This window comes from Proteiniphilum sp. (assembly GCF_034331125.1).
Classification (GTDB): Bacteria; Bacteroidota; Bacteroidia; order Bacteroidales; family Dysgonomonadaceae; genus Proteiniphilum; species Proteiniphilum saccharofermentans.
Map to the genome: position 1 here is coordinate 73,673 of NZ_JAXQGC010000058.1, position 57,671 is coordinate 131,343.

Consider the following 57,671-nt stretch of genomic DNA (forward strand, 5'->3'; position numbering starts at 1 on the left):
CCGTGAATGAATCGATTACACAAAATCCGGGCTATTAATAGCTGATAAAATAGAATGATCATGAGAAATAGAAGAAACATCGGAGCAATAGCAGGCTGCCTGGTCTTAATCTTGTCGGCAGCATGCAATGATAAATTAGTGTATCCAGAAAGGAATGAAAGTCTCCCTGAAATATCAGATGTCTATCCCCTGAAAGGGAAAGTAGGTACCGAAGTAACTCTTTCCGGAGAGCACCTGCAATGGGTCGATTCGGTTTGGATAGGCGGTGGGTTAGCTCACCTGACTTATTTGGTTAATTCCAAAGAGGTGATTGTGACGATTACGAATACCTGCCGTTCGGGGGAGATAGTTGTGAAGAATACATACGGGGAAACGAAGACGTCATTTACTTTCGAGATGGAATATCCCGTTCCGTCATTGACAGATTATCCGCTCACTGCACAACCGAAGGATGAGATTGTGTTGTCGGGAACCAATATGGATGTTTGCTCGAATGTTTATTTTGGTACGGCTGCAGGGGTGATTAAGGGAGTAAGAGAAAAAGAATTGGTGGTAGAAGTGCCTTACTTTGAGAACAGTCCGGTAGAGATTTCTCTAACGTATTTCGATGGAACATCTTACCGGAATATCGGAACCGGAAGTAGTGATTTTAATCTGAATACACCGCTTCCTTCCGTGAATACATTCCCGCTGGCCGGAGAGGCAGGCAGCTCCTTTACCATCACCGGGGAAAACCTGAATCTGATTGAAGAAGTTTGGTTCGGAGAAGAGAAGGGAAGTATTTCACAGCAAACAAGCGCTTCGATGAATCTGACCATTCCGTCCGGATTCGCTGCCGCCACAACGGTTTCTCTTATATTAAAGTATTATGGAACTAAAGAATTAGTAGTGACCGATGCATTCGAGGTTACCCTACCTGATGTCTCTACCATTTATTATTGGGAGAATAAAACGACACAATGCCAAGGCATTGTTGACGGCAACAGTTTTTTTAGCGCGCAGACGGGAGAAGTACTGACCCCCTGCGATTATGAAAGTGTCAAGCATAACATTACTTTCTATGCCTCGATCAGCGGCGGGGAATTTCAGATAAACAATCCGAATAACAGTGAAAACCAAACAAGGAACTTTAGGTGTAGGGCGACTACCGGTTCTGCTGTCAACCTGCCGACAGAAGTGATGCCGACCATGATACGGCTCAGGACTCTGAATGCAAACCTTGCGGAAGATAAGAAGTACATCGATTTGGTAAAGGCAAAAACCTTGGAAAAAATCTCCCTGGATATTATTAAAGAGGACGGATTGAACTATACGAGCGGTTTTTCCAATACCTTGAAATACCAAACGGCGTTTAATCCGGGAGATGTTATTTTGTTTGTAAAATATACCGTAGCTGCCAATACGCCCCCAGCTATTAAAGGAACTGCCGACTATTCGGATGCTAATATCGATAAGATCGGATTCATAGAAGTTGTGAATGTAAACATTGAAAGCACGATCAACAATTCGGACTGGACGTTCAACTGTTATTATCAAAAATAACCAATGAAACGAGCATGGGAATTGTTCTCACTCAAGAACATGATTAAAAGCGAGTTCCATATGACACCATTGAAAATAAATAATTTTAGTCATATGAAAAGAATAGCGTTAATTGTATGGTTTCTTCCTTGTCTGTTGCAATCGGCAACCTATAAGGTGTCGAATATCACAGAATATACTGCCCGGGTAAAATTTCTCCAGGCCGGGGACAGCATTGTGCTGTCTCCGGGCGTATGGAAAAATGTCCAATTGGAATTTTATGGAGAGGGAACGGAACAGAAACCCATTACACTGACAGTGGAGAAACCCGGGCAAACGACATTCGAAGGCCTTTCTTGTCTGAATCTGTACGGAAATTATTTGGTGGTGGACGGCTTGGTCTTTGTCAACGGTTATACGCCTACAAAGTCGGTCATTGAGTTCCGCAAAGGAACGAGTAAAGCGGCTTATCACTCTGTGCTTAAGAATTGCGTGATTGATCATTTCAACAAGCCGAACCGTCTTGACCAGGATTCGTGGGTGAGCCTTTGGGGGCAACATAACGTGGTAGAGAATTGTTATTTCGGCGGAAAGAAAAACCAGGGATGTACTTTTGTGATCTGGCCGAACGGAGAAGGGCATCATCAAAATTACCATCGTATTTACCGTAATCACTTCGGCCCCCGTCCCCGATTAGGATCCAATGGAGGGGAAACGATTCGTGTCGGTACCAGTCAGGTATCCTTAGACGTATCGGGGACGATTATCGAAGGTAATCTGTTTGAACGTTGCAACGGGGAAGTCGAGGTGATTTCCATCAAATCCTGCGAAAACCAAATTATTGACAACCTCTTTCTGGAATGCGAAGGAAGCGTGGTGTTAAGGCACGGGAATCGTAACCTTGTGTCGGGTAATTACTTTATTGGCAACGGAAAAGAGTTTACCGGAGGAGTACGTGTCATCAATGCCGGCCACAAAGTGTACAACAACTATTTCTATGGTTTGAAAGGAAAGGATTTCCGGGCACCTTTGGTGATCATGAACGGAGTTCCTAATTCCGTCCCTAATCGCTATCACCAGGTAAAGGATGTGGAAATTATGTTCAATACCTGGGTGGATTGCGTGTTGCCCTGGCAGTTTTGCGTAGGGAGTGATGCGGAAAGAACGGATGTTCCCCGGGATGTGACGATTGCCAACAATATCGTGTACGCTCCTCAGGAAGCAGCCTTGATCAAAACATTCGATAAAACAGATGGCATCCGTTTTGTCGATAATATTCTTACGGGAAGCAAAGGGAATGAGTCCGGTCAAGGTTTTTTGCCGGAAACACTGAAACTACGGAAGGGTCAGGGTGGATTGCCTTTGCCTCTCACTTCCAAAACAACATCCATGAAGATTGAGTATGTAAAAACCGATATTGAAGGTCGCCAACGAGATGTGCCGCAAACAATCGGTGCTTTTGAAATGACCGGTCAAGAGCAATTGCAACGCCCATCGAAGTCCAACTGCGGACCCGCTTCCTGGAAATATATTCCCTTGTCTGATGCTCCGGTCGTAACAGGCGCCTCCCAAACGCATCAGGTGGCTGCCGGGGGAGATCAGTTGTTTGCTGCGGTCAGGAAAGCGAAACCGGGCGATGTGATTGTGCTGACGACAGAAGGAGACTACACTTGTTCCAAAAAACTGGTGATTGATTTTCCTTTGACTATCCAAGCGGCACAGGGACTCGCAAAGCGTCCGGTCATTCAGGCGGCTTACGAAGGGAATGCTGTTGCCGTATTTGAATTGCGTGGCGGTTCACACTTACAATTGCATGGTGTTGAGATTAACGGAAATGCAACGGGTAATTTACCGGCCAAGTATGCTTTTATAACGGGAAAATCCGATATGACGGAACCATATCGCCTGAAAATAGACAACTGCTTGATCCACGGTTTTAAGAATACGGACGGCGGTTCGGTTTTCAAAGCGTATCCCGCTTCGTTCGCGGACAGTATTGTTGTCATTAATTCTACTGTCAGCGATTCTTATCGTGGATTTGCCCTGAATGCGGAAAAAGAAGACAAAGGTGTCTACAATGCCGAATACATCCTCTTGAAAAATACAACTTTCAAGGACATTGAACAATGGGCATTGGAATTTTACCGTGGGGGAAATGACGAATCTACATTGGGTGGTTTTCTTCTTATCGAAGGATGCACCTTCGATAATGTCAACAACCGCAAAGGACAGTACTCTATCCGGCAAACAGGACTTCTGAATATCAGCGAGACCGGCTCTGTCGTTATAAATTCTCCGGAAGTAAAAGGAGTGATCAGGAAGAAATGAGTATAAAAAAGTCACGATGTACAAGTTTATGTTGAGTATTGTTTTATCAATTCTTTGTCTGTGCGGTTGTAATAAAGGGACGACGCTTAGCGAAGATAATCAGGGCGCCGGAGGAGAAGTGGTCATTGTGCAGGAAACGGCTCCTTCCAGGCAATTAGCGTATGCAAAAGCGAATATACAAAGTATACGGAATGGAGAAGCAGCCTTGCAGTTGCTCGTCAAAGACGCTGACAAAGCGCTGACAACCGCTATTGCTCCGGTAACCGAAAAAAAGATCGTTGCCGTCAGCGGAGACAAACACGATTATGTCAGCATGGGGCCTTACTGGTGGCCTGATCCAACCAAACCGGATGGCTTACCTTATATTCGCCGGGATGGGGAGCGCAATCCGGAGATCTATGAATTGGATCGTTACAAGATGGATGCGATGATCAAATCGGTGGTTACTTTGGGATATGCCTATTATTTTACGGAAGAAGAGCGATATGCGGAAAAAGCGGTTGAGAATCTTCGCTTATGGTTCCTGAATGAGGAGACCCGGATGAATCCGAATCTGGATTATGCCCAAATGATACCCGGACACAACAATGGGAAAGGACGAGGCTACGGTATCATTGATGTATATGGCATGATCGAAATGGTCGATTGCATCCAGCTCCTGAGCAAATCCAGGGCGATGAAAGAAACGGATCTGAAAGCATTGAAACAATGGTTCGGTGATTTTGTCGAATGGTTGCTTAACAGCGAGAATGGAAAGGAAGAGTATCGTGCAGCAAACAATCATGGAACGGCTTATGACGCACAAGTGGCTGCTTATGCTATGTTTGCAAACAAAAAAGAAGTTTCCCTGAATTTGATCAAAGGGTTTGCCACGAAACGAATTTTCAATCAGGTAGAGCCTGATGGAAGTCAGCCTTTGGAGTTGGAACGCACCCTTGCTTTTCACTATACCTTATTCAATATCAGCCATATGATGGATATGGCCGCCTTGGCTCAATGTTTCGGTATTGACTTGTATAATGCAACTTCCGACGACGGCAGAAGTATTACGCAGGCCATTGAATTTATCAAACCTTACTTGGGTAAGCCCCAAAGTGAATTTCCCTACCAACAGATCAGAGAGTGGGGCGAAAACCAGGAAAGACTTTGCTGGATATTGCGTAGGGCTACTTTCTTTAAAGAGAACAAAGAATACGATTTATTATTTAATACTTATTGTACAACCAGTGTAAAAAACAGAAACTGGTTGTTATACACTAAACAAGAATAAATATACAGCGATGAGAACAATTTTATTTTCTATTGTGCTGTTAACGGGGTGCATATTCAGTCAGACCGTAACGGCAGGGAGTACCTATTTGGTTATTGACGATATCAGCTTGGCGAAATATCGCAGTCCAGAGCCTGCATCTAATTCTAAACCTAAACCCGAAACGGCAGATCGTATTCAGGTTAACTTGAACGATACCGGTTGGGGAGAAGCCATTGAACGCCCGGCATCCGGAAGTTACCCTTCCTCCGAGATCAATGGCTTTAAGCTGACGGCGGCGGCTTTAATTACCGGAAGACGTATTGCCATGGACAGGCAATCCAATGGAGGCAGTATTGAATTCCCGACTTTGAAAAGTATAGAAGAGATAGATATTTATGCCAATGTGGGTACTGACGGAAATACGTTTGCTTTACAGGAATACCGCAGAGGTAGTTGGAATACGATAGAAACCATCCCCGGAGTAAAAGCCGGAGTTACGATGCATACCGTTAAGAATCTGGGGAAAACATCTCCCGTCAAGTTGCGTATCGCCAATACTTCCGGAGGAACCATCTATATCTATCGTATTGTTACCCGAACTCCGGAGGATGTCAACAACCTGACCTTGCTTACTTCATCCATCGAAGAGGGCGGCATTTGCTATTACAACCTGACGAAAAATATATCATTGAAGTACAATAAAACGCTTGTGGCAGGATCGGGGAGCATTGATCTGAATGGAACGGCTATCCCTGTCTCTGCCTGTACTTTTAAGGGCGATACAGTGCTGATTCCGGTAGACTTGGTCGCTTCTCCTTCCGGAAATACGGCCTATACGCTGACTGTTCCCGCCGGAACCTTTGTAGAATCGGGTAATACCGGCAATCAGAATGCGGTTTTTACGTTGAACTTCTACACCTACAAAACGGTATCGGTTCCTTCCGGCTACACTTCGCTGATAGACGTTGCCTACCTTGACGACGATCCGGCGCAAAACCGGATGGATATTTACTTTCCGGAAAAGCCGGAAAAGCCTGTGCCGGTTATAATTAATATACACGGTGGAGGATGGAACCATGGAGAAAAGGAATCACAAACAGGGTATTCCGTTTATTTTTCGATGGGATTTGCAATAGCCAACGTAGAATACAGGATGACACCACAGGCGACTGCTCCGGCGGCTGTCGAAGACATACGGTGTGCTATGATGTATTTAGTCAATAACGCGGAGGGCTTGAACATCGATCCGAAAAAGATTGTCTTGCAAGGAGGATCAGCCGGGGCACATCTGGCGATGGCTGCTGCTTATCTGGATCACGATCATAAATTCAATCCCAAATGTTTACCGGATAAGGAGTACGACATCATAGCAGTCATAAATAAATTCGGACCGGCTAAGTTGGATGACTTTATGTTTTATCCTTCGTTGGCTACCTGGCTGGGACACTATGCCGGAGATGTGGCGTTTGTCAAATCCATCTCGCCTTACTATTTAGTCAATTCACAATCGGCCCCTACCTATATAATACACGGAGACGCTGACCCGGTGGTTCCTTATTCCCAGTCGGAATTAATGGCGGGTGTTTTGGAGCAGAACCGGGTGAAGCATAAGTTTACCACCGTACCGGGAGGAGGTCATGGAAGATTTCCCGATCAATACAACACACAGATGAATGAAGAAATCAAACTCTTTCTTCAGGAGATTCTATCCGAAAATACTTCACTAAGCCCTGTTAAAGAAAAGAACTTCCCATAATCACTGATAGAAACCGAATTTCGCTTTCCTGTCCCGGGAATGTGAAGTGACTTTTTAAAGAATGGACACAGTTTGTGAAAGAAGAAAAAGAAAAAATAGATCAACCCCTAATCATTCGGACTAACTAAAATGCAAAAAGTGGTAACTTTCGGCGAGATCATGTTGCGTCTCGCCACCCCTGATTATAAAAGATTTATCCAGTCGGATCACCTTACCGCCACCTTTGGCGGGGGTGAAGCCAACGTAGCCGTTTCACTGGCCAATTACGGCATTCCCGTGGAATTTGTCACCCGCCTGCCCGAAAACGATATCGCCGGGTGGTGTGTCGCCGAGCTCAGGAAAATGAATGTCGGTACGGGGCATATCCTGCGTGGCGGTGAACGTGTGGGGATCTATTTCCTCGAGACCGGTGCCGTGGCCCGCCCCTCGAAAGTGGTATACGACCGTGCCCATTCCTCCATCGCGGAAGTAGGAAAGGGGACGTTCAACTGGAAAGAGATACTCAAAGATGCCTCATGGTTCCACTGGACGGGGATCACCCCCGCCCTCTCACAGGGAGCTGCCGATGCCTGCCTTGAAGCCATCCGGACGGCGAATGAACTGGGAGTGACTGTCTCATGTGACCTCAACTACCGGAAGAATCTCTGGAAATACGGCAAAAAGGCCTCGGAGGTCATGCCCGGACTGGTGAAAGGCTGTGACATCATTCTCGGTAATGAAGAGGATGCGGAGAAAGTATTCGGCATCAAACCGGAAGGCTTTCAGGTGGAACATACCGCGGGAGAAGTAGATGCGGGAGAATTCGAATCGGTCTGTAAACAACTTATGCGGGAATTCCCGCGTGCAAAAAAGGTTATCATCACCCTGCGCGGATCCATCAACGCGAACCACAATACATGGGGCGGATGCCTCTATTCCGACAAACTCTATCAATCCGGAAGATATGATATCACACATATCGTGGACAGAGTGGGTGGGGGCGACTCCTTTATGGGGGGATTGATCTGCGGCTTGCTGACATATACCGGAGACGACCAGAAGGCGCTCGATTTCGCCGTAGCCGCCTCCTGCCTGAAACACACCATATACGGTGATTTCAACCTGGTCAGTGTACCGGAAGTGGAAACACTGATGAAGGGCGACGGATCGGGAAGAGTGGTCAGATGATTTGTTAATGTGATGATTTACTGATATGATGATTAATAATTCAATCAGCACTACTTGTCCCGATCTATAGGGATTGGCACATCAATAAATTAGCACATTAATTTTGATTCTTGGTTTAAATAAATTAAACAAATGGCTAAATTTACAAGACTGCAAGTCTATCAAACAATGGCAGGTACAGGTATAGTACCGGTATTCTACCATTCCGATGCCGAAGTGGCGAAAAAGGTGTTGAAAGCGTGTTACCAAGGAGGTATCAGGGTATTCGAATTCACCAACAGGGGAGATTTTGCCCATGAGGTATTCACCAATCTGGTCAAATGGGCAGATAAGGAATGTCCTGAAATGATATTGGGTATCGGTTCCATAGTGGATGCCCCTACCGCCGCGCTCTATATCCAGTCGGGAGCCAACTTCATTGTAGGCCCCCTGCTGAATCCCGACATATTCAAAATATGCAACCGCAGGCTGATAGCATATTCACCCGGCTGTGCCACGCCTTCCGAGGTCGGATTGGCACAGGAGTTGGGTGCAGAAATCGTAAAAATATTCCCCGGCGGGAATGTGGGCGGTCCTTCATTTGTGAAAAACATCAAGGGCCCGATGCCATGGTCGAGGATCATGGTTACGGGCGGCGTGGAACCGACGCAAGAAAATCTGTCGGCATGGTTCCGTGCCGGGGTGACCTGCGTCGGGATGGGTTCAAATCTTTTCCCGGCAGAAGTACTGAAAAACGGGGAGTGGCATAAAATCACCGAACTGTGCAGGGAAAGCCTGTTGATCGTCAGGGGCGAGATACTATCATTAAAGAAATAATTCTGTACTTCTCGCCGTACCTCTAAAAATAAAAAAACTCCGAAATTGTTATTAATAAACAATTTGGGAGTTTTATTTCGAGGTACCTGGCGGATTCGAACCGCCGTCGACGGTTTTGCAGACCGGCGCCTAACCACTCGGCCAAGGTACCAATTGTTCATAAAACAGGCTGCAAAGGTAGGATATTTTTTTGATTTATAAAAAGATTTCCGGCTTTTTCTACTACGAAAACAGCAGCCTGAAAGCATCACTCACCCGCTTCACCTGCTGAATATCAATTTTCATTTTCTTATTAAATCCTTTTAGGTTGTTGAATGGTACAAGAATACGGGAAAAGCCCAATTTCTCAGCCTCTTGAATACGCTGCTCTATACGATGCACAGGCCGGATCTCACCCGACAACCCTACTTCACCACAGAGGCAGGTGTCATTCTCAATCGTCATATCAAGACTCGACGAAAGCACAGCACTGATAATCGCAAGATCCATACCGGGATCACTCACACGCAAACCTCCGGCAATATTCAGGAAAACATCTTTTTGCGCGAGTTTAAATCCAGCCCGTTTTTCCAACACCGCCAGCAGCATATTCATTCGCCGGATATCAAATCCGGTAGCGGAGCGTTGCGGCGTACCATACGCCGCGGTACTCACCAATGCCTGCGTCTCTATCAGGAAAGGACGTACACCCTCCACTGCCGCGGCAATGGCAACACCGCTCAGCCCATCATGGTTCTGGGTAAGAAGCAACTCCGACGGATTGCTCACCTCGCGTAATCCCGACCGGTTCATCTCGTAAATAGCGAGTTCCGCAGTGCTTCCAAAACGGTTCTTGACACCGCGAAGGATACGGTACATATAATGCTGGTCGCCTTCAAACTGTAACACCGCATCCACCATATGTTCCAGTATCTTGGGGCCGGCGATACTTCCCTCCTTGGTGATATGGCCGATCAACAGTACCGGCGTTCCCGATTGTTTGGCAAACTTAAGTAACAATGCAGCACACTCACGTACCTGTGAAATACTACCGGGAGATGATTCCAGCGCCTCACTGTATATGGTCTGTACCGAATCGATGATCAATAGCCGGGGCGATATTTTCCTGACATGCTTAAATATCTCATCGAGATTTGTTTCACACAAAATCAAGCAGTTATCATTTTTTATACCGAGTCGGTCAGCACGCAGTTTCAACTGCCCTGCACTCTCTTCCCCCGATACGTAAAGCGATTTGATACCTGTCAATTTCAGAATAGTTTGCAGTACCAGTGTAGATTTCCCGATACCCGGTTCTCCACCGATCAGCACAACGGAGGCAGGCACCAATCCTCCTCCCAGCACACGGTTCAACTCCCCGTCGTTCATATCGATCCTCGGCAGTTCTTCGGCTTTGATCTCGCTCAAAGTCACCGGTTCACTCCTGACCTCCCCGAAAGAACGGGTATCTTCCTGTTTCGAAGCAGTATCCTTACGTACCAGTTCTTCAACAAAGGTCGACCATTCGCCGCAGGCAGGGCATTTCCCCATCCACTTGGGAGATTCATATCCGCAACTGGAGCAAAAATATACAGATTTCAGTTTCGCCATGCAGTTATTGTTTAGAAAGGTAAAGATAGAGAAATTTCTTGTATTTTTGTAGCGCATATAAATCGATTACAGATGTCAGTTATTCATACACTCATTTCCAAATCACTGAATATTCCTATCAGAAATGTAGAGAACAGTATCAAACTGCTGGAAGAAGGGGCTACCATCCCTTTTATCAGCCGCTATCGGAAGGAGGTCACAGGAGGTTTGGATGAGGTGAAGATCGCCAATATCAAAGAGCTGAATGAAAAGTATACAGAACTCGAGAAACGAAAGGAATATGTACTTAAGTCGATTTCGGAGCAGGAAAAACTGACGCCCGAACTCGAAAAAAAGATCACTGATTGCTGGGACAGCACGGAACTCGAAGATATCTACCTGCCCTATAAACCGAAACGTCAGACCCGCGCTGAGATTGCCCGCAAAAACGGACTGGAACCCCTTGCGAAATGGTTGATGGCACAACACCACGGTTCACCCGAAGCGAAAGCGGCACAATATCTCAATGAGAAGGTAGCCGATACGGAAGCTGCTTTGAAAGGTGCGCGTGATATCATTGCCGAATGGGTGAACGAAGATGCGCATGCACGCCAAATGGTACGGAATATGTTTGCCCGTGATGCGATAATCACCTCGAAAGTGGTGAAAGGAAAAGAAGAGGGAGGAGAGAAATACAGGGATTATTTCGATTTTTCCGCACCATTATCACGTTGTCCGTCACACCGAATCTTAGCGCTTCGCCGTGGCGAAGCAGAAGGGTTTCTGCGTGTATCCATTTCTCCCGATGATGAAAAATGCCTCGACAGGCTTGTACCGCGCTATGCAAAAAATGACACTGAAGCAGCCGATCAGGTGGAGGATGCGGTGACCGACAGTTACAAACGCCTGTTGAAACCTTCCATAGAGACGGAGTTTGGCAACCTCTCCAAAGAACAGGCCGACGAAGCGGCCATCGCTGTTTTCGCGGAAAACCTGCGCCAGTTACTTCTGTCTCCTCCCTTAGGGCAGAAACGTATCCTGGGCGTTGACCCCGGGTATCGTACCGGCTGTAAGTTAGTCTGTTTGGATGAACAAGGAAATCTGCTGCATAACGAGACCATCTATCCTCATCCTCCGCAGAACGAGTTTACCAAATCGGCAAGTAAAGTAGTAAAACTGGTTTCCACCTACCGGATCGATGCCATTGCCATAGGGAACGGTACCGCCAGCCGCGAAACGGAACGTTTTATCACTAACCTGCGGTACGAAAAAGAGGTGAAAGTATTCGTAGTAAGTGAAAGTGGTGCATCGGTCTATTCCGCCTCGAAGATAGCACGTGAAGAGTTCCCCGAATATGATGTGACTGTAAGGGGTGCCGTCTCTATCGGGCGGCGGCTGAGTGACCCGCTGGCAGAATTAGTAAAGATCGATCCCAAATCGATTGGCGTGGGCCAATACCAGCACGATGTAGATCAAACAAAGCTGAAAAGATCTCTCGACCAGACCGTGGAAAATTGTGTAAACCTCGTGGGAGTGAACCTCAATACGGCCAGTAAACACCTTCTCACCTATATATCGGGGTTGGGTGAGGTACTGGCACAGAATATCGTGAATTGGCGCACGGAAAACGGTCCTTTCCGTTCGCGCAAGGAGCTGAAAAAAGTAGCGCGCCTGGGAGAAAAAGCGTTTGAACAATGTGCGGGATTCCTTCGTATTCCGGATGCGGAAAATCCGTTAGATAACTCTGCCGTGCATCCCGAAAGCTACGCGATCGTGGAACAGATGGCCGAAGACCTGCAATGTACGGTGAAAGAATTAATCCGCAACAAACCGCTGATCGGAACCATCGATATCAACCGATACAAAACAGAAAAAGTAGGTGAAGAGACACTTACAGACATATTACAGGAATTGGAGAAACCGGGGCGGGATCCGCGTACCAAGGTTCAGGTATTAGAGTTTGACCCCAATATCCGGGCCATTAACGACCTGAAAGAAGGAATGATATTACCCGGCATCGTCACCAATATTACTAATTTCGGTTGCTTCGTGGATGTGGGTATTAAGGAGAATGGGCTGGTACATATCTCTGAACTGGCTGACCGTTTCGTCTCCAGCCCTACTGATGTAGTTTCCCTCCACCAGCATGTAAAAGTAAAGGTGTTGTCTGTCGATTTGGAACGCAAGCGGATCCAGTTAAGCATGAAAAAAGTTGAGGCTGATTGCTGAGCGGCCTGGAAAAGAGGCAAAAAAGAAGGAAAATAAACCCCCAAAAGTTCATTGTTCAACTTTTGGGGGTCAGATACGACATAACGCAAAGGTTCTGCCTTAAGATCCGCAGATTCTATCTGAGATTTTTATATAGCGATTTTGGGAAATATATTTGAAACCCTACGTTCAAAGATAATCCGTTGGAACTACCATCTCCAAACGTCCCGTTATAAAGCAACAACGCTTCTACAGCTACATTCTCAGTCAGGAAATAGGCATAACCGGGACCAAAGTTCACATTAAAACCGAGATCAACACCTCTGGCACCACCAACTCCTGCTCCGGCTTCTAAAAACCAACGACCCTGCTTCAGCAGTGTGTCAAATTCGTCCGGCCCGAAATAATAACGGCCAAAAGCATTCACATTATACCCATAGGCATCTTCTCCGGGTTGTGCCGTATAAGTAAGGCCTACCTTACCTCCAATAGCAACATTATCCTGGATAAAATATCCTACACGCGGGGTCAAAGTTATATTGAAAACATTTTCATCACCTAATCCCATACTCAAATCTCCGATGCCACCACCTACCAATGTACTACCTTTTTGAAGTTGAGCAGTAGCCACACCTACAGAACAGGCAAAAACCAATAAAGTACTAAACAAAAATTTTTTCATTTCTTGAAGTTTTAGTGATTCTACATAAATGTTATTTAATTTCTGAGACAATTCAACTCGGTCTCAATTTCTATTACAACAACCACTTTTAATTTTTGTTTAAACTACTTTTTATAATTTATTTTCAAAGGCATTACATGTAGCGTTCCACAAACGGGATTTTTAGAATCAGGAACCAAGACTTTTACAATTTGATTACATAGATTTTAACTACGTAGATTGTTAATTCAAAATTTCAAATTTCAGGATTTGGCTTCGCTGATTTACTTAAAAATCCAATGTCAACTGCTGCTCAGTAAGGCGGAAACTCTTCCGGTGATGGGGTGTAATTCCATATCGATTTATCGCTTCACGATGCGCCTTGGTGGGGTATCCTTTATTACGACACCAGTCATACGCAGGATATTTTTCATGGAGCTGTTGCATATATTCATCACGGTATGTTTTTGCAAGGATTGAAGCTGCTGCAATAGAGCGGTATTTAGCATCCCCTTTGATCACACAGGTATGGGGTATATTACCGAAGGGACGAAAACGGTTGCCGTCCACCAAAATATATTCAGGGGGTGTCTGCAGACGAGCCAATGCCCGATGCATCGCCTTTACGGAAGCCCACAGGATATTCATTTCATCAATTTCTTCCGGGGAACAACTTTCCACGGCATGACACAAAGCATTTTCTTCGATGATCTTCCGTAATTCATCTCGTTCTTTTTCCGAAAGCTGTTTGGAATCATTCAATCCGTCACAATGAAAATCATCAGGCAAGATCACCGCAGCGGCAAAAACGGGTCCGGCCAGGCAACCACGCCCGGCTTCATCACACCCGGCCTCCAAACGACCCGGTTGCATACAAATCATTAATGGATCAAACTGTTTCATCCCATTTTCAATCACTGTCCACCACCACTTAGGCACCAAACCACCCGGCACTTTTTCACTTTATTGAAGAGGTATCACCACCCGGTTATCTTCCGGCGGAAAATCGAATATGAACAATTCGGGATCGGCTTCGCTTCCCATCTGGTCAGCAAAAAGACGGATCACTTCCTTTATCTCCGGATCCAACTTTTCATCACCCTTCACATGCATCAGACTCAACTTCACAATCACATCTGTAATCGCCTCGATAGTCTCCTGATACATAGGAATACCCAACTCTTCCAACCTGTTTTTAGCCACCCGCCGGGTTATAGCCTCCAGTTTATCGCGATATATCGCTGCCAGGTCAGGATTACCGGGAAGAGAGGTCACAAAACGGGTATCGATGGAAAGAACAGTATCAGTCAACTCCATCAGTCTGTAGGCAAAAGGATATTGTGCCAACGAAGCAGTTTCCACATCATAGATAACATTTCCGGCAGAAGAGGTATGCATAGTGATATCATTGGCGTGAAAATGTCCTGTAAAAACTACTTTCAGTCCGGCATCGGCAAGAAGACCGGCATTCTTTTCCCATTCATCGATCAGGTACTGGGAAAAGAAAGCTGCCTGATAGGGCATATGTTCCACCAGGCCATGATGCATCATTCCCAACACTATAATTCCTTTATCTTTTGCCTCGTCGAGGATATCAATCGCCCAATCTATTGTTTCAGGAAGGAGACGACCACCGGTAATAGATTTTGTCGTATGCTCTTCATAGCGGTTGGTGTCAAAACAGAGAAACCAAAGAGAATCGTTTATCCCGGCGAGATAACTTAGTGAGGCCTCATCCCTTTTCAATGCATCCGAATAACCGAAGGGTGCATATAGCTCTATGAATTCCTCTTTTGAAATAGTTTCGGTGGGGGTAGCCTTGTTACCCCGATAGGCTTTTGTGTCGGGGATATTGATATCATGATTACCGGGAATTACAAGAATACGGGTTCCCTGGTTTTGTAACAACCGGAGTTTTTCTATAAAACCAAGATGGCTTTGCCTCTCACCGTGATTGGTAATGTCACCCGTCACCAATAACAGATCGGGTGACTCTTTTAGTAAATCGACCAATACTGTATCCAGCACAGCATGTAAATCGGCAATATTTCTACCGGTCGACCTCTCATATGCAGAGAGTGCTTCCCCCTCTGCAACAAGGTCTTTATCAAGAAAATGAATATCAGTTATTACAGCAACCTTTACCGTTCCGGCAATTCCGGACGATGCATAATATCCGAGAAAGAGGATAAAAAGAATAAGAATAACTCCTCTTTTATGAATTAAGCAAGTTTTCGATTTCATCGATATCGGATCGGAATCCTTTGTCTACTTCATAGAAATCCTTTACTGTATTGCAGGCATGAAGTACGGTTGCATGATTGCGGTTACCAACCTGGGCTCCGATCTGTGAAAGTGACAATTCTGTATGTTTCTTGATAAAATACATAGTCACCTGGCGTGCCTGCACTATTTCACGCTTACGGGATGCGGACTGGATAAGTTCTTTTTTTACATGATAGAAGTCAGACACTATATCCTGGATCTTCTGCACAGTAATGCGCTTCTTTTCGAATTTAATACTTTGTTCTACCACCCGCCGTGCCAACACCAAGTCGATCTCACGATTGTTGATGATGGAATGTGCCATCAGGGAGACCACAATCCCTTCCAGGTCACGCACATTTTCAGTAACGTTCTCGGCAATAAATTCGATCACGTTTTCCGGGATAGTGAGTCCATCGGCAAGCACCTTGTTCTGAAGGATCTTCTTTCGGAGTTCCTTATCGGGACGTTCCAGCTTGGTAGTAAGCCCCCAACGGAAACGGGTAAGCAGCCGCTCTTCCACCCCCTGCATATCCATAGGCGGACAATCGGAAGTCATAATCAACTGCTTGTTATTCTGATGCAGGTGGTTAAAAATGTGGAAAAAAGTATTCTGCGTTTTCTCCAATCCCGCAAGTTCCTGAATATCATCGATCAAAAGCACATCAATACTCTGGTAAAAGTTGATGAAGTCATTGATCGTATTGAACCGGCGCGCATCGGTATATTGCACCTTAAACAGATGGGCGGAAAGATAAAGCACCTTCTTATCGGGATAAAGTTCCTTTACCTTTGATCCGATGGCATGACAGAGGTGAGTCTTTCCCACACCGGAATAACCATGCACAAACAGCGGATTGAACGCCGTCTTTGCCGGGTTCAAGGCAACTGCTTCGGCAGCTGTACGAGCAAGGCGATTACTTTCGCCTTCAAAAAAATTGAGAAAGGTATATTTGGAATTGATCTGGGAATCGAACTCCGAAGTCTCTACCCTGTCAAAAGGGCTGGGCACTTTCGCAGACACCTTGCCATCAGCATTCCTGTCCGCCGCCCCCGCATAAGACTTGGTCTCCCCCCGGAGTTCAACGGCTGTATTATTTTCTGTCTCTACCAGTATACGATAATTGAGGATAGTCCCCTCTCCTATTTCCCGGTAGAGTGTATGCTGAATAAGATCAAGGTATTTATCTTCCAGATACTCATAAAAAAACTGACTTGGAACCTGGACCGTAAACACATGATCTTGATACTTTAGCGGAACAATGGGTAAAAACCACGTATTGAACGCCGGTTCGGGGATATTATCCCGGATGACATTCAAACAATTATTCCATAAAAGTCGGCAATCTTTATTCATTGGTAAAAATGATCTTTTTTTTTCGCAAACGGATTACAAATTTTCAAAAAAAAACCGAGATAAAAAAATAAACTTCAGGTCAGGATTTTTCTCACCCAAAAAAAACGCTATTTATCAGCAAAATAGAATCAATATATTATATATCAATAAATTAGATAGCAGGCCGATATTAAACAGGACTGATTGACAATAGGATATAAAAACCCTGCAATTACTTCACAATTATCCAAAAAGTTACGATATTGTTACTTAACTTCGATCAACCAAAGAGTTCACCCCCATTCCCGGACAAGGCATTATTTAGAATGATTCTATTTAAATTTTCAAAGGAGTATCAATTCAAAACTTCCGTCCCCTAGAAAAGACGTAATCGTATGGTCAAATAACGATCCGGATTCTGCCGAATATCTTCTAACAATTTGGTTGCCGTATCAATTGTCACATTGAGGCTATCATGTAGTTTCGTATCGTTCAGCAGCAGCCCAAGAGAATTATCGTCACTATTGATTTTGGCTGTCAGTAGTTTCAGATTATTCACTGTCTCGTCGATAGATGCGAACGTGCTCGCCATATCCATCTCACTCAGTTCCTTGCTGACCTCTTTCAAATCGGAAGAAACGGACGTAAGATTCCTGCTGATCTCGGGGAGATCCCGTTCCAGGGAGCCAATCATCCTGTTCAGGCTCGCGCTTGAGTTATTGAGTTGCTCCACCGTACTGCCAATCCCTTTAATCGACTGTTCCCAACCGGGATTGGCCACGATTTTTTGCAGAGAATAGATCAATGAATCTACCCGTAGCAGAATTGAATCAGCCTTGGGCATTACAGTCGCTACACCATCCATCAATCCGGCCTCTTTTCCACCCGTAAGGGTATCTCCCTTTTCCAGATAGACATCGGATTTTGCCATTATGAGATTCACAGTGGAGGCCCCGAACAGATCGAGACCATACTCGAGGTGGCTCCCTTTCGGGATCCGTATATCTTCCGACAGGTTAAGCCCTACGGAGAAACGCATCGGATCATCGCTCACCATCTCTATCTTATTGATCAGCCCTATCTGATAACCTTTCACATAGATAGGTGATGAAATCAATAACTTCGATACGTCATCAAACAGGGCATAATACTGATTCTGTTTTTTGAGAACATTCATCCCTTTCAGAAAATTAATCCCGAAATAAATCATGACAAGGCTGGCAATAAAAGCCAGTCCGATAAGAGCATTCCTACTTAATTTGGTCCTCATATATTGAAAATATGTTTATTTCACGCGTTCTCCGTTTTCGAACTCGATAATAAAAGCATCTTTGAAATGCCTCCGCACCTTACTCAATAATTTCCGGCTTTCTTCAGGATTGGTTGTGCGTCCATATGTATATTTATAAGTCTTACCATCGGTATAATAGTCGACAGGGGTTAACCCTTTGAACACCGAAGCACCGTTCTCATACTTCCGGGATGAAGTAAGAAACTGAACCCTGTATTCTTTTCCACTCACCGCTTCAGGTGACAGCCGGCTCCCCTGGGACTGCGGATGTTGTGCTCCGCCGTTAGTAAACACATAACTCTTCTTATCATACTCCCGCTTATACTCTTTGAAGCCATTATAAATACTTGCAGCGAGCGAACTCTGACCGCTCCCGCTCTTCAGGTATTTCTCTTCCTCCCTGTTACTGATATATCCCAACTCCACGAGTACACTTGGCATAGCCACCTCTCTCAAAACGAGAAATCCGGCCTGACGGACATTTCTGTTGATCCTCTTCGAATTGGTAACCAACTGGTTCTGTACCATAGTAGCAAAATAAACACTCCGGTCGAGAAACTCGTTGGCCATAAATTCAAAAATAATATAAGACTCCGGCTCATTAGGATTAAACCCCTCGTACTTGACTGAATAGTCCTCCTCGTACATAATCACCGAGTTCTCCGCCTTTGCAACATCCAGATTGTCTTTGCTCCTATGCAACCCCAACACGAAAGTCTCCACTCCCTGTGGAGATGTTCTCCTGCGGTCGAGAGCATTACAGTGAAGCGATATAAACAGGTCGGCATGTGCCTTATTGGCAATCGCGGCTCTCCGATTCAACTCCACAAACCGGTCGTCTTTTCGTGTGTATATGACATTTACATCGGGATGATTATTCTCGATGAGCTTCCCCAGCTTCAGACCTACCGACAGTACAATATCCTTCTCTTTGGAACTCGACCCTACAGCGCCGGGATCCTTACCCCCATGACCGGGATCAATCACAACAGTAAATTTCCTGTTTTGAGCAGGTAGCGGCTGTACTGTAACAAACAAAGCCGGCATCAGGATCCAAAAAAGAAAAAATAACTGCTTTCTGTGTAATGCCATACCAATTGCTTTTTGCAAAAGTAGATATAAATTTTGTATTGAAAACAGTTTAAGGGCATGCGCCAGATGAATTTATCCAACTTTGAAAGAATTTAACATGAAATAAACCTTCATAGCGTTTAAATTAAAGCCCAAAAGCTCTCTCAGATTTAACCTTAAGGCAATCACTTTATATAAAAGTGTCCACCGATTCAATTTTTACTTCTTTTTATTTCGGGATCAGCCGATTCATTCACCGGGACTATTATGGTATCTCCCGGCTGAACTTCAAACTCTTTGGGCTGTCTTTTTGTGGTTACAGGTTGGGACTGATTGTTGGTATCTTTTTTCTTTTTTGAAAACAACCTGAAAATCCAACTGTCTGCTATGGTCTCGGCTGCCCTGGTAACCTCAAAAACACCCTGATCCACTCTTGTCAAGGCCGTATCCACACTCAATCCTAATTCTTTGTCGTGAAGTAAGCGGGGTAAAACACCTTCTCCATAATTTATAGCATGCACTGTCTGCTGTAACTCTTCAACAACTACATTGGCTTTTACGGAAGTGACATGTAGGCTCTCCATGATTCCCGACAACTGGTCTGTAATGGCATCGTCGCTAATTAACTTACCTAAATCTCCCTGTCCATTGCTTACCTTCCTCGTTATTTCATTTACATCAGACATCGAGTTATTCAATTTACGGGTAGCAATGCCCAACTGCGTAGTTAAATCATTCCCATTCAGTAAACGGGCTATATCTCCGTCCCCTTCATTAATTTTATCAGTGACCGAATTAAGATTCGATACTGTTTGGGTAGCCTCTCTAAGCATCGTCTGGGCCTGGGCAATCATCCCCTGTATATCCAATCCTTCAGCCACGACCAGGTAGTCATTATCTTCAATTACGCCCGTTTCGGGGGTTCCGGAAGAGATCAGCACGATCTTTCCTCCCATCAAACCTTCCTGTCCGATCTGTACTTTGGAGTTCTTATAAATATACTTTGAATAATCTTCACGTATTGACATTGTTACCACAACAGAGGTATCGGATATAATGCGAATATTTTTCACCGTACCCACATTGATGCCTGCAAACCTGACATTGTTTCCCACCACGAGGCCCCGTATATCTTTAAATGATGAAAATACATCCTTGGTAGGACTGAACAAGTTTCCCTTACTCCCTATTAAATATACTGCTACAACAAATAAAATTAATGCCGCAGCGACAAAAATACCTAAGCGTAAAGCTTTTTTTGTATTCTTCATAACTGTCTGTTATCTGTTTTATTACTATATAAAATAATCACGTATTTCTTTATCCGCACTCCTGCTTAGCTCATCGTACGTACCTTCCACAACAAAAACACCCTCTTTCATGATTCTGATTGTATCGGTAGCTATTTTGGCGCATTTCATATCGTGGGTAATAATAATAGAGGCAGTATTATATTCTTCCTTTATTTTGAGGATAAGTTCACTGATCTCTCCTGATGTCACAGCATCTAAACCGGTGGTCGGCTCATCATACAGAATAATCTCAGGCCTTAATATCAGGGTCCTTGCCAAAGCTATCCTTTTCTTCATTCCACCCGATAATTCTGCCGGCATCTTGTCTATGGCATCCAACAAGCCTACACTCCTCAAAGATCTTTCCACCAATTCTTCACTATCTTGTTTTTTATCTATAAACCGGGTTCTTCTTATCGGGAAGAGCAGATTTTCCCTTACACTCATTGAATCATACAGCGCACCTCCCTGAAAAAGATAACCCACTTTTTTCCTTATCTCGTTCAGTTCAATATTATTACAAGCCAGGACATCAGTTCCAAGTACATTGATTTCACCCGCATCAGGCTCTATTAATCTCACTATACATTTTGTAAGTACCGATTTTCCCGTGCCCGATTTGCCTACAATACCCAAATTCTCACCTTTATGCAGCACAAGATCAATCCCCCGAAGAATATGCTTGTCCCCGAAAGATTTATATAGCTCCTTTACTACAATTACTTCTTCCCTTCCCATACAAAATCAGAGAATATTGGTGATTAAAACAAAAATCAAATCTATCACGAAAATAGTAAGAGAAGCCACTACTACCGCTGAATTGGCGGCACTTCCTACCGACTCCGTTCCTATTCCTGCGTTATAACCTCTATAGCAACCTATCAGTCCGATAAAGAAACCAAAAAAGACTGTTTTTATAGTAGCCGGGATCAGATCCCGGAAACCCAGCATGGCAAAAGCTCTGTCAATAAACAAGGTAGAGGAAGTATCTTCGAAAACATTTACAGCAAGGAATGCTCCTAAAAAACTGAATGCGTCGGCAAAAATAACGAGAAGGGGAACGGTGATGGTTGTTGCCAGCACACGGGTAGCCACCACATAGCCCAAAGGATTCGTTCCCGAAACTTCCATGGCATCTATTTGTTCGGTTACTCTCATGGCTGCAATCTCAGCACCAATACCGGAACTCATCTTCCCTGCACAGATAAGTCCTGTTATTACCGGGCCCAATTCACGCACCATTGCTACAGAAATAGCACTCGGCAATAAAGTCTGAGCGCCAAAATCCGCTAAAACCGGATTCATCTGCATAGTTAATACTAATCCCATTATAAAACCGGTCACACTCACCAGGGCGAAAGATTTATTCCCCAGTAGAAACCCTTGTTTTATCAATTCCTTATGCTCAAAAGGCGGACGAAAAAATTGTTTTATTACGTTTATAGAAAAAATGACCAACTCTCCCAAATCAATAAAAATCCCATTATAAAAATGTCGGGTTTCCTCTTTTATACGGATTTTTTGTGGGGCTAATTGACGTACTTTGAGTTGTTTCATATGATTATTATACTTTTACATTTCTGTGTATAGAACTATTTAAGCAACTATTTCGATAAGCGAATAGTGCAATAAAACCTGAAATAGTAAAACAAAATTCAAATATCTAACTTTAGTGAAACCATTGATATTTATAGCATATTAGAATTTCCATTAGAACAATAAAAAGAATACATTTGTTTCACGATAACTGCACATACATCAGACCTTGGGTTAAACTTAAATTATAAATATAAAAAAAGCCTGCCTCAAACTTATTATTGAGACAGACTCTCTTCTCTGCCGGCTTCCAGTGAAGCGGCATATAGGGTTTATACCCGCTCTATCAAGGCATCAACTCAGCCAATTTAGCATCCAGGGCTTCCCCCCTCAGATTCTTTTCAATAATCTTGCCTTCTTTATCAAGAAGTACAGTATGGGGTATTCCCTGTATAGCGTACAGATCCACTATCGGGCTGTCCCAGTACTGCAGGTCGGACATTTGCGGCCAGGTCATATTCAAATCTTTGATTCCCTGCACCCAACGTTCATGTTCCTGATCAAGTGATACGCCGACCACTTCAAATCCTTTTGCTTTATATTTGTCATATGCCGCAACAACATTAGGCATCTCCTGACGACAAGGTCCGCACCAGGCAGCCCAAAAATCGACCAAGACATAATTCCCTTTACCGGCATAATCGGAGAGAGAGATGTCATTTCCTTCAGTATCCTTCAAAGTAAAATCAACAAACTTCTTACCTACAGCCACATTCTCAAGATTTTCAAGTCTCTTTATTACACGTTGAATCCTCTCTGTGGATTTGAATTCTTCGCTGGCAAGATCAAGGATCTCTTTTTGCTGTTCTGCCTCAAACATGGAAGAAGAATTTTGAAAAACAAATTCTCCCAGTTTATTATCAATATTATCCTTGATAAAATTGAAATTGAGATCGGTCAATTGCTTACTGATTTCTTCGTAAGATTGTTGCAATTCGGCATCCCGCTCTTCAGTCATTGTACCTGCTGCATTTTCGCTGTTGAATTGTCCTATAATACCTCTGATATTTTGTACCAGTTCTCTTTGTTGCAACCTGAAATTGGTATAAGCATCATTTATTTTTGTACCTTTTACAGTAACTACGGTATCGAAAGTCACTTCCAGTTTGCCCGGTTCTACCAATACCGGTATTCTGCTTTCCTGTTGCGGATTTACAGTCTCATCCAGTGCGATAAAACGAAGCCCCGTGGTATCGGCCATTCCCGAGAAAGAGAAAGCCCCATTTTGAATAATAGCCGTATCAGTTGCCACCATTGCATTCTCCGTCATTTGCTGCAAATAAACGTTGGTTCCTTCATAAGCGTCACCGGCTACAGTACCCTTGATTGTATATTTATTGTTATTCTGACACGACAAAAGTGCGCCAACAGCAATAAAAAGATAAACTAGTTTTCTCATTTTCATTCTTTTTTATAATTAAATCACAGCAAAGATATGTAAAATGGTTTGATGAAAAGTGTTTTTTGCGTTTTTTTTCAACCTGTTGCAATAAAGGGTCTTTGCAAGCGTTCTAATCTTACCAAATAAATTAGAAGGCAGAGTTATGCGTAGCAAAAAAAAGAATCCGAACAAACCAGCAGATATGACCGTTGAAATAAAGCCATCGGCATTATCCCTGGCTTGTATCAGCCAATTTGTCCAATGCTCTCATGTTGAAAAAGGACTGCATATACCGGATAATATATTGTTTGTAAATTAATTACTAATTAATAATTACTAATTACCAATGAATTGCAAAATTCTGAATTAATAATCAACGTAGTGAAATCTTAAATTTTGAATCTTAAATTTGAAATTATTCTCCTGCAACACGCACCGCCTCTTTAAGGAATTCCGGGATTGAACTGCCATGATTTTTACCTTCGAACAGAATAAAACGGCAGTCCGGAACTTCTTCTGCAATGATCACAGCCAGCTCCCGGGAAGAGATACCACCCTTTCGCTGCTCTTTTTTTCTCAATATCTCCGGTGCTAAATTCTTTCTGGACGGATCCAAACCGGGATTCTCCTCATACTCTCCCAGTGTAATAGTCACTGAATGAGGAATATGAGAAAAGAGTGGTCTGTGTTCCGGCACTATTGCCCCCTCTCCCCACCAGATAGACGGACTGGCAGCCAGATAATGTTGAAAACTCCGGGTGTGATTAAACATCACATAAAGTGTAAAAAGCCCTCCATGAGAATGTCCGCACAATGTCTGGCGTGTGGTATCCATAGCATAATTCGCTTCAATAAAAGGCTTTACTTTATCAACAATAAACCGGTAAAAGTCTTCGGCGCCGCCGCCTTCGTCGTTCCCTTCAACAGGCACGGTATAATCCCGGGTGCGCTCTTTAGGGTATGCCTGTAACGAAGGATAGCCAATACCCACAATAAGCGGGGTATTTTCCGAAATTTCGTCTACGGCATTTATCAGCATGGGAAACTGGCCGTTCCCATCCAGCATATAAAGTACCGGATGGGAAGTCTGTCCGCTACCAGACGGTTGTGCTATATAGAGACGATATTCTCTCTCGTTGTAAATCAAGTCATGTTGTTCCAAATCAAATAACTGTTTTGCAGATTCTTCAATAGGGGTTATCACCTGGCTCGGTTGTCCCTGAACAGGATAAATAGTAAAAAGAAGTAATAAGAGAAGAATGGTCTTCATATCATACAGATTCTCTGAATATAACTATTCCCCCCGCCATTCGTTCAAATCACAAAAGCGGGAGGAATAATAAAAATATGTATGCCGGTATCAGTTACCTGACACTTTCAGTTTACCGATAGCAGCAATTTCAGTGGCTTGTACCGTAAGTCCTTTGGTTGCTGTCGCTGTTTGCGGATTGATGCTGTACACTGCTGGAGAAACGCCGTCGGTAGTAGTAACTGCAATATAGGTCGTTCCATTTTCCACGTAGGGAGTATTGGCAAATCCCTTGATCTTATCGGGATCGGGCAAGCCGGTTACATAAGTGAGCTTTCCGGTTTCACCTTTAAAGATAGCCAAACGTGATGCAGGCGTATTAGTAGCATCAAAGTTATCGTGGAACGGCTCATCATACATCAGCAACAGGAAATAATCGTCGCCGATATGCCAGGTACGCAGAAAAGAGTTACCATTGGTTTGCGCTTCTAGATTATAATAGTAGTCACTGTCAAACTCTTCGGCTCCCGCTTTAATACGGACCACACCTGCAGGCAAAGTAGTCTTCTGTACATTGTCCTTCATCGTCTTGGCAAAACTGGGTGAGAAGACATACACATCTCCGTTATCGGCCGCCCATACCATCTGATAATACTGAGACCGATGGCGCCCGGTAGCATAACTGATCTTATCGGTCTTGATCAATTTCGGATTTTCCATTTTCTCGTTGTCATAAATGGCGATCCATGCTTCATTGGGATATTGCGTCCATTGCAGTTCTCCTTTTTTGTATGCACTACTGGCAGATCCGCCATCTTCCGTTTTCACCAGTTCGGGATATTTCACGTATTTTCCACCTTCGGCTTTCACTCCGTATTGGCTCAATCCCATAGGGATCGGTGCCGAATAGATTTTATTACCGGATTCAAGAAGGCCTGCCAGGGTAATAAATTCACCGTTACCCAAGTAGTTCTCAGCCAGCATTACTTGTTGATTAGAGTTATAGGTTTCTTTCTCCACATCGAGATAAGAGAACTGGAACCCTTTTGGCAGATAACCGTTTTCATCGGCAAGATCTGTACCTAAATCGTTTGTCGAAGAAGTGATGATATAGTCTTTATAAGTTCCGTAAGAGGTAAACCGCTTTATTTCATACGTGTTGTTACGCTCTTTCACCTTTCCCTGACCGTCCAGAATATAGGAAGAACTGATACCCGCATTTCCTTGGTTATATACTAAACGGAATAAATATTTATCCTGGTAATATACCCAGTAAGTCCCGGGATCTGTCTCATGTGCATTATTATTATCCTTGGCTGTAATTGTGCCGTTATCCAGCCCACCGGAAGTTAATAGGTAATTGGCAACAGTAGTAGTTCCATCCAACGCGGCAATAACATAACTCTCTGAAACTTCATCCCCGTTTCCATCATCTGGTTCCGGAATATCGTTATCGCAGGAAGAGAATAACAATCCAGCCATCAATAATGCTGGAATCAAATACAATTTAGAACGTTTCATACGATTTATTATATTCTTTTTATTACGGTGTATGGAACTCGCAATAATCATGTTCTTTTGTGCAAATAGTTCAGATGCTCGTTTCATATTATTTTAGTTTTAATTGATAATATTTAATTATTTAAGTAATTTGAAGTTTGTATACATAGGAACCGATCCAATCGATCCATTACAATTTTATTTTACAGAGAAACCCTCAGTTTACCGTAGAATGCCCTGCCCGCCTTTTGCAAGCTAAAGTTATCATACAACTTTTCATCAGTAAGATTCTGACACTCGAATGAGATATTGTAACGCCCCTCTTTCAGAGAGTAGGAGACACTCACATTATGGGAGAACTGAGTAGGTACAACTGATTTACTCTCGCTACTGCCCAGTGCCTCCGAATAGAGGGGAAAACTCTTTACATAGAAATTATCGTAAGAAACCGTCAGCACATTCCCTTTCGCACCCAGGTCGTGACGGTAAAAAGTAATATCCGCATTAGCAAAAAGATAAGGGACATTGGGCATACGGGCTTTATAAGTATTACTGGGTGAGCCGGTAATGGTTGTCGCTACATTATCGCGTGTATTGATTTCGGTGAAGTTTCCTCCCACGCTCAACAGATTTGAAAAATTGTAGCGCGCAGTAAGGGTATACCCTTTCGTAAGCACTTTACCGTGGTTGACATAGGCAGCACCATAGAGTCCACCGCCCAGTCCCGTGATATTACGCTGGATATAATCCTTTATATCACGGTAAATCAATCCCCCCTCCAGGTAAATGGCATGTTTATCAAATGACTCATCAAGACTCACATTGAAGTTGATATTATGGCTGTTCTCGGGCTTGATCGCTATATCTCCGGTTTCCAGGTCTTCATCGCCAAACATTTCATTATTGGTAGGCAGGCGGTACACCTTCTCATAAGATATCTTGGCCTGTAAATTATCCATGATAAAATAGGTCCCGGCCGCACCATAACCGGTAGTGCTGATGGTTTTAGTGGCCCGTACAATTTCATCAAGTGAAGAGGAGGTAGCTATCGGGCCTGCCACATACTGATAGTAATATTTACCGAAGAGCGATGCATTCCATCTATCGTTGGGCATAAGCTGGTAAGAGAGACCGCTGACATTCTTCTGCGTTTCTTTGGGTATCGGGTCAGGGCCGGATCCGGGTGTCAGAAGCGACCTGTTGGAACGCCTGAAGGAGTTGATAATATGGTTGAATGTAAACGAATGGATATCCTTTAACCGGTAACGGGCAGAAACCGTTCCATTCCAGTTATTATTGTCTGATCGTAGATGCATGTATGACTGCTCCCCGGGCGTACCGGTCCGCAGACGTTTTTCTCCCCGCCAGTTAAATTCATAAGAGGAGGTATCTACATTATGCGTATTGTTTTTATTGTAGTTGGCCGTTAGCGTCACATCCAACCCATCCACAAACATATTCCGTTTGCGGTATTCGAGCGACGGCATCACAGAATGGCCCTTGCGGTATTTGCCACCAAAAACGATCTCCTGGCGTACGCCTGTCTGCAACTCTTTATATACCTGTGAATAAGTGACCCCAAATATCAACCGGTCTGCCCACGGTTTATCTACCAGACCGACTTTTCCTGATATCGCTTCATTATGAAAAGTATCATGGAACCGTTTTACATGCTCAATCTTTGATCTGTCGGTACTACTACCTCCATCCGGCAAGAACTCTTTTACCGGCGTATCCACATAGTAATTATTATCGGAATAGTTTTGAAATGCATTTACCTCATAAGTCAGTCCGTTATCAAATGTTTGTCCGAAATTGAAGTAAGACTTATGGGTATTGAACGAACCATACGAATAGGAGGCATCGAGATGCCATTTCCTATTAAAACCTTTCCTGGTCACAATATTGATTACGCCGCCAATGGCATCGGTTCCAAACTCTACGGGTACTACCCCCTTGTATACCTCTATACGCTCGGCATAGTTTACAGGGATATTATTCAATCCGAACGATGCTCCCACACCTTCCTGAGGAACGCCGTCGATAAAGACTTTCACATGTTTCCCACTGAAGCCGTCCATCATAACCTGCATTTCAGATCCTACCCCACCGGTTTCGCGGATCCTGACACCAGACACCTTATTGAGCATGCCCGACAGATTAGTCGTTAAATTATGTTGTACCGTGGCATCCAGCGCTACGGCATTGTATGCCGACTCATTAATGCGTTGTACGGAAGATTTGGCTTCTATCACCACCTCCTGGAGTGCATATCTCTTCTCAGCCAACTCTACCGAAATCGTCATTCTCCCGCCCGGTTGCACGGTGATGGGTTGTTCATGTGTTTCGTACCCCATCATTTGCACACAAAACGTGTAACTCCCCGGCGCAACCTGCAAAAGGAAATCTCCCTTAATGTCCGATTGTGTACCCTGCTGGGTTTCTTTTATGTAGACGGTAGCAAACTCTACCGGATCACCTTTACTATCCTTTACGCTTCCCCGAATAACGGCCTGGCGGTCTTGTTGTGCAAATAAAGAATGAAAAAAGAAAATGAAAACGATTATCCCGGTCAGCCTTACATAAAGACTCTTTAATTGATTCATTTTTTATATTAATGGAATTACCTAAAATTTTAGGACAAAGATATAGGCAATAACATAAGGCATCAATTGCAAGAAATGAGTATTTTTCCGGTAGAAAATAACCATATATACCCACAAATGATAGAATTTGCAGGTAGAACATAGGCAAATACCCCTATTATAGTAACAACAGAGATTGATTTGAGCAAGCGTTTTTGTTAAGCTAAATGAATAAAGACGTTCTATTCAGGCACATAAATTATTTCACCGTTCTCGAGTTCATAAGCCACCCCTACCCTACGACCTTTAGAGCCTGATGACTGATCGTCTGAGGGGGTATATTTATTGATTTTATTTCCTTCTTTAGTGATGATCTCCATGTTATCTTTGCCGGGATTCTTTACGATTGTATAATCTTCCTGCGTAAAGATTTCAGTCATATTCATATGCATCACCATGGCAACCATCAACGCCACAGCAAATACCATCGCTACGTCGAACAGGTTCACGATAACGCTTAGCGGATCGGTATCCTCTTCGCCTGAAAATTTGCTGATCCTTCTTTTTCTGCTCATGATATCAATTATTTTTTTCGGTTAAAATGCGGGAAACGTAATCGAGGTTATTCACATCTTTTGCATACCAACGTTGTTTGGTTTGTAATGTAACCAGTCCGATTGCGGATACCACAAGTCCGACGACCGTAGTAGCAAAAACCACTTGCATATTATACGCCATACCCGAAATATCTCCGGTGGAAAGTCCCACCAATGCCGGGCTCATGGCGATAAGCGTTCCGATCAGTCCGAGTACGGGTCCCATTTTGGCAAGCATCTTCGAGAGAGCCAGGTCTTTATCAGCCTCGTTCTCGAAATTCGAAATCAAGAAATCGGAGTATGCCTCGCTCGGAGGAGTGGTCAGCAAGTCACGCAGATACTTAATGAAAAGCGAATTGTCGTTTTTGGGAATAACAGCTTTCAATTCGTCCATACTGAAATTCGACAACTCCTTGATTCTATTCCCTATCGCCTTGTCATTTTTCCGTTTGGTCATGAACTGGTCGTAAAAACTGCCGATGAGCAGCAATGAGCGCCCAAAAAGGAACAACAAAATAATAATATCGGGTATCAATAGACTATTGGCTACCCAGAATAACGTTTTTGAAATAACTTCCATTATTTGAATTTTTTAAACTTCCACTTATATTTGTTCCAGATATATCCTATTGCGAATAATACCACAAACAGGCCAATAGAATAGAGTATCGCCCGGATATTTAGCGGCTCTTTTGCCGCTGTGTAGGTGACATTCCCATTTACGGTTGTCAATAATCCCAATATGGCTACAAACAGGCTTACGAGAAAATGTACCTCCAGCCGCAACTCCTTTTCCGGCAGAAAAAGTTGGATACCATAAGAAGCAACAGGAATAACAACAAGGGTAATCCCTGCAATGGTATATGCAATCGTACCGAAATTGGCGCCTGAGAGGCTGAATATAGCTTGTGTCAGCATATAAAACAGTACAGGGAACAACAAAAGGCTGGGATACCAGTATAATAACCGTACCCAATGCTTTTTCTTCTTGCCGAACATGGTCATCAACGCGGCAAAGCAAAAAGCAAAACAAATAGCCGATTCTACCGTGATGAGCACGGCCATATCCTGCAATGCCTGACGGTTCGAGAGATAATCGTGCAACTGCGTTTTGGACTGGACAATAGCATATTGTTGTGCCCAAATCACAAAAATCGCACAAATAATCCCAAAAATTACCGTCTGCCACCATTTCCAGAAACTAAGCTTCAGGATAGTGTTGATAATGATGAACAGGATCAATATCTGGATGATGATTTCCATCTTCTTTTGAGATACAAGAGCCAAGAACCAAGACTGTATTAATCTACCGGATGTGTCTTGATTCTTGGATCTTGGTTCTTTATTCTAACAATTAGCTCCTCCTTTTCCGCCGTAAAATTAGTAAAAGAATGACAAATACCACAAGTACTACCGTGGCAACAATGATTCCGTTGAGTGAATTCTTTTCACCGTTCTCAATTTGCCCAACCTCCTGTTTTTTGAGGACTGTTCCCGCCGGGGTTACGCTCGCATCGGCTCCGGGGGTTTTCATCGCACGGATCTGCCTGTTATAAACCTGGGCATCGGAAGGATTTACAGTCTGAGCAATGTAATCCTGCAGTTTGGTATTTCCTCCGGCAAAACCCGAGCCGGTCGAACCGAACTCTTTTACCAGATCGGTATGCAGTTTGGCAATATCAGCAAGCTGTTCGGGCGTGGCTTTCCACATACCTTTCCGTGCGGTTTCCATCATAATGGCAGTTACTTCCTGCAATACAGCCGGGCTTTTTTCCCTGAAAAACGCTTCCGTACCCAGATCGAATTTATCTTTTACATATACATCGTAGAGTTCATCCCATAATTCATTATCGATGACATTAGGTTTAGTAACGTTCCATCCGAAGGTATTGGTCACCACTTCGGTAATCTGTGTAGCGCTCGACGCGCCACCTTTCATTACCTCCTTGATATATTCGGGATTGAGTATGGTGGCACGCGATTCAACACCGATGGCCTCTTTCAGATCCTGCATTTTGGCATTATTACGGTTACGGTAATCGGCAAAATAGGCGTCAGGGTCTTTACCGGTCACATTGCGGATAGCAAGATTCATCCCGCCCATAAATTCGTATACATGGTCGAGGCTTAATGCACCCCAGGTATTGTTCTGACGCGGTTGGACAATCACATCCGTATTACTGAGAACAGTACGGAGAAGTCCTGCCTGGAATTCGCCCCAATTCTTATCGCTTCCATAATCCGCCCCCATATTATTGATATAGGCATCGGCAATTTCTTTTTCCGATTCCCATTTATCGCTGCTGGTAATCATTTCCTGAATACCTGTACCATACATACCGTTGATCCCTCCGAATACGCGGCGGGTAGACATGACGCGGGCATCTTTGGGCGATATACCCTGTTCAACCAACTGGCGTTCTATCTCAACGGTACTTTTCGACACGAGGTTTTCATACTTTTCATCTTTTGCCGCCGCAGCCATTTCTACAGCTCTCGAAATAAGCATCAGACGCGATGCGGCCAGATCGCGGAATTGTCCTGATGTCTGTATGACCACATCGATACGCGGACGTCCCAACTCTTCGGCGGGTATAAGCCGAAGTTCGGAGACCCGACCGTAGGTATCACGCACCGGCTCAATACCCAGCATATACAACACCTGGGCAATGGTGGTGCCTTCACTTTCGATAAACTCACTGCTCCAGAAGGTATAACTCACCTTACGCGGATATTCGCCATGCTCCTTATGATATTGCTCAAGCGTGGTTTTTACCAGCGCAACACCTCTGTCCCATGCTACTTCCGACGGGGTAGCCTCGGCATTGACAGAGTAAAGATTCCTACCGGTAGGAACAGCATTGGGATTCGCTACCGCATCACCACCCGAAGAAGGTGATACATATCCTCCTGACAACGCATTGAGCATCGCTTTAAACTCCAATTCGGGGCTCTCTTCCAACGCCGATTTGTAGTGGAGAATATTGCGGATAGTACGTTCAATCTCGGCTATCATACGGGCTTTTTCCTTCTGTTCCTTAGTATATTCATGCGTCTGGGATTGTCCCGGCATATCCGCTCCAGCCGCCATCGCAGCCATACCTCTTTTGGGTGGATTCAGAATAGTTTTACTCTCTCCCAGCTCTGCAGCGGTAATCCCTGCTACCGCACATACGAGTTCATCATCGACGGTTTTTCCGGCCAGGACCTGATTGACCAGATTTTTTGCCGGATCAAGGTACGCTTGTGTGAAGAATGTTTTGCTCTTCAACTGGTTTTCGGTTACTTTTCCTCTTTGTTTATCGAGAGAGGAGAGGCTGTAAGCAATCGGATCGGCGCTCATAGCCAGCACGGTAGATTTTATTTTCTCCGGGGAATAGGGTTCACCCGAAATATAAAGTTGACCGTTTATCTTTTCATTGGCTATTTCTTCTGCGTAATTCTCTATCCTTTCTATTTCTTCGATGGTATATGGCTGGGAAATTACGCTGTCCAGACGCAAATCGCGGTGGACACCCATCGCCACAGCAATCTTCTTAACCTCTAACGATGCTGTGGGTTGCTGTGCTTCACCGGTTCTATAATATTCCCGTATCTTATCCTGTAACGATTTGAACTGCGAACGGGTATTGCTCTCCGTGAAAGCAGGAGTAAGATAAGAGATGGTGGTAGCATACGAACGCCGTTTTGCCATCATGCTTTCACCGATATTACCGATAGTGTAATAGTAAAAGTGGGGAATGGTACCGACTAAACGGTCGCCCCAGTCGTTACTGCTCAGCGCCACCTGTTTTTGTGGTGTGAACTCAAGGCTGCCGTGTGTTCCGAAATGGATCAAGGCATCAGCTTTAAACCCGAACTGAGTCCATAAATAAGAGCCGATATAGGTGTGTGGTGGGGGCATTTTCGCCCCGTGAACGATGGCAAAATCATCATCGCCCAACGCCGCCATGGGTTGAGGCAGCAAAACTATATTCCCCAGTTGTATGCGGGCTACGGCAAGGTATTCTTCACCGTTTTCCACAACACTCATATAAGCCCCGGGCGCTTGACCGTACACATCGGTCACTTCTTTATATAATTCTTTCGATAAGGTTTGGTTTACCCATCTTTCATAATCCGGCTTTTTAACCAGTTGCGGATGACCGTTCTTCAGGAAATCGTCGAAAGCCCCTTCGGCATAAGTGCTCAACACCGAACCTTGTGTCATCAACAGATTCTCGAACTCTTTTTCGGTTGCCGGGAGGTTATCCACCTTGTACCCTTCGGCTTTTAAACGCTTCAACAGGTTATAGAGGGCAGGCACGGTTTCCAGACCCTGTGCTGCCAATGTTTCCTGACCAGCTCCTTTAAAATAATAGATAGCGACTTTTTTTTCCGCATTCTTCTTATGTTTGAGGGCGATCATGTTATTGACAATCGCCGTAAAACTTTTAAGCCTGTCAGGGATTGTTCTGAAAACATAAAGATCCTCATTGTTTTTTTCCTGGGCTACCAGGGAATAAGGATAAATGGCGCCATCAAGTTCCGGCATGACGATGGTCTGTCCCATAAACCCGCCGAACATTCCCATAGGATCTTTCATCCAGTCTTCTTTCAGTTGCAGAATAGTAATCGGCGTAAAAACAGGAATATTCCGGCTCTTTAACCATTCCACGGCTGCATCCGGCTGTCCCATCAAAAGACGTCCGTGTGGAAAATAAACCACCGCATCGGGATTCACCTGTTCCAGGAAATCCATGCGTTTTGTCATTGAAGAGATGGGGTAGACATTCAATCCCGAATTCTGCAGCGACACGATCAGGCTGTCCAGATGTTCTTTATTACCACTGAACGGATCATGAATACCGGCAATAATGGCTACCTTATCGGCTCCGTCCTTGTAAAAGGCCTGCTTTTTGAGATATGCCTCATATTCATTCACCTCTTCGAAAGACACATTCTCATCGATATGAAAAAAAGCATCAGACACACTTTCCACTGCAGGCTCTGCCTCGGTGGCAAACAGGATTTTCCTGTCTATATTCCGGCGTATATAACGCGCCATATTCTGGTAATTGGCCTTATTACCGCTGCTAAGATAACCGGATATCTGCTCTAAATCCGTACTGTCCAGGTTGCAGATATTATTTTGCGGATTGGTTACGGCAAACATATAAACCGGCGTTCCTTTGTCTGCTGCCGATTGGATCTGTGCACGCTGCTCTTCCGATACTTTCAGCCCCATACCGAAACCCAGCACGAAATCATAATTTTTCAATTTACCGACCTCTTCCACCGAAACCTCTTCGAATTTTATAAATTTATCGGCGTTCGATAACGAGATATTCGATACCTGAAAAGACTGGAAATTAAACAAGGCGATTCTGGTGGGGGCAGCCATTTTCTGCCAGGCTATCCATCCTGCAGCAATAATGACCAGGGCGCATAAAGCGATGAGCGTATATTTCTTTTTCATATAGATATAAACTATTTACTGTTTTTTGAGGATGCTTCCTTATAACTTCCATTTTAACCCGATATAATATGTTCTTCCGGGCGATATACTCGAATAAAAACTTGAAAATTTAGGCTTATAATCGAAAAGATTATTTATCCCGGCATTCAACGTCAGGTTGAAAGGAAGCGCCTGTGCAAACGACAAGCGGCAAATAGCATATCCGTCGTAATGCACCTTGTATTCTTCGGAAACTTCCTTCTCGATCCCCGTTTCATTGTCCGTATCCGTAATATCGCCGGTTCCGTAAATATCCATCCCTCCGAAATATTTTCCACTGAGACTGATAGTAGGATTATATTTCCCGAAAACAGGAATGATATAGTCTATCCGCCCGGTGGTCGAAAAGGGACGTATAATCGACCTTTTCCCAAGATTATCGGTCACTACAGAGGAAGCTACTTTCAAAGAAAGGTTGTTGGTTATCTGGCTGGTAACCGATAACTCCGTACTCCATACATTGGCATCCCCAATATTGGCATACAGCACTGTATCCTGGTTTGCCCACAGTGTACTTACCATATCTTCGATAAGGGAATATTGTGTCATGGCAGTGATTACCGTCTTTCCCAGGGACAGTTCAGCAGAGAGGTTGAAGTTATTACTTCTCTCTGCTTTCATATCTTTGTTACCGATAATCTGAAATCCCCCACCATCGGGATGGAACCAATCGGTATATAATTCTTTGAGAGTGGGCGAACGGAAACCGCCTGAATATCCACCCCGGACGGTGAACCGGGGAGTAAACTTAAACATCGCCGATAGACGGGGAGTAAGATGTCCCTTAAATTGTGAGTGATAATCGTAACGCAAACCGGTTACGAGTATAATTTTTTCAGCCAACAGCCATTCCTGCTGGGTATAAACGGCATAAGTCTGCGCGTCACGCTTCGCATTGCTCCCGTCGCTCTCAAACATAAATGTCATCAGATTATCGGAAAAATATTCCGCACCCGCCACCAACGAGTGTCCCGCAGCAAAAGAATGGGTATACATCCCATTGAATCGCTGTTGGGAATTTTCATAGGTTTTTTCTTTTTCGCTCAACAATTTGTAGTATTTGAACTTGTCATATCGATCGAAGTTTCCGGAAATTTGCAAATGCTGGTTATCCGATATTTTGTAATCCGCCTTTACTCCGCCCGAATAGTTGTAATAGCGGTCGGTAACTTTTGTTCCGTCCAAACCTCCGGGATTTCTCTCCTTGAAATAATATCCTCCCTTTGTCTCTAAATGTAACTTCTCAGAGACATCTATCCCTACCCGGGGATTAACACTGTAATCCTTGTATCCGGCGATATAAGTTTCACTTAACGGATATTCCACTTTATCTCCGTTGGCAAACCATTGAGTAAGAGGTTCCCGGTCTTTCAGCAAGTAGGGATCCATCGATTTGAATGATGCCGTCAGGTTTGCATATCCCCATTTTCTGCGTGTGCCTACGGTATAGCGGTAGTTCTGTTCGTTATTACTCCCGAATCTTACATTAGCTCCTGTTTCAAATGTTTTCCGCGGCTTTTGGGTGATAATATTAATCACTCCTCCCACAGCATTGGAGCCGTAGAGGGAAGATGTTGCTCCTTTCACAATCTCGATTTGCTGCACATTGTCCATATCCACCCGGTTATAATCTATATTATCGAACGTTTCGCCCGCCATACGTTCGCCGTCCACCAGAAACAACACATATTTGCCTCCGAAGCCAAGCATATTGATATTAGCATAACCGCCATTGTTGGTAAACTCTACCCCGGGCAGTTCGTATTCCAGTAAATCCCTGAAATTGGTTATCTGCATGCGTTCAATGGCTTTGGACGAAATCATCTGAGTCTGTATAGGAACATTTTTCAGCAACCGTTCGGTACGGGTTGCCGTCACAACAACCTGATCCAGATCAATCGCCTGTTCGCACAGCGATATGGTGATTATCGGACTTTCATTTTTTGAGGGAACGGAAACCGGTATGCGCTTATCCTCATAACCGATCGATGAAACGGCAAAGGTATAATCACCTTCCTGTACTTCTTCAATAACGAATTTTCCCGATTTGTCGGAGATAGCCCCTTTGTTTGTACCAAGTATTCCTACACTGACAAGATGTATACCTTCCTGCGACCTGCAATCAATAATCCGGCCTTCTATCCGCTGGTGCTGTGCGTTAAGCCCAATACCAGTGATAAAGAATATTGCCAACAGTATAATCCTCATACCTATTATCTAAAAACAAGATTGCCTGAACAGTGAAAACTATCAGACAATCTTGCCAATTTTCTCTTATCAAGATCTTTTAGTTGAACCTGGTGCTTCCGCCTGCATTATACTGATATCTGAAGCTAACGTAGCCCGCAGTATTCTTCTCATCTTTGTTGTCATACAACCAGAGTTTTACATAGTTACCGTCTGCGGCTTTCACAACATAGATCCAATTATGAACGGTGTATTTGGGAGGCGGGTTACTTGTATCAACCGTCAGCCACGTTGTAACCGTCTGAGAAAAAGGTTGATCCTCTTCCGTTATACCATCCCCTATAAATGCAGTTGTTATCTTTCCGACCTGGTCTTTTATATAACCACTCGCAGGTGCTTCCGTCACTGCATTCCAATTTGTTTGCTGGGTATTGAGCGCTTCCCCTTTTCCTTTACCTGACGCACCTCCATTCAGGCGGACATCACCCCGATGGAAAGCAATATCCCACGTCAGATCGTTCTGATAATCAGTAACGGTAACAAACTCTCCTTTCGAGAAAGAGAAATATTTCCAATCGGTATATGATCTGACATCTTCAAATTTCACATCTTTTACTTCACCCGGAAGAGCCGGCTCTTTGTCATCCTTATCACAAGCAGCCAAGAATAAGACGCTGAGCAACATTAAAAAACCAAACTTTTTCATTTTCTTATATCAAAGTTGTTATTAATAATAAAAACGCAAAGTTATTGGTAATTAACCGCCACCACAATCCCTAAAAATTATGAAATTCGCGAGGTTTTATCCCCACTTATAGGTATATAAAATAAAAAATAGATTTCACTTATATCCCTGCTCATTTCTTTCCTTTTATTAGTTAAAATTTTAGGTCTTGTTTGCAGATTTGATATTTTGATTACATTTGTGCAATAAATCATAGCAATGCGCTTACAATTAGGATTTTCAAGTCAATACGCTGTCTGCATTTTCAGCGGGATATCTGTTCTTTTAAAAACAGGTGTAATCTTGCTTGTCTTGTTCTTAACTTTTTCATGCGCACAAGACGATAAAAAACCACAATTTTCAGAAGAATACAAGAAAAAATGGGAAGATAAGATCTCGCCGGGTTTCCCTACCGACTCTATACGTATATTACTGGAACAGAGTATTACTTCTCAGGACGAGGTGGCCATTTCCATACTCTGCAGGGAATTAGGGAAACGGATGCGGGAGATGTCCGATTTCTCGAACGCCATCACTTATCATCAACAGGGATTGGTTGCTGCCTACAATATAAAAGACACCATCGGTATTACGGAGGCCCTGAATAATTTAGGTACCGATTTCCGGCGGATAGGTGCCTTCCCGGAAGCCTCCGGGTATCATTACCAGGCACTGCAAATGGCCGAATCCTATTCCGGAAGAAATGAATATAAAGGCAGGAAAAACCGCGTGATGGCGTTGAACGGCATTGGCATCATTTATCTTTCATTCGACAATTATGATGAAGCCGAAAAGCTGCTCCGTGAAGCGCTTGCAGAAGAAAAAGCGTTGAACAGCCCGGTAGGACAAGCTATGAATTACGCCAATATCGGTGTAATTTTCCAGGAAAAACAGATGTATGATTCAGCCTTTATCTATTATCAGTATTCCATGGAGCAAAACCAGGTTGCCCAATCACAGTTGGGAATCGGGTTGTGCCACATCCATTTCGGACATATCCACGAATTGCAGGAGCAATACGATGAAGCGGAACGTGAGTACCAACAGGCTTACGAAATCATGGGAAATATTTCTGACACATGGCACTGGCTGGAAGCCTGTCTGGCGATAGCACGCATCCGGTTGGTGAAAAATGACTTTGCAGCAGCGAAAAAACAGATTGACCTGGCAAAAGAAGCAGCGAATCACATCGAATCGCCGCAACATCTTTCGGAAACATACGACCTGTTGCATCAATATAACCTAAAGCGGGGCAATTTCGCCGACGCACTAAAGAATTACAAACTCAGCGAGGCTTATCAAGACAGTGTCCGTAATGCACAGAAACTAAATCATATCATCGATACACGCGTAAACTACGAGCGTGATAAAAACAGGCAATACATTACCCAACTGAACATCCGGAACGAAATGGAAACCCGGCAGAAAAAAATCATCCTTACGGCTTCTTTTATCATTGTCTTCCTCCTCATACTCTTATCGGCAACGCTTTTTTATGCTTACAGGCATCGCACCAGAAGCAACAAGATACTCCGGAGACTCAGCCGGTTAAGAACCAATTTTTTCACAAATATAACCCACGAATTCCGCACGCCACTCACCGTAATCCTGGGATTAAGCAGACATTTACAGGAAGAGAAAAATTCCACTCACGCCGAGTCCAGCTATTACCTTAAAGCCATAGACCGACAGGGCACACACTTGCTTACATTAGTAAATCAATTGCTGAACATGGCAAAAATAAATGCGGGTATGGACAATCCCGAATGGCAAAGAGGGAATATCTCCGTTTATGTGCAGATGATGGTTGACTCGTTCCGCCTGTACGCGCAAAATAACAATATCAGGTTATATTTTTCCAGTAGCGAACCGGTTATTGAAATGGATTTTGTGCCACACTACATCGATGATATCCTGCAAAATCTATTGTCGAATGCTTTGAAGTTCAGCCTCCCGGGTGATGAGGTCTCTGTATCGGTCTCAACGGTTAAAAACAAGGAGGTCGTACTGCAAGTTACCGATACCGGCAAAGGCATTCCGAAAGAAGAGATAGAGCGGATCTTTGATCTTTTTTATCAGAGCGGTCAATCCGATAAAAAAAGAGGAAGTGGTATCGGTTTAAATTATACCCGTCAATTGGTTGAAATCATGCATGGAAAAATAACGGTAGACAGCGAGGAAAAAAAAGGTTCCGTATTTACGGTAACATTACCGTTACGGCAATCGGAAGAATGGATTTTGCCGGTATGGAACCCAGAAAACAGGCAGCAACCCTCCCCGGCAGAAGCAACCAGGATAACACAACGAAACAGCCGGCTTGTCAGGCCATACGAAAAGGGAAAATCACCTAAAACTAATGTGAACGCGACAATCCTGCTGATTGAAGATAGTGAAGATGTGATACTTTACATAAAAGCGCTGCTTTCACCCAAATACAATACCGTAACGGCCCGGGATGGGGAGGAAGGTTTGAAATTGTCCAACGAACTGGTTCCGGATATAATTATTTCGGATATCATGATGCCGAACAAGGACGGGTTGACATTCTGCAACGACATTCGCAACTCGGAACTGCTAAACCATATCCCAATAATTCTGCTAACGGCAAAAAGTGGGATGGACGACCAATTGAAAGGGTTGAAGCATGGTGCAGATGCATATATACGAAAACCGTTCCATCCCGATGAATTACTGGTACAAATTGAAACGTTGCTCAAAAACCGACGCCTGCTCAAGAAAAAATACATGCGCACAATCTTCAAAGAAGATACTCCCCCGGTAAAGGATGTCAATATGGAATTTCTTCAGAAGACAACAGATATTATTTACCGTGAAATGCATAATCCCGATTTTTCTTCTATAGCGCTTGCAGAAAAGCTGTGTATAAGCCCGTCACAACTTAACCGGAAGCTAAATGCCGTATCCGGCTACACATCATCTCTATATATTACTAATTTACGTGTCGACTACGCCAAGAAGAAATTAATGTCAGAGGATAAATCTATTGCGGACATAGCGGCAGAATGTGGGTTCTACGATGCCGCTTATTTCTCACGCATATTTAAAAAACACACCAATGTAACTCCTTCTCAATACCGGCGTTTACCCGGAGGACGCTCAACACCCGTATGACCGCAGACAACGCCCGGAGAAATTGCACTTTTTATACTCTTAATATCAATAATTTAAATCTATCCCCTGCACAAATAATACAAATACATTTTTTGTTAATGCGTGATTTGTACAAATTTTCGAATGAAAAATCCTAGCATTTCAACCCCCATCCCTATTATGTTTGCGAATGCCCTTTCTTTGGTGAATAACATTTTATTAAAAATCAAGCGAAGTGAAAAAAGTAATTCTATTTTTGAGTGCGGCAGGTTTGGGTGCATTACTTACTACCGGAATGATTTTAGGAGAAAGAAAAAGTTTGCAAAACGAACAGGATATGCAAGGAATCCAAAATGTCAAAGGTGACGACGGAAATACTATTTACAGCGGTATGTTCGCTCCACCTGCCAGCCTCGGTAATATCGGAGATTTCTATCTCCACACGTCTGAATCCAACCTCTATGGCCCTAAAACAACAGACGGATGGGGAATACCTGTCAGCCTTAATGGTACCGAAGTAACAGAAGTCGCCGGAACTCCAGTTTTAGGCAGTGCGGCAGAAGCGATAGCCAATATGAATATAGATGTTATAGGCGATTACTCCTTCTTTACGACCCGGTGAAAGTAAGATCTTTGAAATTGATTTTGATTTTTTCCTTTCAATAGAAGAAGAAAAGACGATTTTGCCCTGTAATCATTTTTTACTAACTTTGAATCTATAAACTTTGAAACGTATGGGCACAATGGTAGCGCCGTCGCTGTTGGCGGCTAATTTTCTGAACCTTGAAAGAGACATCGAAATGCTGAATCGCAGCGAGGCCGATTGGATCCACCTGGATATCATGGATGGAGTTTTCGTGCCCAACATATCCTTCGGATTTCCGGTGATCGACCTCTTGAAAAAAGTAACCAAAAAACCGCTGGATGTACATCTGATGATCGTACAACCTGAAAAGTTTATCAATGAAATCGCTGCTACGGGCGCGACCTACATGAATGTGCATTACGAGGCTTGTATACACCTGCACCGGGTGGTACAGGAGATAAGGAAAAAAGGGATGAAGCCGGGTGTCACCCTGAATCCGCATACCCCCGTCTCGGTACTCGAAGATATCCTTCCCGACCTGGACATGGTACTTTTGATGTCAGTGAACCCTGGGTTTGGCGGGCAACAATTTATTGAGCATTCCGTCAGGAAAACAGCCATGCTCAAAGAGATGATCCTGCGACAGCAAACTTCTACCCTGATTGAAGTAGATGGTGGAGTAAATCTGGAAACAGGTAAAAGGTTGGTAGATGCAGGTGCCGATGTGTTGGTTGCCGGTAGTTTTGTATTCTCTTCTGAGCATCCTGAGGAAACCATCCACCAATTAAAAATGCTGTAAAATCGCCTTTTACCAGGAAAAAGAAGGTATCCGGCTTTTCTTTACAGAGCATTTACCATGGCAGAATGCAGGCAGACATGTTTCTGTCCTATTGCTTAACGAAACAGTCTAATCTTTATGAATGCATTGATCGGAAAAACACCTTTTTTCCGCCTCTTGCTTCCCTTGATTTTCGGTATCATTGCAGGAGCGATTTTTCCCGGAATTCTATCCGTATCGTTACCGACAGCCCTGGCCGGGTTGTCACTTATGCTGTTATCATTTTTTATCCGTCCCGACGATCAATTCAGGTTCAGATGGCTGTTCGGAGCAGGTGTCTGCCTCTTCCTTTTTTCCCTGTCTCTATACCAGTTCCGGCAACATATTGAGTCCGCAGAACTCTCTCCTCCGGATTACGGCCAATATAACCTCGGTGTTGTGCTCGACATCCCGGAGGTGAAACCACGGAGTATTGCGGTTAATGTAAAAACAGCCTCTCCCGGAAAAAAGAAGGTGATTCTCTATTTAGAGCAGACCGACGAAGCCAGGGGATTAAATCCCGGCGATGAAATTGTCTTTCTGTCCAAAGTAGAACCATTCAGGAATTTTGGTAATCCGGATGATTTTGATTATGCCGGATATATGAAGAACAAAGGATTCGCAGGGTCAGGCTATATTCCTGCGGTTGACTGGCAGAAAACCGGTAGAGAGACGAAGAGCATCCCGATTATGACTCAACGGTTCAGGGCCAAGGCACTTGACTTCTATCGTTCATTCGACCTGGAAAACGACGCATATGCATTTATCTGCGCACTTACCCTCGGCTACAAGGTACACCTCTCCAACGATCTGCAAGAGGCATTCAGGGCATCGGGGACAGCACATGTCCTGGCATTAAGCGGGCTACACGTGGGAATCATTTATGCAGTTATCAGTCTATTGTTCTCGTTCTTTGGAAAAAGCGGCTACGGATTCATTATCCGTCAATGGCTGGTTATTTTAACCCTGTGGGCATTTGTGTTCATAGTGGGAATGTCGGCATCAATAGTCCGTGCAGCCATCATGCTTACCCTGTTTAGCTGGGGAAACCTGTATCATCGTAGCGGATTTACCTATAATTCACTGGCTGCAGCAGCGTTTCTTATTCTCATTTTCCAGCCATCTTATCTATTCGACGTGGGATTTCAGATGAGTTTTGCTGCCGTGTTCGCTATCCTCTTTTTTAATCCGTTACTAAACCGGCTCTACCGCCCCCCGAACAAAGTTGTGAAATATATATGGAATCTGTTCTGTATCACCACAGCAGCACAGTTAGGCGTTTTTCCCCTGGTACTTTACCATTTCGGTACATTCCCCACCTGGTTTTTCATCACCAATATGCTGGTCGTACCTCTGGTCGGCATCATTATTTATGTAACTTTTCCACTTATTATTTTTGGATTACTCCGTTCCTTAGAATGGGATCTCATCACGGTGTTGTATACTTTCTTTCAATGGGTAGAAAAAAGACTGATAGAACTATTATTGAGGATCGTTTACATCTCCGAATCGATCCCTTTTGCTCAGATTTCCGACAAAAAAATATCCTTTCTCCAACTTATACTGCTCCTGCTGTTTATTTACTCCTTTACCCGGTTTCTTTTTTCACGCCATGCCCGACCGCTTATTACCTCCCTGGCAGCTTTACTACTTTTTCAGTTTACAGTTACTCATAAAAACCTGACCCGCCCGGCACCGCAACTCACCGTATTCAATAGTCCCGGCCAGAGTGAGATCGCCATTTTTCATAATAACAAACGACATTTTACAGAGATCCCGGAAAACAGCTTTATTTCTCATCCTGAAAAGCGGATTTTCCTGCTATCGGATGCGGATTTCACTACTTATCATACGGATAAACAATTCCCTTTAGATATTCTGATCCTCTCACAACAGGCATCCTTTGATATCGAACAGTTGCTCGCCCTGTTTCGTCCCTCGAAGATTGTCTTAGACAGTTCACTACCCCGTTATGCGGCCGTCAGAATAGCACAAGAGTGTAGAACCCTGGGCATAGAGGTACACGATGTAACGGAAAAAGGCGCCTTTTCGCTAAATTTTTAGTAATTTTGTCGCTCTATCAAATGACAGAGACAAAAATGAATTCTACAGTATCGATCTCAAATGTGATTCAGCCCCAAAAAGTAGAGCAGGTTATGGATGCCATCGCCAAGGCAGAAAAGATCGTCATCACCACCCACCGCTCTCCCGACGGCGACGCATTGGGATCTTCACTCGCACTCTACCATTTCCTGAAGAGAAGAAACAAAAACGTAAAGATCATTGTACCCAACTCGTTTCCCTATTTCCTGAAATGGATGGCGGGAGCCAGGGAAATTGAAGTATATGAATATAATCCCGCTGCCGGGCAACATATACTCATGCATGCCGATCTCATCTTTTCGCTGGACTACAACATATCCAAAAGAGTGGGAGATATGGGACCTTTCCTGGATAAATCTCCTGCAAAAAAAATCCTGATTGACCATCATCTTCTTCCCGGAGAAAATTTCGACATTACAGTATCACATCCCGAAATATCATCCACAAGCGAACTTCTGTTCAGATTATTTTTGCAGGCGGGAAAGTATGAGGAGGTGACACAGGCAGAGGCAGAATGTATCTATTGCGGTATGATGACCGACACCGGCAGTTTTACATACAATTCAAACGATCCCGAGATTTTTGAGATCATCAGCCTGTTACTTCGAAAAAATATCAATAAGGATGCCATTTATTCACTGGTATTCGATAATTACTCCGAAGAGCGCTTTCGCCTGCTTGGATTTACCTTATTGCAACGAATGGAAGTATATCCGGAACTGCATTCGGCACTTCTTTATCTCTCCAAGGAAGACCAGGCTCAATTTCGTTTCAGCAAGGGAGATACTGAGGGTTTCGTGAATTATCCTCTCAGTATCAAGGGTATTTTCTTCTCTACCTTTATTCGGGAAGATGATGATCTTATCAAGCTTTCATTCCGCTCCCAGAAATCTTTCCCCTGTAATGAATTTGCAGCCGATTTCTTTAATGGAGGAGGTCACCTCAATGCCTCGGGGGGAGAATTCTACGGCACTTTTGAAGAAGCAATCCGTGTTTTCAAGGAAGGATTAAAGTCATACGAAGAGAAATTAAAAAGTATGGCAGACAAGCTTTAACCCATTTTTAAGAATAGATAATGTTTATTTCAGCGCAACCTCTGTTTATTTGAAGCAGATTGTGTATTTTTGTAGGCTGTTCAGAATCATAATGTGCTTATCCCGACAAGTCGGGATTAATAAATTAGCACATTAGGCTAATCTTGGTTCTTGATTCTAAATAAAAACAATTATATGAAACTATTCCATTCCATAGTTCTCACCTTTGTCAGTTTAGTTATCCTGACTACCTCCTGCAATAACAGGAAAACATATGCTGACTATCTGAAAGACGAGAAAAAGGCAATTGATCTCTTAATATCGAAAAATAATTTCGAGATCCTTAGGGAATTTCCGGTAGATAGTGTATTCGGTGAGAATGAATTTTATAAAGATCCGAATACAGGCGTCTATTTTAATATCATTGACCTTGGTGACACTACACACAGACCTCAATGGAGGGAGAAAATATATATCCGTTTTAAAGGGTTGCATTATTTCGCGACCGACGATACAATCCGCTACTCCAATTACCAGAGTACTTTTTCTGAAGAGTTGGAATATTTTGGTCCGGTTAATTCGACAACATTAAGCGCCTATTCAAGTTCAACCGCAGGATGGGCTGTCCCCCTGTCCTATGTAGGTCATAGGGGAAAAGTAAAACTGATCGTTCCTTTCGAGATGGGTTCAACGTACGACCAATCCAGTTATCAACCCACCTATTACGAACAGGTGGAATACAGATTCGAGAACCAGTGGTGATCGTAATCCGGCAACGATCCCATAAACGAAAGAAACAGGTATCATCTTCGGCTGGCATCTTTAGATCAGCATCAAAATCTATAATTGATAAAGAGAATCTTTTATGACATTAATCAAATCCATATCCGGGATAAGAGGAACAATCGGCGGGATAGTCACCGAAAATCTGACCCCACTCGATATCGTAAAATTTACGGCTGCTTATGCCGCATTTATCAAAAAACAGTCACAAAAGCAAAAACCCTGTATTGTTGTAGGGAGAGATGCCCGTATTTCAGGAGAGATGGTGCATCGTATCATCACCGGCACATTGATAGGAATGGGATGTGATGTTACCGATATCGGGATGGCCACAACCCCTACCACCGAAATCGCCGTTGAAAAAGAAAATGCTTCCGGAGGTATCATTATTACAGCCAGCCACAACCCTAAACAGTGGAATGCCCTGAAACTATTAAACAGCAGCGGGGAATTCCTCAGTGCAGCCGAGGGAGAAGAAATTCTCTCCATTGCCGAATCGGAAGATTTTTTATTTTCTCCTGTTGATGAGCTGGGGAAAGTCACCCAGAAGCAATACCTCCACGAACATATCCAACAAGTCCTGTCACTCGATTTAGTGGATAAAAAAGCCATAGAGGCTGCTAACTTCCGGGTGGCAATAGATTGTGTAAACTCTGTCGGCGGAATTGCTATCCCTGAATTATTATATGCCTTGGGAGTGAAGGAGATATTTAAGCTCCACTGTGCACCACATGGCAATTTCTCACACAATCCTGAACCATTACCACAGCATCTGACGGAACTGGCATCACTCACACGTAGCTCCAAAGCATCCGTAGGCTTTGCCGTGGATCCGGATGTAGACCGGTTGGCGATCTATTGTGAAAACGGTGAGCCGTTTGGAGAAGAGTACACGCTCGTGGCCGTATCAGACTATGTTTTGCAACATACGCCCGGTAATACAGTATCTAACCTTAGTTCCAGCCGTGCACTGAGAGATGTTACACGTGCCAGGAACGGAGAATATAATGCTGCGGCTGTAGGAGAGGTAAATGTGGTAACTAAAATGAAAGAGACAAATGCGGTGATCGGCGGAGAAGGTAACGGCGGCGTCATTTATCCTGCTTTACATTACGGCCGCGATGCACTCGCAGGTATTGCCCTGTTCCTCACCTATCTCGCCAAATCGGGGAAAACACCTTCGGAATTAAGAAAGTCATATCCGGTCTATTTTATGGCAAAACAAAAGGTAGAACTCACACCCGGTATTGATACGGAAATGATCCTGAATAAGGTGAAAGAGATATTCAGTGACCAGCAGATAACCGATATCGACGGAGTGAAGATCGACTTTCCCGACAAATGGGTGCATCTGAGAAGATCGAACACTGAGCCCATCATCCGTGTTTATTCGGAAGCACATTCCATGGAGGAGGCGGAAGAAATCGGCAAACAAATTATAAAACTCATTCAAGAGTTCTCATAACAAAGTAAAACTGTCGCCATTTTTTCACTCAATTGCCACTTCATCCTGAATGATGTGGCTTTTGAATTAAATAAACTAAACAGGTGCGGAATTAATGAAAGAAACACTGATCAGTCGCGAAGAGTTGCGTAGTCTGCACCCTGTATTCAGGGGCAAATACGGAGACAAATTGATAGACTTGGGTATAAAAATATCTGCATTGCATGTTCCGAATGAAATTTACAACCGATCTAAACATCTTACCGGACCCGATTTCTGTAAAGATGTGCTGGATAAACTCGAAATCACCCGTACGGTAAGAAACACGGAGGTACTCGATGAATTCCGGGATCGTCCCTTCATCACAGTATCCAATCATCCTTACGGACATGTCGACGGAATTGCTGCGATCGAGACCGTGGGCAGCCGGGTACATAATTATAAAATGATGGTGAATGTTATTCTCGGATTGATCGATACGATGGCAGAGAATTTCATTACGGTAAACCCTATGAAATATGCTGAGAAAAACAGTATCACCTATGCCGGCATCAAAGAGAGTATCGCCCATGTAAAGGCAGGATTTCCATTGGGTTTTTTCGCCGCAGGAGCTGTGTCGAATCTTATTTTTAAGAAAGGAAAACTGGTGATTGAAGACCGGGAGTGGCAACCGGCAGTTGTCAAGATTATCCAGAAAACGAAAGTACCGGTCATCCCGATGCATATCTCCGGACATAATAGCCTTTCGTTTTATCTTTCAAAAATATTTGGTTATAAAGTGCGTACCCTTAGGCTGTGCCATGAATTATATAACAAAAAGGGAAAAGAAATGGTAATCACGCTGGGGAATCCCATTATGCCGGATATGATAGCATCGTTTAAAGACAACATACCACGTTTGGGACAATACCTGAAGGAAGAAACATACGCTTTAGGATATAAATAAATTTGCTCTGTACTCGCTTAACGAAAAAGTTCATATCTTTGAATATTCAAAAAAACAGCACGCTTATGGCAAAACACTCTTTACAACAGGTGAAGCAACGTTTTGGGATCATTGGTAATGACCCTAAGCTGGATCGTGCTATCGACGTTGCTTTACAGGTGGCTCCCACCGACCTCTCGGTGCTTATCACCGGGGAAAGCGGTACCGGAAAAGAGAATTTTCCGCAAATTGTGCATCAGTACAGTAATCGGAAGCATGGCCCCTATTTTGCCATCAACTGCGGTTCGATACCCGAAGGTACCATTGATTCGGAACTGTTCGGACATGAAAAGGGTTCGTTTACCGGTGCCACGGGCACCAGAAAAGGTTATTTTGAAGTGGCCGACGGCGGCACACTCTTTCTCGATGAAGTGGGCGAGCTTCCACTCCCGACACAGGCACGCCTGCTTCGCGTACTAGAGAGCGGAGAGTTCATCAAAGTAGGATCCTCCAAGGTGGAGAAGACTAACGTACGCGTGGTAGCAGCCACCAACCTCGATATGGTACAGGCAGTAGAGAGAGGAAAATTCAGGGAAGATCTCTATTACCGTCTCAATTCAGTACCCATCCGCATCCCGCCGTTGCGCGACCGGGCAGAGGATATTCCTCTATTGTTCAGGAAATTTGCAGGCGATTGTGCTGAAAAATATATGATGCCCCCCATCACACTGACCGATGACGCAAAAGAGAAACTGAAAAGCTATCGCTGGCCCGGGAATGTACGTCAACTGAAGAATATCACGGAACAGATATCGGTCATTGAACAGGAACGTCTCATCACAGCCGATATACTTCAAAAGTATTTGCCAAACAATGAAGTAGGAATGTTACCCGTTTCGGTACATCAGATACATGAATCGGAACAAAAATCATTCGCCAATGAACGGGAAATACTCTATCAGGTGCTGTTCGACATGAAGAAGGATATCACTGACCTGAAACGTGTAGTAAAAAGCATTATGGAGGATTCGGCGCAACATTCTTCATATAATGCATCCTCAAACGAAATGCATCATTCCTCATCTATCATTACAAACGACAACACCCGGGTTTCCGTTCCCGTGAAATATGAGGCCATGCCCAAAAAGATCACTTTGGATGAACCCGAGAGAAATAATATTCAGGAAGCTACCGAATATGAAGAAAGTGCGTTATCAATCAGTGATGTGGAGAAGGAGATGATCATGAAAGCGCTGGAAAGGCATAATGGAAAAAGAAAGTTGGCAGCTAACGATCTGGGTATTTCCGAACGCACACTTTACCGCAAAATTAAGGAGTACTCACTCTTAGGTTAAGATTATGAAGAAAAATATTTTCATCCTCCTGTTATTACTGATCTCTGTCAGTTCATGTCGTATATCCTACTCCTTCAGGGGTACCTCCATCAACTATGATCTCACCAAAACGCTCCAGATAGGACACTTCGTCAATCAGGCACCATTGGTTTATCCCCCTCTTGAACAAAAGTTCAATGAGGAGATGAAGGATATGTTTACCCGCAACACGCGTCTGCAACTGGTAAACCAAAACGGAGACATGGAAATCGAAGGAGAGATTGTAGGGTATGAATTAACACCCCTGGCTGTACAGGAGGATGCGTTCGCTTCCGAAACACGACTAACCATGACGGTAAGGATGCGATTCCGGAATAATAAAACAGATGATCCCGAAATAGAGGAGAGGATATCTGCGAACCGCACGTTCTCCAGTAATGAGGTATTTGACACTGTACAGGACCAACTTATTAATGAGCTCATCGACGAAATTGTAGATCAGATATTCAACGCCACCATGTCAAACTGGTAATTATATGCAAAAGGAAGATCTATACAACTGGATGGAAAATCCGGAAAGGCTGGACACTTCCACGTTGGAAGAATTAAAAACGGTAGTGGGGAAGTATCCTTATTTTCATACTGCCAGGCTACTATACACAAAGAATTTAAACCTGATTGACAACCAGGGGTATGAAGAAGAATTGGGCAGAACAGCTGTTTTGTGCAATGACAGAAGGAAACTGTTCTACCTTATCTACCAGGAGGAATACGGGAAATTACTGAAGACAGATAAGGGAATTCACTTAAAAAGAGCCGACAGAACAGAAGAGTTACTTGAATCATTCCTTTCGTCGCTCGGGGAAAGAGAGATGATTGAGCCTACCGTAGAAAATGCAGAGTTGAATCTGGCTACGACGGACTATTTTTCCTATCTGAAATCGCTGGGCGGGGGGACCGGCAATTCTGATCACACTGAATACCAAAAATTACAACATCAGGATATTATCGATGCGTTTATCGAAAAAGCGGAATCAGATATACTATTCGTTCCACAGGATACACCCCCAACCGAAACGAAACAGGAAAGAGAGGAAAAAGAAGAGGGTGGGAGCGAATTCCTGACAGAAACACTTGCCAGGATATACATCAAACAAAAGAAATATGAACAGGCGCTCACAATAATTAAAAGGTTAAGTTTGAATTTTCCAAAAAAAAGTGTTTACTTTGCGCACCAAATTCGTTTTCTCGAATTGTTGATTAGTATTGAACGTTCTCGTCAAGCCAAATGAGTAACGTCAAATTTATTTGAACAAAATAAAGATAAATAAGATATGTATATTTTCATCACAATCCTTATTGTATTGGCAGCGATCTTGATGATCTTCGCCGTATTGGTGCAAAAATCCAAAGGAGGAGGACTGGCAAGCGGTTTCGCATCATCGAACCAGATTATGGGTGTCCGTAAAACAACTGACTTCCTGGAGAAGTTCACATGGACATTGGCGGGTACGATCATTGTTCTGAGTATCCTGACGGCCAAATACACGACCTCACATTCAAACGTTCCGCAATCTCAGATAGAAGTAGAACAACCGGCTCCGCTGAATCCTTCCACAGCACCGAATGTAACTCCTGAAATACCTGTTCCGTCGCAAATGCCCGCTCAACCCCAACCAGAAGAAGGCACACAGGGAGAGTAAGGCATGATTTGCCTGACATACGACCTTAGAACGATGATCGTATGAAACGATTGTTTTTTCTTTTTTTCCTGTTCTCAGCTCTGTCAGCCGGGGCCCAGATTATCACATACGACACCATCAGGGTGTCTCCCGACCAGACTGCCACTTTCGACAAAAGCAAACTCCGTTTTGGAGCTAACCTGGGCCTATCGATAAGCAGTAACTACACAAATCTGGGTTTTGGGCCGCAGATAGGCTACCAATTCAATGATTATTTCATGGCTGGTACAGGGGTCAAATACTACTATACCAGAGCTCGTACTAACGAATATGAAATAAGGAATAATTTACTGGGCGCAAACCTGTTTGGTTATTTCTATCCGGTAAACTTCATCACCCTGTTCGCACAACCCGAACTAAATTATATCTGGGCTAAATTTACCTCCAGGACAACAAAGGATTCCATAATGGACAGGGGACTTGTACCTTCACTGGTAGTAGGAGCCGGTTTCCGTCTGGGAAGATCGCATGTCACTCTGAACTACGACCTAGTGCAACACACAAATTCTCCTCATCCGGAAGGGATCTATTTAGGGGTTTCCGCTTTTTTCTAAAGCCTGGGTTTTCCTTTAGGCAGATCATTTCCCAAAAGTCAACGAAACACAATATCATGCACAACAGTCATCTCCGCATGTTCATTCAATTTTTTAATCAGTTCCTCTTTGATCATCATCAACTCAGCGCGTAACACAGCTGAAGTAAGATGGACGTAAAGGGTATCACGGTTGAAATAGAGATTGCCGGTGTACCTGGCTATCCCTTCTCCAAACAATTCACTCCAACCCCTGATAACACGCTGTTGCGCCATCTTTACCCTGAGTGCACTATTCTCACTAAAGAAATCGGAGAGTGCTTCTGACAACGATTGAGCATTTTTCTTCTGCATACAGACTAATCTTTCATCAGGTTTATCTCGCCATCCACTACAGAATAGATATGTGAGTTGTTATTAACCCTCGCCAATATCTTATCAAGCGATCCCCTGTTGGTGTCCGATATGAATATTTGTCCAAATTCCGATCCTGAAACCAATTTTACAATCTCCTCCACCCTTTTCGCATCAAGTCGGTCGAAAATATCATCCAACAACAGGATAGGCGTTGTCCTGCCCGTTTTCAACAGGAAGTGAAACTGAGCCAGTTTCAGTGAAACAAAATAGGTCTTGTTCTGCCCCTGTGATCCCACCTTTTTGATAGGATAGCCATCAAGCAACATCTCCAGTTCATCACGGTGAATACCCACCGAAGTATGACCGAGATAGACATCACGCTGCCTGTTATGTCTCAACTTTTCAAGGAAATCAGCATCATCCAATTGAGAAGTATAGCTAAAGGAGACCTGTTCTCCCGATTGACTGATATTCGCATAGAATTGATTGAAGATAGGAGTAAATTCCTCAATAAATTCTTTCCTTTTATTATAAATGAAGGCTCCGGCTTCGGCCATCTGCTCTTCCCAGAGATCCAACAAAGTGAAATCGATAAGCGATTCCTCATTTTTCAACAACACATTGCGTTGCTGTAATGTTTTATTATACCTTAGTAAAGCACGCAGATACTCCTTGTCAAACTGGGATACAGCCATATCCATAAATCTGCGGCGCACCTCGCTTCCACCTGTAATCAGTTCATTATCGGCCGGAGATATCATTACCAGAGGAATTAACCCGATATGGTCTGAAAGCCGTTCATATTCTTTCTTATTGCGCTTGAACTGTTTCTTTTGCCGGCGACGGATAGCACAATAGACCTCCTCTTTGGTATCATCCTCAAACTCATACTTCCCCTGCAACAAACAAACCTCTTCACCATGTCTTATGATCTGCGAATCCACAGGATTGGTGTAACTTCTGCAAAAGGAGAGATAATAAATGGCATCGAGCAGATTGGTCTTCCCCATTCCATTGTTTCCGATGAAACAATTCATCTTGGGTGACAAAGTAAGATCTGCCTGAGTCAGGTTTTTATAATTAATAAGGGAAAGTTCTTTTAAAATCATAATATTGAAAATTACCAATTACAAATTAGTAATTAATCACAACGACACATTAGGTTAGTCTTCCAACAACAAGCGTTGCAGATCCTCCGGTGAAATATTCATCTTAAGTCGTCCCTGTGATGCAAACGATATCTTCCCTCTCTCTTCGGAAACGATAATCACTTTCGCATCGGTCTCCTGAGATATTCCCAATCCGGCCCTGTGACGCAATCCAAGATGAGTGGGAATATTGGGATTCTGAGAGATAGGCAAAATACATCCCGCAGCTTTAATCTTCTTTCCGACAACGATCATGGCCCCGTCATGCAAAGGGCTGTTCTTGAAAAATATATTCTCGATAAGTCTCGACGATATATCGGCATTGACAATTTCACCGGTCTGTTCATAAAGGCCTAAATGAAGATCACCCTGAATAGCAATCAGTGCTCCTGTATTGGTTCTTGACATGTTCATACACGCAAGCACGATAGGTGTCAGGTACGACTTATCATTCTTCTGTTTATCAGGAAAGAACAGTTTTGTGATAAAGTTCCACCCTTTTTTGGAACCGAGTGACATCAGAAAACGTCGGATCTCATCCTGAAAAAGGATTACCAATAAGAAAAGTCCCACACTCACAAACTGGTCAAGGATGGATCCGAGCAATACCATATTAAATACCCGTGAGACCAGAATCCAGATTACCATGAAAACCAGGATTCCGAGAAAGAGTGGACGCATCCCCGAGATCTTCACCAACCGGAACAGGTAGTAAAGAAGTAGCGCTACCAGCACTACATCAATGAAATCTTTTATTCCAAAATGTGAGAACATATTTTCTTATGAATCAAATGCAATGTTTTCGATGATTTTCACGCATTCTACAGCCTCTTTCACATCATGCACCCGCAGGATGTCAGCTCCTGAAAGCAACGCCACCGCATTGAGCACGGATGTACCGTTCAGGCTTTCTTCAGGTGTAGTTCCGAGCAGTTTGTAGATCATCGATTTTCGCGATATTCCTACCAGTATAGGTTCCTCAAAGATATGAAAATATTTCAGATAAGCCATCAATTCATAATTTTGAGAGATTGTTTTACTGAATCCGAAACCGGGGTCTATGATCACATCACTTACTCCGAGTTGATTCAATTTTGCCTTACGCTCAGAGAAATAATAGAGGATATCCTGAATAAAATTGTCATAATGGGTAAACTGCTGCATTGTCTGCGGTGTACCACGCATATGCATCAGAATATAAGGAACATTCAGTTGAGCCACAACCGGAAACATCCGTTCATCTATCTGCCCTCCCGAAATGTCGTTGATGATATTCACTCCATATTCTTCTACGGACTCCTTCGCCACATCAGCATAAAATGTATCCACAGAAAGGATCGTATCGGGAAATTCATTACGGATTAACTTCAGAGCAGGCATCAGCCGCTCGGTCTCCTCTTTTGCATCGAGAAACCGGGAGGCAGGAGAAGAGGATTGTGCGCCCACATCGATTATTGTCCCGCCCTCTCTGATTATCCGGGCACACCTCTTTATAATCTCGTTGGCAGCTTCTGTCCTGCTACCTGAAAAGAAGGAATCGGGAGTGACATTCACAATACCCATCACACGGGGTGTGGAAAAATCAAGCAGTTGACCGTTTATATTAATTGTCTTCATTCTTTCAATAATTGTAGAACTGAGAACTAAGAAGTCAAGAAGTTGAGAAGTTTGAATCTTGAATCTTGAATCTTGAATTTTGAATCTTAAAGTACCGAATCGGGATTCTGGCCGGGATAATCAACGGTATAATGTAATCCTCTGCTCTCTTTTCGTACCATAGCCTGCTTAATAACCATATATCCCACCTTGATGATATTCCTCAATTCACAAATATCACGCGATACCACAGAACGCTGGAAGAGATCCTCAGTTTCCCGGAACAAGATATTCAACCGGCTAAGCGCTCTTTGCAAACGCAAATTTGAACGAACAATGCCTACATAAGACGACATGATCTGTCCTACTTCCCTGTAACTCTGCGTAATCAACACCATCTCCTCGGGAGAGGTCACCCCTTCGGCATTCCAGGAGGGAATATCTTCGCGGAACGGGTACTGCCTGAAGAGCGGAATAGAATGTTTTGCCGCAGCATCGGCGAAAACTACCGCTTCAATCAGGGAATTAGATGCCAGCCGGTTAGCCCCATGAAGTCCTGTACAGGCACACTCTCCGTTAGCATAAAGGCGACTGATACTCGTCTCCCCATCCATATTCACTTTAATCCCTCCACACAAATAGTGAGCCGCAGGAGCCACAGGGATCATATCTTTAGTAATGTCAATCCCGTAGGAAAGACATTTTTCATAAATGGTAGGAAAATGTTTCCGGGTCTCTTCAGGCTCTTTATGGGTTACATCCAGAAAAAGGTGCTCAAAACCTTTCTCTTTCATCTCGGTATCGATTGCACGAGCAACAATATCACGGGGAGCAAGCGAGCCCCGATCATCATATTTGTGCATAAACTCTTTCCCGTCGAGTGTCTTCAACACACCTCCGTAGCCACGCATCGCCTCGGTAATAAGAAACGAAGGGCGTGCACCGGGATGATACAATGCCGTGGGGTGAAACTGCACAAATTCCATCCCTTTGATCTCACCCTTGGCACGCGCTACCATAGCAATACCGTCGCCTGTAGCGACCAGCGGATTAGTGGTGGTCTGATAAATACAGCCAATCCCGCCTGTGGCCATCATGGTGACCCGGGCAAGAAAAGTATCGATCTCGTTGGTTTCCTGATTGAGGATATAGGCTCCATAACATTCAATACCCGAAGTATGCCTTGTAACCACCTGCCCCAGATGATGCTGCGTAAGCACTTCAATCGCAAAATGATGATCAAAGACATCGATATTAGGATGTTTTCGGATAGTTTCAATCAGGCTGTCCTGGATTTCTGCCCCGGTATTATCCTTATGATGCAAAATACGAAATTCAGAATGTCCTCCTTCCCGGTGGAGATCGAAGTTGCCTTTATCATCTTTATCAAAATCAACTCCCCATCTTATCAGTTCTCTGATTTGATCAGGCGCTTCACGCACCACTTTTTCCACCACCTCCACGTCACAAAGCCCTGCTCCGGCATCCAACGTATCGGCTATATGCTTCTCGAAATTATCCCACGGATTAGTTACAGAGGCAATTCCCCCTTGGGCATAATATGTATTGGCATCTTCAAGGGAATTCTTTGCCGCAATAGCTACTCTTCCATGTTTTGCCACCTTCAGTGCATAACTCATTCCGGCAATACCCGAGCCGATCACCAGAAAATCATATCTATAAACCATTTACCTCTTCTTTAGGATTATTTCGATACAAATTTACAAGATTTTTCCCGGAATCATCAACCATTTCCACAAATACCTCTCCCCTCTCTAGCGCAACATTTCCAAATCTTCCAACGCAGCTCCCGATAGAGCAATCCGCAAGGTTAAAAAACGTTATACATCCAAAAAATCTCTCCTAATTTGTTTTCTTTGTATATTAAATAAACCGACTGCTAAACATCACGATACTACCTGTCTCACACTCTTAATTATTTTGGTATGAACAACTTATTCCGTCTGCTTCTATTTCTCTGTCTCCTATCGACTTCGAGCCTGTTTTCCGGAAATACTGCTCAGCCGGATTCCACCTATCTGCTTAGAGGCAGGGTGATTGGTGGCGACACCAATGAGCCGCTGGTGAATGCAAGTGTTTCGGCACAACAGGTGAATGTATCGAGCGTTACCAATCAGGATGGATATTTTTCCATTCGTGTCCCGGCCTCTACAAAAAATTCACAACTGCTTATCCGATATCTGGGATATGAAAACCGGAATATCCCGATAATTACACTGATCGATAATCCAAACAACCATATCACTTTAAAGCCTTCTCCCATTGAATTGAGTGAGGTCGTCGTGGTATC

At 43.8% G+C, this 57,671-nt stretch carries 47 protein-coding genes and 1 tRNA gene (2 of these 48 running past the window's edge); 22 read left to right on the top strand and 26 right to left on the bottom strand.

The features are described from left to right. From U2P89_RS14035 to U2P89_RS14065, 7 genes are all read left to right on the top strand, one after another. Positions 1-38 carry the end of a RagB/SusD family nutrient uptake outer membrane protein gene (locus U2P89_RS14035; protein ID WP_322191691.1) on the top strand. 1,495 nt of this gene lie to the left of the window's left edge, so the window shows 38 of its 1,533 coding nt (coding positions 1,496-1,533); its start codon lies off the left edge, out of view; its stop codon occupies positions 36-38. A gap of 22 nt (positions 39-60) precedes the next feature. After that, entirely contained in the window at positions 61-1,542 is a 1,482-nt protein-coding gene (locus tag U2P89_RS14040; RefSeq protein ID WP_322191692.1) for an IPT/TIG domain-containing protein, read from the top strand. Positions 1,543-1,635: 93 nt separating this feature from the next. Next, entirely contained in the window at positions 1,636-3,849 is a 2,214-nt protein-coding gene (locus tag U2P89_RS14045; RefSeq protein ID WP_322191693.1) for a polysaccharide lyase 6 family protein, read from the top strand. 16 nt (positions 3,850-3,865) lie between these two features. After that, positions 3,866-5,119: an alginate lyase family protein gene (locus tag U2P89_RS14050; RefSeq protein WP_322191694.1), complete on the top strand. Its 1,254-nt coding sequence runs from the start codon at positions 3,866-3,868 to the stop codon at positions 5,117-5,119. A gap of 10 nt (positions 5,120-5,129) precedes the next feature. Beyond that, a complete protein-coding gene (locus U2P89_RS14055) occupies positions 5,130-6,857 on the top strand; it encodes an alpha/beta hydrolase (RefSeq protein ID WP_322191695.1) in 1,728 nt (575 codons plus the stop codon). Between the two features lie 129 nt (positions 6,858-6,986). After that, complete coding sequence (locus U2P89_RS14060; RefSeq protein WP_322191696.1) at positions 6,987-8,024, top strand: sugar kinase; 1,038 nt, start codon at positions 6,987-6,989, stop codon at positions 8,022-8,024. Positions 8,025-8,156: 132 nt separating this feature from the next. After that, positions 8,157-8,840: a bifunctional 4-hydroxy-2-oxoglutarate aldolase/2-dehydro-3-deoxy-phosphogluconate aldolase gene (locus U2P89_RS14065; RefSeq protein ID WP_322191697.1), complete on the top strand. Its 684-nt coding sequence runs from the start codon at positions 8,157-8,159 to the stop codon at positions 8,838-8,840. Between the two features lie 80 nt (positions 8,841-8,920). Here the strand turns inward: U2P89_RS14065 and U2P89_RS14070 are convergent. Both U2P89_RS14070 and radA read right to left on the bottom strand, forming a co-directional pair. Next, positions 8,921-8,991: transfer RNA gene (locus U2P89_RS14070), tRNA-Cys, on the bottom strand. Between the two features lie 71 nt (positions 8,992-9,062). Then, complete coding sequence (gene radA, locus U2P89_RS14075; protein WP_322191698.1) at positions 9,063-10,430, bottom strand: DNA repair protein RadA; 1,368 nt, start codon at positions 10,428-10,430, stop codon at positions 9,063-9,065. A 72-nt stretch (positions 10,431-10,502) separates the two neighbouring features. On the opposite strand from radA, the gene U2P89_RS14080 reads away from it, so the two are divergent. Next, on the top strand, positions 10,503-12,638 hold the full coding sequence (locus tag U2P89_RS14080; protein ID WP_091905000.1) for a Tex family protein: 2,136 nt from the start codon (positions 10,503-10,505) through the stop codon (positions 12,636-12,638). 115 nt (positions 12,639-12,753) lie between these two features. Here U2P89_RS14080 and U2P89_RS14085 read toward each other — a convergent pair whose 3' ends face one another. The 19 genes from U2P89_RS14085 to U2P89_RS14175 all read right to left on the bottom strand — a co-directional run bounded on the left by U2P89_RS14085 (position 12,754) and on the right by U2P89_RS14175 (position 37,830). Further along, positions 12,754-13,299: a hypothetical protein gene (locus U2P89_RS14085; RefSeq protein ID WP_076928549.1), complete on the bottom strand. Its 546-nt coding sequence runs from the start codon at positions 13,297-13,299 to the stop codon at positions 12,754-12,756. A 267-nt stretch (positions 13,300-13,566) separates the two neighbouring features. Further along, positions 13,567-14,181 (bottom strand): ribonuclease HII, encoded by a 615-nt coding sequence (locus U2P89_RS14090; RefSeq protein ID WP_091905094.1) that lies wholly within the window; start codon positions 14,179-14,181, stop codon positions 13,567-13,569. 60 nt (positions 14,182-14,241) lie between these two features. Beyond that, the gene (locus U2P89_RS14095; protein ID WP_092027114.1) at positions 14,242-15,522 is read right to left on the bottom strand and encodes a metallophosphoesterase family protein; all 1,281 of its coding nucleotides are present in this window, start codon (positions 15,520-15,522) and stop codon (positions 14,242-14,244) included. Then, positions 15,494-16,900, bottom strand: coding sequence for a chromosomal replication initiator protein DnaA (gene dnaA, locus U2P89_RS14100; RefSeq protein ID WP_091904991.1), 1,407 nt, complete (start codon positions 16,898-16,900; stop codon positions 15,494-15,496). The genes U2P89_RS14095 and dnaA overlap by 29 nt, the downstream gene beginning before the upstream one ends. A 355-nt stretch (positions 16,901-17,255) precedes the next feature. Further along, a complete protein-coding gene (locus U2P89_RS14105) occupies positions 17,256-18,149 on the bottom strand; it encodes an MlaD family protein (RefSeq protein ID WP_091904985.1) in 894 nt (297 codons plus the stop codon). A gap of 15 nt (positions 18,150-18,164) precedes the next feature. Then, on the bottom strand, positions 18,165-19,262 hold the full coding sequence (locus U2P89_RS14110; protein WP_322191699.1) for an N-acetylmuramoyl-L-alanine amidase: 1,098 nt from the start codon (positions 19,260-19,262) through the stop codon (positions 18,165-18,167). A 191-nt stretch (positions 19,263-19,453) separates the two neighbouring features. Continuing rightward, positions 19,454-20,512 (bottom strand): MlaD family protein, encoded by a 1,059-nt coding sequence (locus U2P89_RS14115; RefSeq protein WP_091904980.1) that lies wholly within the window; start codon positions 20,510-20,512, stop codon positions 19,454-19,456. Between the two features lie 24 nt (positions 20,513-20,536). Beyond that, positions 20,537-21,271 carry an ABC transporter ATP-binding protein gene (locus U2P89_RS14120; RefSeq protein ID WP_092027118.1) on the bottom strand — a complete coding sequence of 245 codons (735 nt, stop codon included), beginning with the start codon at positions 21,269-21,271 and terminating at the stop codon, positions 20,537-20,539. Between the two features lie 6 nt (positions 21,272-21,277). After that, entirely contained in the window at positions 21,278-22,090 is an 813-nt protein-coding gene (locus U2P89_RS14125) for an ABC transporter permease (RefSeq protein WP_313381666.1), read from the bottom strand. A gap of 325 nt (positions 22,091-22,415) precedes the next feature. After that, positions 22,416-23,528: a TlpA disulfide reductase family protein gene (locus U2P89_RS14130; protein WP_313381665.1), complete on the bottom strand. Its 1,113-nt coding sequence runs from the start codon at positions 23,526-23,528 to the stop codon at positions 22,416-22,418. Between the two features lie 397 nt (positions 23,529-23,925). After that, complete coding sequence (locus U2P89_RS14135; RefSeq protein ID WP_322191700.1) at positions 23,926-24,780, bottom strand: alpha/beta hydrolase; 855 nt, start codon at positions 24,778-24,780, stop codon at positions 23,926-23,928. Positions 24,781-24,870: 90 nt separating this feature from the next. Beyond that, positions 24,871-26,280, bottom strand: coding sequence for a DUF4374 domain-containing protein (locus U2P89_RS14140; RefSeq protein ID WP_092027153.1), 1,410 nt, complete (start codon positions 26,278-26,280; stop codon positions 24,871-24,873). A 182-nt stretch (positions 26,281-26,462) separates the two neighbouring features. Next, positions 26,463-28,865 carry a TonB-dependent receptor gene (locus tag U2P89_RS14145; protein ID WP_322191701.1) on the bottom strand — a complete coding sequence of 801 codons (2,403 nt, stop codon included), beginning with the start codon at positions 28,863-28,865 and terminating at the stop codon, positions 26,463-26,465. Between the two features lie 221 nt (positions 28,866-29,086). Then, positions 29,087-29,419, bottom strand: a complete 333-nt coding sequence (locus U2P89_RS14150) for a DUF2149 domain-containing protein (RefSeq protein WP_076928542.1) — start codon at positions 29,417-29,419, stop codon at positions 29,087-29,089. 4 nt (positions 29,420-29,423) lie between these two features. After that, complete coding sequence (locus tag U2P89_RS14155) at positions 29,424-30,020, bottom strand: MotA/TolQ/ExbB proton channel family protein (RefSeq protein WP_076928541.1); 597 nt, start codon at positions 30,018-30,020, stop codon at positions 29,424-29,426. Beyond that, the gene (locus U2P89_RS14160; protein ID WP_091904972.1) at positions 30,020-30,703 is read right to left on the bottom strand and encodes a hypothetical protein; all 684 of its coding nucleotides are present in this window, start codon (positions 30,701-30,703) and stop codon (positions 30,020-30,022) included. Before U2P89_RS14160 ends, U2P89_RS14155 begins: the two co-directional genes overlap by 1 nt. 91 nt (positions 30,704-30,794) lie before the next feature. Further along, positions 30,795-34,898: a cobaltochelatase subunit CobN gene (locus U2P89_RS14165; RefSeq protein WP_322191702.1), complete on the bottom strand. Its 4,104-nt coding sequence runs from the start codon at positions 34,896-34,898 to the stop codon at positions 30,795-30,797. Positions 34,899-34,937: 39 nt separating this feature from the next. Then, complete coding sequence (locus U2P89_RS14170; protein WP_322191703.1) at positions 34,938-37,145, bottom strand: TonB-dependent receptor; 2,208 nt, start codon at positions 37,143-37,145, stop codon at positions 34,938-34,940. Between the two features lie 79 nt (positions 37,146-37,224). Continuing rightward, positions 37,225-37,830, bottom strand: coding sequence for an HmuY family protein (locus U2P89_RS14175; RefSeq protein WP_313381646.1), 606 nt, complete (start codon positions 37,828-37,830; stop codon positions 37,225-37,227). A gap of 237 nt (positions 37,831-38,067) precedes the next feature. Here U2P89_RS14175 and U2P89_RS14180 point away from each other — a divergent pair, with 237 nt between their 5' ends. From U2P89_RS14180 to U2P89_RS14240, 13 genes are all read left to right on the top strand, one after another. After that, positions 38,068-40,980, top strand: coding sequence for an ATP-binding protein (locus tag U2P89_RS14180; protein WP_322191704.1), 2,913 nt, complete (start codon positions 38,068-38,070; stop codon positions 40,978-40,980). Between the two features lie 214 nt (positions 40,981-41,194). After that, a complete protein-coding gene (locus U2P89_RS14185) occupies positions 41,195-41,581 on the top strand; it encodes a hypothetical protein (RefSeq protein ID WP_139233484.1) in 387 nt (128 codons plus the stop codon). A 112-nt stretch (positions 41,582-41,693) separates the two neighbouring features. Continuing rightward, positions 41,694-42,344 carry a ribulose-phosphate 3-epimerase gene (gene rpe / locus U2P89_RS14190; RefSeq protein WP_091904959.1) on the top strand — a complete coding sequence of 217 codons (651 nt, stop codon included), beginning with the start codon at positions 41,694-41,696 and terminating at the stop codon, positions 42,342-42,344. 117 nt (positions 42,345-42,461) lie between these two features. Continuing rightward, entirely contained in the window at positions 42,462-44,426 is a 1,965-nt protein-coding gene (locus U2P89_RS14195; RefSeq protein WP_091904956.1) for a ComEC/Rec2 family competence protein, read from the top strand. A gap of 20 nt (positions 44,427-44,446) precedes the next feature. Further along, a complete protein-coding gene (locus U2P89_RS14200) occupies positions 44,447-45,520 on the top strand; it encodes a DHH family phosphoesterase (RefSeq protein WP_416188644.1) in 1,074 nt (357 codons plus the stop codon). A gap of 174 nt (positions 45,521-45,694) precedes the next feature. Further along, complete coding sequence (locus tag U2P89_RS14205; RefSeq protein WP_091904953.1) at positions 45,695-46,261, top strand: DUF4827 domain-containing protein; 567 nt, start codon at positions 45,695-45,697, stop codon at positions 46,259-46,261. A gap of 103 nt (positions 46,262-46,364) precedes the next feature. After that, on the top strand, positions 46,365-47,747 hold the full coding sequence (gene glmM, locus U2P89_RS14210) for a phosphoglucosamine mutase (RefSeq protein WP_322191705.1): 1,383 nt from the start codon (positions 46,365-46,367) through the stop codon (positions 47,745-47,747). Between the two features lie 94 nt (positions 47,748-47,841). After that, complete coding sequence (locus U2P89_RS14215; RefSeq protein ID WP_091904950.1) at positions 47,842-48,672, top strand: hypothetical protein; 831 nt, start codon at positions 47,842-47,844, stop codon at positions 48,670-48,672. Between the two features lie 65 nt (positions 48,673-48,737). Beyond that, on the top strand, positions 48,738-50,006 hold the full coding sequence (locus tag U2P89_RS14220; RefSeq protein WP_091904947.1) for a sigma-54 interaction domain-containing protein: 1,269 nt from the start codon (positions 48,738-48,740) through the stop codon (positions 50,004-50,006). 4 nt (positions 50,007-50,010) lie between these two features. Further along, positions 50,011-50,517: an LptE family protein gene (gene lptE, locus U2P89_RS14225; RefSeq protein WP_091904944.1), complete on the top strand. Its 507-nt coding sequence runs from the start codon at positions 50,011-50,013 to the stop codon at positions 50,515-50,517. Between the two features lie 4 nt (positions 50,518-50,521). Continuing rightward, positions 50,522-51,277 carry a tetratricopeptide repeat protein gene (locus U2P89_RS14230; RefSeq protein ID WP_139298010.1) on the top strand — a complete coding sequence of 252 codons (756 nt, stop codon included), beginning with the start codon at positions 50,522-50,524 and terminating at the stop codon, positions 51,275-51,277. Positions 51,278-51,319: 42 nt separating this feature from the next. Further along, on the top strand, positions 51,320-51,688 hold the full coding sequence (gene secG, locus U2P89_RS14235) for a preprotein translocase subunit SecG (RefSeq protein WP_091904938.1): 369 nt from the start codon (positions 51,320-51,322) through the stop codon (positions 51,686-51,688). Positions 51,689-51,729: 41 nt separating this feature from the next. Then, positions 51,730-52,281 carry an outer membrane beta-barrel protein gene (locus U2P89_RS14240; protein WP_091904935.1) on the top strand — a complete coding sequence of 184 codons (552 nt, stop codon included), beginning with the start codon at positions 51,730-51,732 and terminating at the stop codon, positions 52,279-52,281. 38 nt (positions 52,282-52,319) lie between these two features. Here the strand turns inward: U2P89_RS14240 and U2P89_RS14245 are convergent, their stop codons facing one another. The 5 genes from U2P89_RS14245 to nadB form a co-directional block, all read right to left on the bottom strand. Continuing rightward, positions 52,320-52,613, bottom strand: a complete 294-nt coding sequence (locus tag U2P89_RS14245; RefSeq protein ID WP_091904933.1) for a DUF721 domain-containing protein — start codon at positions 52,611-52,613, stop codon at positions 52,320-52,322. 5 nt (positions 52,614-52,618) lie between these two features. Further along, positions 52,619-53,725 (bottom strand): DNA replication/repair protein RecF, encoded by a 1,107-nt coding sequence (recF, locus tag U2P89_RS14250; protein ID WP_091904929.1) that lies wholly within the window; start codon positions 53,723-53,725, stop codon positions 52,619-52,621. 54 nt (positions 53,726-53,779) lie between these two features. Further along, positions 53,780-54,538, bottom strand: a complete 759-nt coding sequence (gene cdaA, locus U2P89_RS14255; RefSeq protein ID WP_091904928.1) for a diadenylate cyclase CdaA — start codon at positions 54,536-54,538, stop codon at positions 53,780-53,782. Positions 54,539-54,544: 6 nt separating this feature from the next. Next, entirely contained in the window at positions 54,545-55,381 is an 837-nt protein-coding gene (gene folP / locus U2P89_RS14260) for a dihydropteroate synthase (protein WP_091904926.1), read from the bottom strand. Between the two features lie 86 nt (positions 55,382-55,467). Further along, positions 55,468-57,048: an L-aspartate oxidase gene (gene nadB, locus U2P89_RS14265; RefSeq protein ID WP_322191706.1), complete on the bottom strand. Its 1,581-nt coding sequence runs from the start codon at positions 57,046-57,048 to the stop codon at positions 55,468-55,470. Positions 57,049-57,306: 258 nt separating this feature from the next. Between nadB and U2P89_RS14270 the strand changes: the two genes are divergently transcribed. Continuing rightward, positions 57,307-57,671, top strand: the start of a protein-coding gene (locus U2P89_RS14270; protein ID WP_313381634.1) for a carboxypeptidase-like regulatory domain-containing protein. The gene runs 904 nt beyond the window's last position; 365 of the gene's 1,269 nt are visible here — the first part of the coding sequence; its start codon is at positions 57,307-57,309; the stop codon falls past the right edge of the window.

Excerpts from the sequence above, each read along its gene's own strand:
- U2P89_RS14040 (WP_322191692.1), top strand. The coding sequence starts at position 61 with ATGAGAAATAGAAGAAACATCGGAGCAATAGCAGGCTGCCTGGTCTTA.
- U2P89_RS14045 (WP_322191693.1), top strand. The coding sequence starts at position 1,636 with ATGAAAAGAATAGCGTTAATTGTATGGTTTCTTCCTTGTCTGTTGCAA.
- U2P89_RS14050 (WP_322191694.1), top strand. The coding sequence starts at position 3,866 with ATGTACAAGTTTATGTTGAGTATTGTTTTATCAATTCTTTGTCTGTGC.
- U2P89_RS14055 (WP_322191695.1), top strand. The coding sequence starts at position 5,130 with ATGAGAACAATTTTATTTTCTATTGTGCTGTTAACGGGGTGCATATTC.
- U2P89_RS14060 (WP_322191696.1), top strand. The coding sequence starts at position 6,987 with ATGCAAAAAGTGGTAACTTTCGGCGAGATCATGTTGCGTCTCGCCACC.
- U2P89_RS14065 (WP_322191697.1), top strand. The coding sequence starts at position 8,157 with ATGGCTAAATTTACAAGACTGCAAGTCTATCAAACAATGGCAGGTACA.
- radA (WP_322191698.1), bottom strand. The coding sequence starts at position 10,430 with ATGGCGAAACTGAAATCTGTATATTTTTGCTCCAGTTGCGGATATGAA.
- U2P89_RS14080 (WP_091905000.1), top strand. The coding sequence starts at position 10,503 with ATGTCAGTTATTCATACACTCATTTCCAAATCACTGAATATTCCTATC.
- U2P89_RS14085 (WP_076928549.1), bottom strand. The coding sequence starts at position 13,299 with ATGAAAAAATTTTTGTTTAGTACTTTATTGGTTTTTGCCTGTTCTGTA.
- U2P89_RS14090 (WP_091905094.1), bottom strand. The coding sequence starts at position 14,181 with ATGAAACAGTTTGATCCATTAATGATTTGTATGCAACCGGGTCGTTTG.
- U2P89_RS14095 (WP_092027114.1), bottom strand. The coding sequence starts at position 15,522 with ATGAAATCGAAAACTTGCTTAATTCATAAAAGAGGAGTTATTCTTATT.
- dnaA (WP_091904991.1), bottom strand. The coding sequence starts at position 16,900 with ATGAATAAAGATTGCCGACTTTTATGGAATAATTGTTTGAATGTCATC.
- U2P89_RS14105 (WP_091904985.1), bottom strand. The coding sequence starts at position 18,149 with ATGAGGACCAAATTAAGTAGGAATGCTCTTATCGGACTGGCTTTTATT.
- U2P89_RS14110 (WP_322191699.1), bottom strand. The coding sequence starts at position 19,262 with ATGGCATTACACAGAAAGCAGTTATTTTTTCTTTTTTGGATCCTGATG.
- U2P89_RS14115 (WP_091904980.1), bottom strand. The coding sequence starts at position 20,512 with ATGAAGAATACAAAAAAAGCTTTACGCTTAGGTATTTTTGTCGCTGCG.
- U2P89_RS14120 (WP_092027118.1), bottom strand. The coding sequence starts at position 21,271 with ATGGGAAGGGAAGAAGTAATTGTAGTAAAGGAGCTATATAAATCTTTC.
- U2P89_RS14125 (WP_313381666.1), bottom strand. The coding sequence starts at position 22,090 with ATGAAACAACTCAAAGTACGTCAATTAGCCCCACAAAAAATCCGTATA.
- U2P89_RS14130 (WP_313381665.1), bottom strand. The coding sequence starts at position 23,528 with ATGAGAAAACTAGTTTATCTTTTTATTGCTGTTGGCGCACTTTTGTCG.
- U2P89_RS14135 (WP_322191700.1), bottom strand. The coding sequence starts at position 24,780 with ATGAAGACCATTCTTCTCTTATTACTTCTTTTTACTATTTATCCTGTT.
- U2P89_RS14140 (WP_092027153.1), bottom strand. The coding sequence starts at position 26,280 with ATGAAACGTTCTAAATTGTATTTGATTCCAGCATTATTGATGGCTGGA.
- U2P89_RS14145 (WP_322191701.1), bottom strand. The coding sequence starts at position 28,865 with ATGAATCAATTAAAGAGTCTTTATGTAAGGCTGACCGGGATAATCGTT.
- U2P89_RS14150 (WP_076928542.1), bottom strand. The coding sequence starts at position 29,419 with ATGAGCAGAAAAAGAAGGATCAGCAAATTTTCAGGCGAAGAGGATACC.
- U2P89_RS14155 (WP_076928541.1), bottom strand. The coding sequence starts at position 30,020 with ATGGAAGTTATTTCAAAAACGTTATTCTGGGTAGCCAATAGTCTATTG.
- U2P89_RS14160 (WP_091904972.1), bottom strand. The coding sequence starts at position 30,703 with ATGGAAATCATCATCCAGATATTGATCCTGTTCATCATTATCAACACT.
- U2P89_RS14165 (WP_322191702.1), bottom strand. The coding sequence starts at position 34,898 with ATGAAAAAGAAATATACGCTCATCGCTTTATGCGCCCTGGTCATTATT.
- U2P89_RS14170 (WP_322191703.1), bottom strand. The coding sequence starts at position 37,145 with ATGAGGATTATACTGTTGGCAATATTCTTTATCACTGGTATTGGGCTT.
- U2P89_RS14175 (WP_313381646.1), bottom strand. The coding sequence starts at position 37,830 with ATGAAAAAGTTTGGTTTTTTAATGTTGCTCAGCGTCTTATTCTTGGCT.
- U2P89_RS14180 (WP_322191704.1), top strand. The coding sequence starts at position 38,068 with ATGCGCTTACAATTAGGATTTTCAAGTCAATACGCTGTCTGCATTTTC.
- rpe (WP_091904959.1), top strand. The coding sequence starts at position 41,694 with ATGGGCACAATGGTAGCGCCGTCGCTGTTGGCGGCTAATTTTCTGAAC.
- U2P89_RS14195 (WP_091904956.1), top strand. The coding sequence starts at position 42,462 with ATGAATGCATTGATCGGAAAAACACCTTTTTTCCGCCTCTTGCTTCCC.
- U2P89_RS14200 (WP_416188644.1), top strand. The coding sequence starts at position 44,447 with ATGACAGAGACAAAAATGAATTCTACAGTATCGATCTCAAATGTGATT.
- U2P89_RS14205 (WP_091904953.1), top strand. The coding sequence starts at position 45,695 with ATGAAACTATTCCATTCCATAGTTCTCACCTTTGTCAGTTTAGTTATC.
- glmM (WP_322191705.1), top strand. The coding sequence starts at position 46,365 with ATGACATTAATCAAATCCATATCCGGGATAAGAGGAACAATCGGCGGG.
- U2P89_RS14215 (WP_091904950.1), top strand. The coding sequence starts at position 47,842 with ATGAAAGAAACACTGATCAGTCGCGAAGAGTTGCGTAGTCTGCACCCT.
- U2P89_RS14220 (WP_091904947.1), top strand. The coding sequence starts at position 48,738 with ATGGCAAAACACTCTTTACAACAGGTGAAGCAACGTTTTGGGATCATT.
- lptE (WP_091904944.1), top strand. The coding sequence starts at position 50,011 with ATGAAGAAAAATATTTTCATCCTCCTGTTATTACTGATCTCTGTCAGT.
- U2P89_RS14230 (WP_139298010.1), top strand. The coding sequence starts at position 50,522 with ATGCAAAAGGAAGATCTATACAACTGGATGGAAAATCCGGAAAGGCTG.
- secG (WP_091904938.1), top strand. The coding sequence starts at position 51,320 with ATGTATATTTTCATCACAATCCTTATTGTATTGGCAGCGATCTTGATG.
- U2P89_RS14240 (WP_091904935.1), top strand. The coding sequence starts at position 51,730 with ATGAAACGATTGTTTTTTCTTTTTTTCCTGTTCTCAGCTCTGTCAGCC.
- U2P89_RS14245 (WP_091904933.1), bottom strand. The coding sequence starts at position 52,613 with ATGCAGAAGAAAAATGCTCAATCGTTGTCAGAAGCACTCTCCGATTTC.
- recF (WP_091904929.1), bottom strand. The coding sequence starts at position 53,725 with ATGATTTTAAAAGAACTTTCCCTTATTAATTATAAAAACCTGACTCAG.
- cdaA (WP_091904928.1), bottom strand. The coding sequence starts at position 54,538 with ATGTTCTCACATTTTGGAATAAAAGATTTCATTGATGTAGTGCTGGTA.
- folP (WP_091904926.1), bottom strand. The coding sequence starts at position 55,381 with ATGAAGACAATTAATATAAACGGTCAACTGCTTGATTTTTCCACACCC.
- nadB (WP_322191706.1), bottom strand. The coding sequence starts at position 57,048 with ATGGTTTATAGATATGATTTTCTGGTGATCGGCTCGGGTATTGCCGGA.